Genomic DNA, 57,671 nt, shown 5'->3' on the forward strand with positions numbered 1-57,671 from the left:
GACTTACATCTTCCTCTAACGGAATATCCTGCATCTGTAATGGCAATAATGCAGGTGCAGTCCCTCGATATTGACTTTCGATGGCCACTAAAATTCCATCGAAAAACCCTAATACCTGCGTTGAGAATATGACCAGAATAACAATAGCAAAATTCTTTGCCAGTTCACCAGGACTCAATCCCCAAGTGTACCCGTCTTTGTCCGCAATACCTTCATTGTACTTTTTAAGGATGTTGACCAGAAAGAACAGGACAGCAAGCGTTTTCATTCCGGCAATAGTATATTGCGAGAAGCTACTGTTCTGAATGGTCTGAAATACCGTATCGATATATTCCAATCCAATTCCTAAAAGTATGGTTGCGGTCATTTTTAATATCCTGTTTCGCGGTTATTTACTTTATCCTGCATTTTTCTGAATGAAATGATATCACGATAGCGTTTCGTTTTTGTAGTGATGGTAGAAACCATTTGCTTTGATTCCAGTTCTTTTTCTTTCAAAATTGCGGCACGCTCTGCATCGCTCATTTTTAGATAGTCGCTTGATAGAACTTCATCAATAAAATCTACCGTGTCCAATGAATTTTGAACTATAGCATCAAACGATTCCATAACCCTGCTTACTTCATCTGGCTTTATATAAGGCGAGTTTAAAATGTCCTGTAAATCATTTTGCATTACCTGAATAAGGCGTTGATTGTTGTCTGCAATTTCTTGAACTGCTCTAAGTTGCTGAACCACATTTGAAACCTTTTCGATGGCCTCTTTTGCATCTTTTAAGAATTTTACAGACTTAATCATTTGAGCAGTCTGTTTACCCGATTCAATCAGTTGTTTTACCAAGCTGATAAAATTGGTATTGTCATAAGTGGGCATTCCTTGGGCAGTAGCGTTGCCCGACATAAATAAGGTCAATGCTACTGTCATTACTAAAATTTTGAATTTTGTCTTCATAATGTTATGTTTTAGATGTGAATTGAATTATTGCTTTTTCCATATCGTGATGCTCGTTGTAGAGCTTTATTATTTCTTCGTTTTCCTGTCCGTCGGTTAAGTAAGCCGCATAGACTTCCTTCGGAACTTCAAGACGGAAGATGTTACTTTCCCTACCGATTTTAATGAACATTTCGGTGTACTTCCGTGGCCCGGAAAGGTTGTTTTTGATGGACTTTAATTGGTTTAAATCGTGGCTTGAAAGATTAAGGCGTTTGACCAATTCGGCATAGCCTTTTTCGTTGTTAAGGCTGTAAATGACCTGTGTATTTTCAAGGATGCTTGCAGATGTTGAATTGTTGGGAAGTTGATTGATGGATTGAAGAATGATACCAATAGCACCGTTCTGTTTACGGATGGCTTGATAATAGAATTCTACGCTTTCAAGAACGTTCTCGAACTTCAGTTGCTTGGCAAACTCGTCAAATAGGATGATACCTTTTTCAGCCCTATTTTTCCAAATGGTTCTTTGGATGGCTGACTTAATCAGCTTCAACATTACGGACAGGATTTCCTTATTGTCTTTGACTTCATCGAGTTCAAAAACAATCAAACGTTTGTCCTCTATTTTATAGGTTTGGTCTTCACTCACTTCAAACAGAAAACTATATAGACCATCGCCGACATATTCGGACATTACGTGCAAAAAGCTGGTAACGTTGAAGTAGTCGGGATGGATTTTTAGGGTGTCAAGAAGATCCTCTTGATTCCTTTCTATAAAATTGTAAAATCCTTCGAGCGAATGATTTTCTGAAATGCTATTGTAATAATGACGCAATATTTTTTTGACTGAAACCGACTGTGCTTTAGTAACCTTTAAATCTGAAGCGAACAGCTCAAAAAGGAAAACAGACAAATCTTCCAATCGTTCAGGTGTCAGATCATTTGTATCACTTATATAAAAAGGATTGATGCCAAGATTTTTTCCACTTTCGTACCGAAGTACCGTATATTTTTCAGGATATAGTTTGGCAAATTTAGTGTACGAGCCACCCAAGTCGATAATGACCAGACGAACACCACTTTCAAAGTATTGGCGTAAAATATTATTGGCTAAAAAGGATTTACCCTCGCCCGTTGGTGCGAAAATGGCAAAATTCCGAGCCTTGATACGTTTTTTTCGCTCGTCCCAAACATCTTTTAGAACAGGAATATTATGCTCTCTATCATTGAAGATGATTCCGGTAGTATCAGATTTGTAATTGGTATTATTGATGAATAGGCATAATGCGTGTTTTAAATCGGTAACATATAAATCGTTGTTCGAGAAATTGGACGAAAAACAGCAGTAACTGTTTAATATATAATTCTTGCGCTCTTCGCCTCTCGGATAGTATGGAATAATATCCAGTTCCTTAAATTCAGTTTTAATTTTTGAAGTTATTTTGTCTAGGTCTTTGGCTTCTTTAGACCAATACACAATATTGAGATGACCACGAATAATCCGTGCATTGTCATCGGCATTGATTTGGTCAAGAATATGTTGGATTTTCCCCAAAACCACTTTGTTCTGTGAACCGAAATTGGAACTCTTGTTAAGTTCCTCGACTTTCTTGTCGAGCAGCTTGCGCCACTTTTGTTTGTCGTCGAGATATAAAATCTGATTGACAATGTGGTTTTCGTTAAGCGTAAGCCCTAAGCCATCAATAAACCCTTGATGAAACACAAAATCGTCAGATGTGAATTTCTCATTGGTTTTGCTACTCTGTACACTTTCGCCAAAGCACAGTTCGCTATTGATGGCAAGGGCATCAAAATGGTTTTCGCCAATATTGACGCTTTTCTTATCTAATAGAATGTCGGTATCGAAGCCTTCGTTGAAGCCATTGAAATAGCCATTTGTGAGTTTCTGAATCCCTTCCGCTTTAAGCGGAAGGAATGCCATCTTTCGGCTATTATTGATAAAGGAAACAGAATCGCTTACAGAGTTTACAAAACTCTTAATGTTATCGTCCAGTTCCTGTACAATTCCCTTTGAAATTTTTCTAAAGGGATTGACATATTTTGAATTGTTGAGCGCTTTGTTTTTGGTCAAGATGAAAAACAAATAGCACTTGTGCTCAATATGTCCACGACCTTTAAAATGCTCGTGCGTTGCTTTTTCTAAAAATGTTTTATTCGGAAGCTGTTCAGAAGAATAGGATTTCTTCAGGTATATATCCTGTTTATGAACCACAGTTCCCACAGGCAGCGATTTCAAAGCCTGAAACCAAGCACCGTGCATATCTTCAAAGTCCTTTTCGGAAAGCGAATAAATTTCAGGTAGATTCCCTGTATAGCACAAGACTACATTGCCATTATTGGCAAAGACGATATTGTCCTGAATATCTACGATGGGCTGATATGCCGAAAGGTTAATCTTATTCATAGTTAAAACCTGAATTTCTTTTGTTACTTATAATTTTTGGAAAAGCGTTGGCTGTTTGAAAAATCTGTGGGTTGTGGCTAATTCTTGTCAAAGCCACATAGAGCGCAGCGTTAAAAACGAGAATACCTATAATCATCACGAAGCTGAAAGAGAAAATTACTATGAGCAATGAGGCCAATATGGAAACTATCATTAAGGCAAACAGGGAAATGGGGAAGCCAAAAATGACTGCCCGTTTCCTAATGTTTTTATAGACCTCGAACCGCTTCATTATACAACGATTCCAATTAGGTAAGTGAAGATGCCGACTACTGCGCCAGCTATCAAAACAAATACAAGTACTCTGGTAATACCCTTTTTTAGGTCAGCATTTTCCCCAAAGAAATGCCCTGCATTAAACAGGAAACCGATGAGGAAAATGACCCCTAATATGATTGGAAAAATGGTTCGGATGGTGTTGGAAACATCATCGACCGAATCTTCGATTCCCCCAATTTGTGCAAAAAGTGATGTTGAGAGCAACGACAAAAAAGTTGCCAAATAGATTGATTTTTTCATAACGTAACAGTTTAAATTTTTGTGTTGTTTTCGTTATTGGAAATTTACATATATTTATTTACAAATACCTGATAATCAAATATTTGTGAACAAAATATTATTTGATTTTGTTTGAATTCCTTTGTTATTATTTGATATCAAATTCTATGACTTTTGGAAGTTGAATTGTTAATAACCCTAAAATTGAAAATGAAAAAAGTGCTCAAAAACGTCAGTTTTATGATTTTGCTCTTGAAAATGTGTATCATTTTTGGACAGGAAACAGCCATTCAAAAAAGAATACTAATTGACGTTGGACACGGTGGAAAAGATTCTGGTGCGATAGGTGTAAATGGCATCCTAGAAAAAGATGTTGTACTCAATATTGCAAGTGCGATTTTGAAGCTAAATAACAAGTTGGATAAGCCTTTGGATATTTATTTGACCAGGTACAGCGATACACTTATTTCACTATCAGATAGAACCAAACTTGCCAAAGCTCTAAAAGCTGATTTATTTTTGTCGTTGCATTGCAATCATTCGGATAATCCGAATGCTAGGGGTGTTGAAGTTTACGTGACAAATGCAGAATCCAAATATTCAGATGATTCTACTTGGTTTGCTTTTCAAGTGCAAGCCGCACTTAATAAAGAATTGGGATATGAAAGTAGAGGTGTCAAGTTTGCAAATTTTCAGGTACTTCGAGAAACGGTTGATGTTTGCACTTCTGTACTTATAGAATTAGGGTTTTTGAGTAATAAAGATGAAGGCAACTATATTTCAAATTCTAACAATATCCAATTGATTGCCACAGCCATTTTGTTATCTATACAAAACTAATACTATTATGAAAGACCTATTTTTAGAATTAACAAAGAGTTTAAAAGCGATTGTAATCCAATTTATTTCTGAAGTGATTTTCTTATATAAGTCTTTCAGAAATTAGATTATTTCCGCATAACACCCGCTATCTTATTTAAGACAACCAACTAAAAGTTAGAGCAGAATATAATTTAATATTTAAGTATTTGCTTAAATAAGTAATTACTTTTACCTTTGCTCGTCTAAAGCATTAATATGAAATTAGAAATATCCTGTACAAGAGCTGAGGCTGACCATAAGCAATTACTAAACTGTAGAACTACCATTGATGGTATGGCTAATGGTTTCGACAAAATATCGAAACTACTATCTATTTCAGGTAATGAAGTGCGCTTAAAAGTTCTATTTCTTTTAAATATGGAAAAAGAATTATGCCCTTGTGATTTAGCTGATATTTTAGGTATGAGTGTTCCTGCCGTTTCTCAGCATATACGAAAAATGAAAGATGCAGGTATTATAAGCTCAAGGAGAGAAGGGCAAACCTTATACTATTCATTGAATGAGGATGAGACGGATATTCTGAATAGTATATTTAAGTCAATCAAATTAGAAAGAAAAACAGCATAAATTTTTAATTATGAGTACAGAAAAAACATCAAAAAATGTAGCATATACAGGTTTGTTTGCTGCAATAGCAGCGTCATCTTGTTGCATACCACCAGTTATTGCATTAATTGCTGGAATTGGAGGGAGTGCATCCGCTTTATCTTGGATGGAACCTTTTAGACCCTATTTAATTGGTGTCGCTATCATAGCAATTGGTTATGCGTGGTATGATTATTTAAAACCTAAAAAAGCAGATGATTGCTGTGAAATAGATGCAAAGCCAAAGTGGTTTCAAACTAAAGGGTTTTTAATAGGAATTACATTATTTGCGGCTATCTCAATAAGCTTTCCATACTACTCTCATATTTTTTATCCAGTTAATAAAAAAGAAGTGGTTATAGTGAATCAATCCAATATTCAAACGGTAAATTTTGATGTAAAAGGGATGACTTGTGCTTCTTGCGAACAACACATTACGCACGCTGTTAATGAATTAGAGGGTATTGTAAATGTAAATGCTTCCTATGAAAAAGCTAACGCAAAAGTAGAATTCGATAATTCGAAAACTACTAAAGAGGATATAGAAAAAGCAATTAATTCTACAGGCTATAAAGTAACCTACAAAGAAGAAAACTAATGGAAGTCCAATTAAAATCAGAAATTACCTGCCCAAACTGCGGACATAAAAAAGTAGAGGATATGCCAACAAAAGCTTGTCAGTTTTTCTACGAATGTGAGAATTGTAAAACGGTTCTAAAACCAAATGAAGGGGATTGCTGTGTTTATTGCAGTTATGGGACAGTTTCTTGTCCACCAATTCAAGAAAACAACAGTTGTTGTTAAGTAAATAGGTTTTAAATGACCATCCATTAAACAAGCGCCAATTTGAAAAATAGTATTCTAAAATTTACTTCCGCTTATCCCCAGCTTTTGTATCAAAAGCAATCAAATTAAACAGTTCGCGCATTCTACTACGAACACGGTTTCCATACCGTTCTTCCAGTTCTTCAGCATTTAGGTTTGTAGTAGCGTGGGTTTTGACTTTGTGTTTGGTCTCAAGGTAAAGTTCGTATCGGGAAAGTAATACTTCGCCCATCACATTCAAATCTTTACCATAGAATCGTCCTGCAGGTTCAATGCCTAAATCATCAAAGCAGTAGAATTTGGTGCTGCCATAATCCTCAATGGTTTTAAAGCCTAGATGGTTAAAGCTAAAAGCAACATTCCTGCACGGAATCATTTCATAAGGTCGTTGCATTGGCACGATATATCGCAATAGTTTCATCAAAGTGGTCTTTCCACATCCCACAGGCCCGGATAGAAGAATACCCTTGTTAGTGTCGATATCATCTTTCAGGCAATTTTCTTTGTCCTTGATGAAATAGTGACATAGTTTGCGGATGATAACCGTGTCCTCATCATAGATTCTAAATTGTTTGCCAAAGAGCAACTTTCCCTTTGCATCCAAATAAATCAGGATTTTATCAAAATCGTATAACACGCTTTTACCATCAAACTTTCCAAGCGAATATTCCACGCCACCTTCGGTAATTTTAGAGGGGTTGTCCATAATCTTTGTTTTTAGTGGTACGCAAGTTGTCCTTAATATGGGACGGTTGCTTTGTGTTTGGTTTGTTTTCCTCATTGAATAATTCAGTTCTGTCCATCCAGTTTTTAGCCAAAGCTTGCCAATCTCGTATCGGTTTTCCGTCGCTTGTTTTCCAATCGTTCGATTCGTAGTGGTCGAAGAATTTTTTTCCTTCATCAGCATCAAAACCTTTTTCTTCAAAAAAAATAAAAACGGCCTGCCTGCCCTTTGGTTGTTTTATATTGTTTACTTGTTTGGTATTGTTTATAGTAGATACCAATGCTTGTCCACTCACGGGACGGTGCGAGTCCATTACTTGTCCATTTGTGGTATGGTGTTGGTACACTACTGGTTCATTTCTGGGATGGTAGTGTCCCGCAAGTTGTTCTAATATGGGACTGTACCGTCCCACATCAGGCTCATCACTTGTCCCAATTATGGCCATCTTGATTTTACTGCCTTTGTAAGGATTGTTGGAAGGGAAGTATGATAGATAATTCCAAGAGTCCAAATCCGTAACGCATCTGTGATAGGTTGATTTAGAACCAATTTTGGCAGCCCTCATTAAATCTCTGCGGTTCACATAAAATTCGTCCGCAAATCGGCTACTATTCCATTCTTGAAATAATGCCATATACAGGGTTATGTGCGTGGGATTGAGGCGGTCATCAAAATAGAACGTTGAAAAAGCCGCATTGAGTAGCTTTATATAGTTCATCGCTTAAGAATTTATGCTGTGTTGAACGCGGTTGGCGTTCATCACATTTTGGATTTCCTCTGCATCATAGTAAATGATTCCGCCAACTTTTGTGTAGGGCAACGTACCATTGATACGCAGATTTTGAAGTGTTCCTGGACTTACTTGTAGTAAATCCATAACCTCGGAAGATTTAAGATATTTCTTCAGTTTTCCAGTAGCTTGCTTGGAAAGAAGGTTTTTGATGTCATCGAGCAATTCCATTTTGAATTCCCGAAGGTCGTCTGTAGTAATTATTGATGTCGGCATAATAGAACGGTTTTAATAGTAAGAGACTATCGCATCGCTGTCAAGTAATTTGATAGCCTCTGACCTGATTTGACTTTCGTTCTACAAAATTGAGATAGTTTGATGGATTTTATTCACAAGATGCGGCTACTTGGGTATTTTTTCTCTCTCATTTTCAATGTAATACAATAGAGGGTTTTGGTACTTTCCCAAAAAATACCACATCTAAAAACCACCAAAAAAAATGATTTTTCCCTCAAAACGAGAAACACCCAAGTTGAAGCATCTTGGGTGTTTTATTTTATGTTATCAGTATCATCCATCCTTTTGGTCAACTGCTTTTTCAGTATATCCAAAAATTTGGTTCTACCATTTTTACGCATTCGTATTTCCAGAAAAGCTCTGTAATAATCGCCCAAGTCCACTTTAAACGTTTTTTCAACAAAATAGGCAATATCTTTAATGTCAACAGTACCATTATTTATGACATCTGTGCTGTGCAAAGCGTATATCAGTTCAATTAAATATATTTTGTGGGCTGTCCAGGTAATTTTGGTTTTACTTTGTAACAATCTTAAACTTGCATAATTTCCATTATTTTCCAATTTATCAATTTCCCGTTTTAAGTGTACAATCAAAAGGTCGTAGGCTAAAATTGTGGCTACGGTACTATCGTGGCTTGTTGCAAATTGTTCATCTACAAAAAAGTGAAATGAATCCGGGAATAACCGAATATCTGCCTTGCCTCTCAAAAAATATTGTTCATCAAATACAGTTGCTTCCCTACGGTAATAATGGTAAAAATCGAGATTGTCGTTAAAATAAGTTTGAAGTTTTTCAATATAATTGTTCAAATATTTTACTTGAGATTTATTACTTCCCCTCGGTCTTTTACCTTCAATATTAAATAGTTTTACATAATAGATGAGTTTGCTATAAATTTTCGGTTTAGTACATTTAAAGAAATGTATTTCCTCTGATTTGGTTTTAAATTCATAGTCAACTATGATACTTCTAACTTTATTAAGGGTTTGCTTTGCAAGTTTAATCCCTTTTTCAGCTCTCACTAAAATATCTTCTTCTTCTATTTCAAGAACATTTAATTCAGAGTCTAATTTTTTTAATATGTCGTCGTAATTTGTTGTCATTTATTTTCGGTATCATTATTACCGTTTCATATTTTGCAAAAACGTTGCATTCAAAATTATAAGTAACGTTAAATTGGGAAAGTTAAAACCAGTCAATTTATCCTTCACAACTCTTGCATATTTTATAGCTATGCTAAATATTTTCTTTAATTTTTATTAATCACTTAAACAGATATAAAATACTTTAGGAACTGCAAGAACAGTACAAAGCAGATTAACAGGATAACAACGATTAGAATACCAATCCAAATTATTTTATCTTTTTTGGTAATGCTATTTTTTACAGCTGGTACTTTATTGTTTTTTTTATTTCGTCTATCTCGTCTATTTTCTAACATAGAATATCATTTTTGCTATGAACCAACCAACCAATCACTTCAACTTTATTTGCTGTAATCCCACAAACCACTTGGAACATTATATTCTCGTAGTTAATCAATGCTTATGAATATTCCCTTTTAGCACAAAATAGTATAATAGGAATGCGGTTATTACCACAAAGATTATTGCAAGAATCCCATTGAACTTATCTTTTTTTGTGATTTTGTTATTCGATGATTTATTAACTTTCTTATTTCTTTTATTTTTCTGTTCTTGATACATCGCTTTTGATTATTACCATTTCATCTTCTGCAATCTTACAGCGTTTAAAATAGCCAACAAAGCCACTCCCACATCCGCAAATACAGCTTCCCACATTGTCGCCAGACCGCCTGCTCCCAAAACAAGAACCACAGCTTTTACTCCAAAAGCAAGCGCAATATTTTGATATACAATACGTCTGGTTGAACGACCTATTTTAATAGCTTTTGCAATTTTGCTCGGTTGGTCTGTTTGGATAATGACATCTGCGGTCTCAATGGCGACATCGCTACCTAAACCACCCATTGCAATACCTACATCACTTACTGCCAAAACTGGCGCATCGTTTATGCCATCGCCAATGAACGCAACTTTGTTATCGTTTTCGGACATTAGTTTTTCGACTTCCTTCAATTTATCTTCTGGAAGCAAACCGCCTTTTGCCCAATCTACACCCATTTCTTTGGCAACTTGTTGCGTAATTGAATCCTTATCGCCCGAAAGCATTATGATTTTTGAAATACCAGATTCCCGAATTTGTTTAATGGCATCGTGTGCATCATCCTTTAACTCGTCTGCAATGATTACATAGCCTGCAAATTTGCTTTCAATGGAAACCATCACAATGGATTCTACAATGTTGTCGGTTTCAGATGGAACTTCGATATTATTTGAAATCATCAATGGTTTATTCCCAACTAAAACAGTTTTGCCATTGACCATTCCCTTTAATCCTTTTCCTGCGACTTCGGTTACTTCTGTTGCCTGAAAATCTTCGCCATCGGCTTTATATTCCATAATTGCCTTGGCAATGGGATGAGTGGATTGTTCTTCCATCGCCATTAGGTATTTCATCATTTCGGCTTCGCTCAATGACCCATTGTTTACAACGACATTTTTGATTTTAAAAACCCCTTTGGTCACGGTTCCGGTTTTGTCCATTACAACCGTAGTTACCTTTGTCATTTCGTCCAAAAAGGAAGCTCCCTTAAAGAGAATTCCATTTTTTGAAGCTGCTCCCAATCCACCGAAATAACCCAACGGAATAGAGATAACCAATGCACAAGGACAGGAAATAACCAAGAAAATCAAGGCTCTATACAACCAATCGCTAAAGACATAATCGTCCACAAAAAAGTAGGGTATAAACGTCAATCCAATCGCAAGAAAGACAACGATTGGTGTATAGATTCTTGCGAACTTTCTAATGAACAATTCGGTTTTTGATTTCCGTGCGGTGGCGTTTTGCACCATATCAAGAATTCTTGCAATGGAACTATCCTTAAATTCTTTGGTCGTTTCAATTTCAATAACGCCATCCAGATTGATGCTTCCTGCAAATACTTTTTCTCCTTTTGCAATGGTGTCAGGTTTGCTTTCGCCCGTTAATGCTGCGGTATTGAACGAGCCTTTTTCGGACAATAAAATACCATCCAAAGGGATTTTTTCGCCCACACGGACTTGCACTTTTTCGCCAATAGCAACGGTTTCGGGATTTACAGAAACATAATTGTTGTTCCTATAGACCAAGGCTTCATTAGGTCTTACATCCAGTAATGCCTTGATGCTTCTCTTGGCTCTTTTAACGGCGGCACTTTGGAACAATTCGCCTACAGCATAAAACAACATTACTGCCACACCTTCGGGATATTCGCCAATGGCGAATGCACCTATGGTTGCGATGGACATCAATAAAAACTCGGTAAAAAAATCGCCATTTTTGATGCTTTTCCAACCTTCCTTTATTACAGGAAAACCTACTGGAAGGTATGCGACTGCATACCAGACGATACGTATCCAGCCCGAAAAATAGGGGAAGGTTTCAAAATAATCAAACGCAATGCCCGCAATGAGCATTACAAAGCTGAAAATTGCTGGTACATAAATTTTAAATTTCCCTATACTTTCCGGACTGCTATGGTTGTGGCCATCATTGCGCTTGTGATTATCGGATGAAGTTTTATTTAAATCTCTTAAATTCAGTTTCTTTTTTTTCATTTATATCAATTATAATTTTATTTAAATTCACAGTCATTCCAATCTCAACACCAATTGGGCAAACTGCACCTCTATGGTATCATCGATACCCTCTATTAAGGAATCCAAACCAGTATTTGAAACCAATAATTGTCCGGTTGCACTTATCAGGCAGGACATACTTACTCCTTGTTCTATATGGGTAATGGTTGCTTTAAATTGTGATTTAAAGGATTTCCCTTGATAAGTAACATCTATCAGCCAATTAAAGTTGATAGGGTCGTGCCGTTTTGATAAAAAATCTTGTGATGGAATTGTGCCAGTAAACCGCAGTATTAAAGGGTTTTCCCGCTGTTGTAAAATGGTATTGATTTTAGGACTATCTGTTGATAAAGTCTTAAGGTCGAGTACACCGTTAACCACTTTGGAATCATAATCAAGATATAAGGCCAATTTATGGCTTTCTGCCTTGACGGCTTTATCATCAACCAAAGTCATCATCATAATATGACCTTCTTCAGTTGTATAAATTTTTTGGGCGTTTACTTTATAATAACTAACCAACAAGATTATTAAAATACAATGTTTAACATTCATAATATCCATCTTTAATTTTATAACAAAAAAAAAGCAGCTTCTACTTTTGCTTTTAATGCTATTAATCATTTTGCTTTAAGAAGCATCATAAAAGCTGCCTGCTATTAATTAAGTTATCACTTAATTTATTTTAAATAAAAAATTTCACTCTTTCACATAACCAGTTACCGCTACTTATTATCTATATCCTTTTCTCTGTTACCGAAATAATACATCAGCGCAACACTGGCACCTAATAGTCCAAACAGAATGTTCTCAAAAATTTGATTCCCATTGATATTCAAAATTTCAATGAAATTATTTATTAAATATTGCCACCAATTGATTTCGTAATTCTGGCTGCTAAACGTGAAAATTGTTATCCCCAAAGGTTGAAGGATAAAAACACCTATGGCAAACCCAATTAGTATGGTAATAAAAATATTCTTTTTATTCATCGTCTGTCTTTTATGGAAGTAAGCTTACTGGCTCTCAATCCAATTTTTGGCATCTTCCTTTTGGTCTATATTGAAATACTTAATTTCGGCGTTCGTAAAAGGCTTCATAAATTGGGTTATCCAATTCTGCCATTTTTTATCTCCAACCATAGCAATCTTTTCATAGTCCGTGGCGTGGGCTGTGTCCATTTTCAGGTCTTCCCATAAACCAGGTAAATCCCAACCTGTAAAGTTTTCCATCTCAAAATACCAACGGACTTTCATTCCCTTGTCCAGTATGGCGTGGATAAGTGGGTGGATTTTTTCTATATCTTCTTTTCTCAATTTGCCCGAAGCTTTTGTTGCAACAATATTTTTTTCTTTTAATTCGATTATCTGTAACATTTTATATAGTTTTTAATTAATAATTATCCTTCTAAATCGTAAAACCATTCTTCCGCCCTTATGATGCCTTCTGATAAAGCTTCTTTTGCTGAAATATCTTTTTTTTCAATTAGTTCTTTTGCTATGGACAGGGCTTTTTCTCGTACAATAGGATTTAAGGTATCTAGGTCAGTTTTAAAATCTTCAAACATCCAGTCCATAGCTTCATTTTAATGGTTAAAAAGTTCCTTTTCTTTTTCAGGGTCTATTTCATCTTTTGACTTTTTGTCCAAAAAATAATCAAGCACAATACCCACGATAACAGCACCTACGAACGCTGAATAAACCTGCCAATTAAATTGGATTATCAATGATAGACTTATAAGTATCGCCAAAATGGGTAAAATCGGCACTCGTCATATAGCCAAAGGAACTTTAAATGGTCGTTCTTGCTCTGGTGCTTTAAACCGAAGCACGATAAGTGCGACATTTACGGCAACAAAAACAAGTAAAGCGCCTAAAGAAGACATACCTGCTACAATCTTAATATCGCCCAACAATAAAAATCCCGCAACTGCTGCCATAACTACAATAGTAGTAACCCACGGTACTTTCTGTGCATTGGTTTTGGTCATAAACTTTGGAAGTTCTCCCACACTGGCCATTCCAAAAAGCAACCTACTTATGGATATGATACCACTAAAAGCAGCATTAGCCGTAGCAAAAAGTGCAGCGATAGCCAATACCACAGGCAACCAATTGTTGAGATTGGAAGATGCAAGAGAAAGTGGCGAATCCACGTTTGCCAAAGCGGAAGGGTCTGCAATATTCAAAACCGTAAAAGCAATAAATAAATAAATTATTGTAGTTATTACCATAGTCATTAAAAATGCACGGGGAATTGTTTTCCCTGGGTTCTTAACTTCCGAACCCAAAGCTGCCATATGTTCAAAACCAGTATAGATAAAGAACAGTGTAGCTGTGGCCGCCAAAGTTCCAGAAATCGATTCAACTTTAAAAAATTCTGCTTTGGGTGGACCAGTTTCCAAAAGTCCAAATACTATCAATAATAACAATCCCAAAAGTTGAATGCTGACCATAATAATATTTGCTGTCGACGATTTTGTGATGCCTGTAATACTAATTAATGACAACACCAATAAAATGCCATAACTTATTAGAAGAGAGGGCATATTAAAAAACGTATTGAAATACCCCGAAAAGGCAAGTAACACGGCTGCAATGGTGGCCGAACTATGAAACGCAATCGTCCAACCCGTGAGAAAAGACGGAATATCAATTTTTGGAAATGCCTTGCGTACAAAAATAAATTCCGCACCAGCATTGGGATAGGTAGAGGACAACTCTGCATAGGACATTGCAGAGACACTAGCCGCAATTGCTGCAAAAATAAAACTCAACCAAAGGTCTGTGTCCGCTTGTCCAGCAGCTGCACCAATCACGGTATAGATTCCTGCACCCACAATCGTGCCAACGCCATAAAAGGTAAGTCGAAGCGTACTCAAAGATTTTTTTAGTTCTGCCATATTTTTTAGTTAAAGAGGGTGGAAGAAACCTGAACTGGACCATTGGGCGCAAGGGTTCAAGGTTCAAGTACTCCCACCTGTTATTTTTTCCTGCATTTTTCACATATTCCTTTCAAAACCAAGTTCACATCGTTCACTTCATAATCGTGTGGCAAGCTTTCTTCCGATATCTTATTCGGTAAACAGATTGTTTTCCTACAATCGGTACAATGAAAGTGCATATGTAAATCTGTACCGTATTTACCTTTGGCGTTTTCATCAGAAATCGCATATTTTGCCACTCCGACCCCATCATTAATCTGATGAATCAGCCCTTTATCCTCGAAAATCTTGAGGTTTCGATAAAAGGTCGTTCTGTTTGCTGTTTTATTGGTTTCGCTCTTTTGAACAAAGGCCTTTTTCAAATCGGAAAAGGACACGGCACTTTGTTTCCTTTTTAGGAACTTGTATATCTTCGACCTCATTTTAGTAGGTCGAATCCCTTTAGCCAATAATGTTTTTTCCGTCTTTGTCATTTAATATTCTTTCAAAAAACCAGGTTCTTCTATGTCCCAATTTTTCTAATCTTTTTTATAAGCCAAAAGGCGCAGCGCATTGGCCACGACTACCAAGGTAGACCCCTCGTGAAATGCCACGGCTATTCCTATGTTTGCCCAGCTCAAAATGGTGGCTGGTATCAGAAGTGCCACAACCCCAAGGCTTACCCAAAGGTTCTGCTTGATTATGGCCTTTGCTTTCCTACTTAAGCCAATGGCAAAGGGCAGGGTTTCCAATTTATCGGCCATTAGGGCAACATCCGCGGTTTCTAAAGCCACATCACTGCCCGCTGCACCCATTGCAATACCTACGGTACTGTTTGCCATCGCAGGCGCATCGTTTACACCATCTCCCACCATTGCCACCTTGGATTCCTTTTCCTTTAATTCTTTTATGGCATCCACTTTTTCCTCCGGCAACAGGCTTCCCCAAGCATCGGTCAATCCAATTTCTTTAGCAACGGCGTCGGCAACCTTTTGATTATCCCCGGTTAGCATTATCATCCGCTTGATACCGATTTCCTTTAATTTTTTCAGTGTTTCCTTGGCCGCTTCCCGTGGGGTGTCCATCAGGGCGATGATACCGATATATTCTTTGTTCCTTCTTATAAGCATCGTCGTGTTTCCGTCGCTTTCAAGTTCTTTTACTTTATTCGATATTTCTTCGGATGGTTTTGCTTCATCGAGGTCTTCGTACAAGTCAAGGTTTCCAATATAGATTTTATCCTTGCCCAAGGACGCTTTGATACCTTTTCCGAGAACCGCTTCTAAATCTGACGCATCGTTAATATCAGTACCTTTCAGACGCTCTTTCCCATCCCTTACGACAGCTTTGGCCAAAGGGTGGTCGCTCAAATTTTCAACAGCAACAGCTATCTTTAACAGTTCATTTTCTTCAATATCCCCTAATGGTACTACATCGGTAAGTTTGGGCTTGCCTTCTGTAAGCGTGCCCGTTTTATCAAAAGCCAAAGCCGTAATGACCCCCAAATCCTCAAGCGGTCGCCCACCTTTGATAAGTACCCCGCCACGAGCCGCTCTTGCAACCCCGCTTAATACAGCACTTGGTGTTGAAATGGCCAGTGCACAGGGGCTGGCGGCTACCAATACCGCCATTGCACGGTAAAAACTTGCACTAAACGGTTCATCAATGACCAGAAAGGCAAAGAGCAGGATACCCACCAGTATCAGTACGGATGGTACAAAGTATTTTTCAAACTTATCGGTCAACAGTTGGGTAGGGGACTTCTGGGTCTGCGCCTCGTTAACCAGTTTGACCAGTCGGGATAGTGTAGAGTCTTTGGCTTCCTTGATTACCTTTATTTCCAGCGTGTTATTACCGTTGATAGTTCCAGCGAATACCCGATTTTCGTCCTTGATATCATCGTCTGCCGAATAGTCCCTGCTCGTATCTTCCACGGGAATTTTGTCCACGGGTACACTTTCCCCAGTAATAGGTGCCTGGTTGACGCTGCTTTTTCCATTGACCACGACGCCATCTGCGGATATTTTACTATTGGGCTTGACCACAATGATATCGCCTATACTTAATTTTTCAATCCCGACTTCTTCTGTCTTGCCATCTTTTTTCAGCAATGCCGTTTTTGGTGCTAAATCTGCCAGTGCCGCAATGGACTTTCGGGCCTTTTCCATTGCATAATGTTCAAGGGCGTGCCCCAAACTAAACAGGAACAGCAACAAGGCACCTTCTGCCCATTCGCCCAGAGCTGCGGCACCGATGGCGGCAACCAACATCAAGAAGTCGATTTCAAAGCCGCCCTTGGCTACGGTCTGTATAGCCTCTTTCGCCGTAAAGTACCCTCCAAAAAAGTAAGCACCGACGTATAAAGATAAGCTAACCCAATCCGGTATTGATTCTACGTAGGAAAGGCCAAAACCAATACCCAGAAGCGTACCGCAAATGATGGCAAAAATAAGTTCGGTATTCTTGCCAAAAATACCACCGTGGGCGTGTGCCTCACTTTCACCCTCCTTGTGGTTGTGTTCTTCGCCGTCTTTATGAACGTGGTCTTCGCTCTCGCCAACGTGTTGATTTTCCTCCTTGTCTTGAGTATCTTCAGATTTTTCTTCACCGTTGGAAACTTCCATTTTTTGTAAATACGTTTCTGTATCAACGGAAGGTTCAATAATGGTAAGCCCTTGTTTTTCTATTTTCTTTTTAATAGCCCCAAATCCTGTAATGCCTTTATCAAATTCCACACGTACCATTCCAGAAGCGGATGCGGAAACTTCGAGAACTCCATCGACCTCCTTGACTGCTTTCTCGATGGTTCGGGCGTGACGGGTGTGGCGTATCCCTTCCACGGCTATTAGCCTATGCCCAAATTTATCCGTGATTTGGGCTCCCGTGGTTTCTGCCAAGGACTTTACTCTATCAAGGGAAATGACATCAGGGTCATAATGGAAACAGAGTTGCGGTATACCGTCCGGTTTTTCATCGGATATGTGTACACTGTCAATGCCTTCACGTCCACTTAATTTGTCGATGATCCTGTTGATGCAGGCATCTTTTTCGTCCGGTACCTGTGGAAGGATTACGGGAATTTTCATTTTTAGTTTTTTCATTTTATAAAATTTTAAAGTTGACCCTTTACAGTATATAATATTCGCTCGCTTTTTCTTTGATCGGAATATCCTCATCCCCTATCATTTGTTTAAGATTTATTTCAATAGTTGTAGCCAAATCGGTTACAGGGGTGTCCATAGGTCGATTTTCAAAAGGGTCCTGCATCAAAATGGATGTTTTTTCAATGGCAACGAAAATAATCGGTATTCCAATAGTTAGACTTATTTCCACCGCCAGGTATTGGTCTGACAGACCAAATGGTAACATTGTGGCAAATACATAAATGATTAAATGGATTAATAAACTATGTGCTTTGGGGAAGACCGTGTTTTTTATACGTTCGCACTTGCCCATAGAATCACATAATCTGGCTATGGTACTGTCTATTTGTACCTGCTGAAAATCATTGACCATACCGTTTTCTTTTGCTTTTAGCAAAGTTTCAGAATGTTCTGACAATAAAGTATTTGGAATATTAAAAGACTCCAACTTATAAGATTTTTGGTATTCCTTAACTTTGGGGGAAAAGGGTAGTTTTCTCAATGATTCACCCAATGCATAGCACCAGATTATTTGACGGTTGGTCATTTCATTGACCAAAATATCGTACTGCCCGTTGCTCCTTTTGAAAAATGAAACACATTGTCTGACCAGTGTTCGGGAATCATTCACAATTGCGCCCCATATAATACGGGCTTCCCACCAGCGCTCATAAGCTTGATTGGTTCGAAAACCCAAAAGCAAAGCTACCGCAGTGCCAAAAACAGCAGTAACACCAATTGGAATAGAGATTTTTGACAAAAAACCATATTGGTCCAAAATACCCACAGCTACAGCATATGATGCAATGAATACAATATCAAACTTTATGGTTTTAATGAAATTGACAATGGATATTCTTTTATTTAAGAGCATATTGAGAAATTATAATTGTTATTAGTGGTGGTGTTCAAATTTTTTCCCAATTTTTTGAATAATGGGATAGATAAAGATTGCTATGGCCGAAAGGAAAATTATCCCAGAATACAAGGCATAAATTCCAGAAAACAATTTGCCAGCATCGGTTTGTGCTTCATCTAAGGGACCCATTCCTGTAAGAATCATTGAAGCGTTTAAAAAGCTATCAATCCAACTTAATTTCAAAAAATAATAATACCCAAGCATCCCGATTCCCAAAGAAACAGTTATAATTAAAATCATAATAATGGCACCGTTGAATATTTTGTGGTACAATCTGTCATTCATTAATTTCATATGGTTCGGTTATTTACATTTTGTATTCCAATTATGTCATAAACTTTCTTGCTATAAATCTTTAACCTAAAGCTATATATGAAATATTGGTAAAAGTTAGAGTTCTTTTTTATAAGGTTTTTAACTATACTTCAGTGCCACATTTAGAACAAAATTTTGCATCCATAGGTATTGGTTCTTCACAACTTTTGCATTTTACTTTACCTAAAGGCTCGCCACAATGTTGACAAAAAGAAGCATTTTCAGGATTGTTTTTGCCGCATTTTATACATCTCACAACAACTTTGGGTTCATCAAATCTTGGGTCATTATTTTTACGTTGATGCTTGTTGGAATGATGACCATAACTTCCTCTTAATAAATGTTTTAAAAATCCCATATTGTTTAATTTAAGTGTGTTTCCATGTAATCCAATGCTTCGGGCATATCCAACTCCCGGGTACCGTTCCCGGTTCTGATAAAGAAATGAGAACGGTCGCCCAGGTTCAAATACACTGGTTTTTGCGATTTGTAGACCCTTACATAACAGATATCCTTTTCTTCAAATTGGTAAAAGGTCACCTTTGCCAAAGGGCAAAAATGCGTGCCTAAATTGACAGACACCAACTGCATTATATACTGTTCAAATCCGTCCTTGCCCGGTTTCTTTAAAGTACCGTAATCTTGTTCGAGCCCCAGGATACGGCCTTCATCGTCAACTCCTATAATCAAATGGCCGCCTTCGGTATTCATAAATCCTGCAATGGTCTTTGCCACTACCATTTCCAAGGCTTTGTTTACCTTACCTTGTCGAAGGTCCCACCGCAAGGTGCTTTTGAATTCTACCTCGTGGTTTTCACCTTTGTCCAATAATTCCCTTATCAAGGTTATTCCGACTTTCTCCCTATTTAGTTGAAATATTGTTTTTCTTGTATAGAACATCAGGGCGAGACTGCTTCCCATAATACCAAACAGGATATTTTTTAGGATTTGGTCCACATCTCCAAATCCAAGAGCTTGCCCAACTGCATTTTTGAACAAATACCACCAATTGCCCGTATCACCGCTCTGGTCATACTGGAATAGGGAAATGCCCAATGGCTGTATAATGATTATGCCCACCGCAAACCCTAAAACAATAGCAATAAGAAGTCCTTGCCTGTTCAGCCCTCCTCTTTTTTGATTATGTATGCCATTAGCAAGTTTCATTGCAGTTTATTTTTTCTTGTTTTCCCGTAACAGTTTCTTTCGCTGTTCAAACTCTTCCTTGCTTATTTCGCCCCGTGCAAAACGTTCCCTCAGGATTTCCATCGCACTATCCTTTTTCCGTTTCTGTCCCGGGGTGGGGTAAGGAATTAGGAATATCCAAAAGATGAGGATTATCCAAAGTCCCCACCATATCCAGTGCATTCCTCCAAAATACCAATCGTCCATCATAGTGTTTCTGTTTTTAAATCAATAGTATATCCATTTTTTATGTTATTCTATTTCTATCCATTCTTTGGCCAATTCTTTTTCTTCGGTCTTATAAAATTTTATATGAGCTTCTGAAAAAGGAAGCAATACCTCGGTAAATTGTTCTTGCCATTTAACGCTACCCACCAAAGCAACACGCTTTAAATGCTTTTCATTCGGAAGGTTTAATTCAATTCCCTTCCAATATGCCTCTGCTGTCCAGCCTTCAAAATTTTCCATCTCGATGTACCAATACACTTGTGGATGGGCAGTTATATGTTCTGTTAAGACTGGTATCAAGTTTTCATAATCCTTGGCATCCAGCTTATTCTCTGCTACCATATATACAGTAGCCTCTTTTTTATAGATTGTTATCATTGCTCATTATTTATAAATGATAATTGAATTTAAAAACCAAACGTTTAAACCAAATTGCCACTGCATTTTTCGCAGATACCCTTTACCACCAAGTTGATATCCTCGGTAATATAACCATCAGGTAAGTTGATGTGAGGGATTTTATGTTCTGTTAAACAGACCGTCTCATTACAATTGTTGCAATGAAAGTGCAAATGAAGGTCGTTGCCGACCTCGCATTCACAATTTTCTTCGCAAAGGGCGTATTTTATAACCCCTGTCCCATCCTCGATTTGATGCACAATCCCTTTTTCTTCAAACGCTTTCATAGTCCTAAATAGGGTACTTCTTTCACTGACCTTAAAATCTTTTTCCAAGTCGCCAAGGCTGATGGCCACATTCAACTCTGCCAACCGCTTATAGGTCATAAGGCGCATAGCCGTAGGTCGTATCCCTTTGTTTTCCAGAAGTTGAACTATTTTTTCCATTTGTACTGAAGTGTTTTATAGGTCGTACCGTTTTAAGGAATCCCCAGTTTTAATCTGAAAGGCATCTTCAATATTTGCTATATAGATAATGCCGTCTCCAGGTTCTTCCGTTTTGCCATTTTTTAAAATTATTTCAATGGCAGCTTGGGCTTCCTCATTTTGACAGACCAATTCCAGCTTAACCACAGGACTATCGGTAATACGAAAATCCAACGAAGGTCTTGCACCTTTTGCCTTGAATGCGCCAGTACCTACTGCTTGTGAAAGGGTCATACTTTCAAATCCATTATCTGATAGTGCTTCAATGACTCTTTGGATTCGGTTCGGTTTTACAAATGCTTTTATTTCTTTCATCTTAAAAATATTTTTATGTTTTAATCGATTTTGAACCGAGCTTGTTTTCTAATTTTTAACTAACTAATTAAGACGATAAACAAACTCGGAATCAAAATCTTTGATTGTTATTGAATTAATGTCCGTGTTCCAGTTCGCCTTTAACCATTTCCGAAGACAGGTTATACGCTCCGTTTATGACAACTTTGGCGTCCTTTGAAACTTCGGCAGGCAGGTTGACTTCAACAAAGCCTAAATCAGTAATACCAACCGTTACGGGTATCATTTTAAATTTCATTTTGTTCGCTTCCATTTCTTCATCTTCATCCAAAATAAAAATAAAGGATTGCTCGCCTTCTTTTATAATGGCAGCTTCCGGTACGGCGAAACCCTTTTTTTCGCCCTGCACTATTCGTCCTTGTACGTACATACCCGGCAATAGGTTTTTATCCTTGTTTTCAATGTCTGCCAGAACTTCCAAAGCTTTTGGGTCGGTGTTGAAGGTTTTGCCCACAGACCGAACGGTTGCTTTAAGCAGTTCATCTGGACGAGAAGCTGTTGAAAAATATATCTGTTGCCCTTTCTTGATTTGCTTTATGTCTTTTTCATATACTTTGAAGTTGACATAGATTTTTGAGTTGTCGCTTATCGAGAACATTTTGGATTGTTGTGCCACGTAATCGCCAAGGCTAATCATTACTTCATCCACATACCCACTAATAGGCGAGGTAATGGGAACAGCGGAATATATTTGGCCTTCCGCCACTTTGTCCGGGTTAATGCCCAACAGTCTCAACTGGGACCGCAAACCATTGACGCTGGATGTTGTGGAACGAAATTTTGACTGCGCCATCTGAAATTCCTTGCCAGAAGAAACACCTTTATCATAAAGGGTCTGCTTACGTTCAAAATCCTGTTTCAAAAAGACCAGTTCGTCATTTTTTTCCTGATAATCTTGTTGCATTGCAATGATATCTGGGTGTTCTATATATGCCAACACCTGACCTTTCTTTACGTTATCTCCAGGGATTACTTTTATGGAACTCACATTTCCACCAACAAAAGGACTTATGTTCGCCTTGTCCTGTGGGAAAAGTTCCAGCGTTCCTGTTACTTTAATGTTGTTCCCTAAATTGCGTTTCGCCAAAGGTTTCATTTCCAAACCTATGGTTTCGGCCTGTTGCTTTGTGAGTTCGACAACGCCTTCTTCCTCGCTGTGACCACCTTCTTCCTCTTCTCCTTCAACGTGGCCTTCTTCGCCGTGTGCATCTTCTCCAACTTCATTGGTTTTTGATACGCCTTCAGCTTCGTTATGCCCAAGTTCAGATTTTTGGGCATCGTTACAGCTCATAAACATAAGTGTAAATAATACGGTACTTACTAATAGTATATTTTTCATTTCTCTTTTTTTAAGGTTATAAATTGCCCAATTGATATTGTAGCTCAATAGCTTGTTGGTTATACTGATTTATAAATTGTAAATGACTCTGCTTTATACGAATGGCACTGTTCAGGATCGTGATATAATTCACATAATCAATTTCACCTTCCTTAGAAGCCAGTTCTGCCGTAGTAATTTGTTCCTCGGCCAAAAGCAATGCACCTTCCTGATAATAGTTAAGTGTTTTTTGGGTCTTTTCCAATGATTTTAATAGTTGGGAAACCCTACTTTCGGTCATTGCTTTTTGTTCGAGATATTGGTTCTCGGCAACCATAGCATCTGCCTTGGCAGCCTTTACCCTTGATTTCTGTGGAAAGAACCAAAGCGGTATGCTAATACCGGCCTGATATGCGCTAAAGCCAGACACATCATTGTACTTCAATTTATCATAGCTTATGCTGAATTTTGGTAGGAACTCGGATTTTTCAACACCTATATTCGCTTTGCTTACTTCGGCATTTTGCATAGCATATTGAAGCAAAGGATTATTGGCTGCGGAAGCCGAATCCAAATTGGCCAAAAAATCCATTGGTTCATAGGTCAAATTCACAGTTTCAATTTCTTGGTCAATGCCCAAATACTGCTTCAATGCTCTTTTTGCAATTTCAATATCATCATAGGCTTGTTGCCTTAATACTTGAATCTGCTGATATTCGGAAGAAGCCGCAATAAACTCCAGCTTGCCTGTTTCCCCTGTGTCATAGCGTAATTCGGCAGCCGTCCTAAAGTTGGCATAAACACTGTCCAACTGTTCCGCAAAACGCAATTGTGCCTTGTTATAATTGATAAGGTCATACGCCTGCATCACATTACGAATCAATTGCTGCTCATTGACAGCATAGAATTTTTCGCCCAATTTAACCCGTTCTTTGTAGAACTTGTTTTTTGAAAAACCCGAAAGCAAATCAATATTGCCCTGTTGTACACCATACGTACTCAATATTCCTTGTTGCACCCCTTGGTCTTCTCTACCGGTATATAAAGAGGTGCTTCCTAAATCAAAACTTGTTCCTTTCATAGCCTTTTCCCGTTCAATAAAAGCTTGGCTCTCTTTAAGGGATGGATAATTTTCCTTGGCCATAGATATGGCTTCTTCCAAGGTAAGGGTTTGAGCCAACTGGTTGTCCTGTGCATTTGCTGCATTTGGGGTTAAAAAACCTCCCAAACTCAATAATATAATAATAACCGTTGCGCCTTTCTTAATGTAACTTGCGTCACCATCATTATCCTTCTTTTCTTTTCGTGATTCCAGCCAATAATAAAGAATAGGAATAACCACCAAGGTCAGAAACGTTGCCGTAAGCATTCCTCCAATGACTACTGTCGCCAAAGGCCGCTGTACTTCTGCACCACCAGAGGTAGAAATCGCCATTGGGATAAAGCCCATAATTGTTGTAATAGCTGTTAATAAAATGGGACGTAAGCGTTCGTGCGTTGCTTCGTATATTCGTTTTTTTAAGTCTGTCATTCCACTATCTTTTAATTCATTGAATTTGTTTATGAGTATGAGTCCGTTTAATACGGCAACTCCGAAGAGCACGATAAACCCGACTCCGGCAGAAATACTGAAAGGCATTCCACGAATCAACAAAACGAAAACACCACCAATGGTCGCCAAAGGCACTGCCATATAGATCATCAAGGCTTGCGTAACTGAATTTAAAGCAAAGTAAAGCAGAACAAATATTGTTAATAGAACGATTGGAACTACAATCATCAATCGGTCTGAAGCACGTTGAAGGTTTTCGAAAGAACCTCCGTAGGTTACAAAATAACCTGGTGGCAGTTTCACGTCCGTTTCCAATTTTTGTTGAATTTCCTCGACCATCGATTTTACATCGCGCCCACGAACATTGACCCCTACCGAAATACGACGAGAGGTATTGTCCCTTGAAATCTGCATTGGCCCGGGCTTATAGCTGATATCTGCAACCTCCTTTAAAGGTACTTGTGCACCGTTTGGCAGGTCTATGAAAAGGTTTTTTAAGCTATTGATGTCTTGTCTATATTCCTCTGCCAAACGAATGACCACATCAAACCTTTTTTCGCCTTCAAAAATTACACCTGCTTCTTCTCCAGAAAATGAAGCACTTACATAATCATTCAGTTTATCAATGGTTACACCGTATTGTGCCATTTTAGCGCGGTTATATACCACCGTCATTTGTGGTAAACCGCTTGTAGCTTCCACATTGAGGTCAGCCGCTCCAGGAACAGTTCTGATGACTGCTGCGATTTCCTGTACTTTGTCGGCTAACACACCCAAATCTTCTCCGTACAGTTTGATTGCCACGTCCTCACGAACACCGGTAAGCAATTCATTAAAACGAAGTTCCACGGGTTGTGTAAATACGAAATTTACGCCGGGAACGACTGATATTTTTTCTTGTATTTTTTCTATGAGTTCTTCTTTACTCTCTGCAGAAGTCCATTTACTCTTATCTTTTTCAAGAATAATATAACTATCGGCAATATCCATAGGCATTGGGTCTGTTGGTATTTCAGCCACACCAATTCTTGAAACTACTGTTTTTACTTCCGGAAACTCATTGATTAACTTCTGAAGTTTCTCTGAAGCCTCAATAGATTCTGTAAGACTGCTCCCCGGTTTTATCAATGCTTGAAATGCAATATCGCCTTCATCAAATTTAGGGACAAATTCTGCTCCCATATTGCTGAAAATAAATCCTGAAATCAAAAGCAAGGAAACCGCGCCTATAACCACACCTGCCCGAAAGCGAAGTGCAAAATTTAATATAGGCAGATAGATACGATTCAGAACATCCATAATTTTATCACTGAACCTATCAATCTTGTTTTCAAACTTGGCGAACCAACTATTTTGATTTTTAGCAGGTTTTAAAAATAATGATGACATCATTGGCACGTAGGTAAGACAAAGGATAATCGCTCCTAAAACGGCAAAACCAAATGTAAATGCCATTGGCCGGAACATTTTCCCTTCCACACCGGTCAAAAAAAGAATCGGTGTAAAAACTATAAGAACAATTAGTTGACCGAAGAAGGCAGAATTCATCATTTTACTTGAAGAATCATAGGCGATTTCATCCATTTCAGCTTGGTTGATGGCGGTTGTGGATTTTTTCATCCGTTGATGAATGTGGAAAACCGCTCCTTCCACGATAATCACCGCTCCATCTACAATAATTCCAAAATCGATCGCACCCAAGGACATTAAATTTGCCCAAATGCCAAATTGTTTCATCAAAATAAATGCAAATAATAGACATAAAGGGATTATCGAAGCTGCTATCAAGCCACCACGGAAGCTTCCCAAAAGTAAGACCAAAACAAATATGACGATTAGGGCTCCTTCTATTAGATTGTTTTTAACGGTACTTGTGGTTGCCTCAATAAGTTCACTTCGGCTTAAAAAAGCATCAATATAAACACCTTCCGGCAGGGATTTTTGAATTTCTACAATACGCTTTTCCACATTTTCAATCACGTCGCCTGGGCTTTCGCCTTTCAGCATTAAAATTTGTCCACCAACAGTTTCGTGTCCATCTTGGGTAAACGCACCATAACGCACTTGATTACCATAGCCTACTTTTTCGGCGACATCCCGTATTAAAACAGGGCTTCCTTTTTGTGTGGTTACAACTGTATTTTTCAAATCCTCGATACTTCGTGCCAATCCTTCGCCACGGATAAAATTGGCTTGGTGGTTTTTTTCAATGTAAGCACCACCAGTATTGGCATTGTTGACTTTCAAGGCTTCAAAGACCTGATTCATTGTAATTCCGAAACTTTTCAGCTTATTAGGATTTATGGCAACTTCATACTGCTTTACGTAACCACCAAATGCATTTACCTCGACCACTCCGGGGACTAATGCCATTTGACGTTTTACAATCCAATCTTGGATGGTACGAAGCTCCATTGCGTCATATTTGTCTTCATAGCCTTCTTTTACTTTTAAGGTATATTGAAAAATTTCGCCCAGACCTGTTGTTATGGGTGCCATAAAAGGTGTGCCGAAACCTTCAGGGATTTCTCCAGCAACTTCGGTCAATTTTTCCTGTACCAATTGCCTTGGCAGATAGGTTCCAGCCTCATCCTTAAAGACAATGGTAACCACGGACAGCCCAAAACGGGACACCGAACGCAGTTCGATAACGTCTGGCAGATTGGCCATTGCCAATTCTACCGGATAGGTAACAAATTGCTCAATATCTTCAGTACCTAAATTTGGGGCAACTGTAATAACCTGTACTTGGTTGTTGGTAATATCGGGTACAGAACCCAGATTTATAGTGGCCATAGACCAAATGCCCGTACCTACAAGTGCCACTATAAAGAGCCCAATAATAAACTTGTTATTAATGGAAAATGAAATGATTTTGTTAATCATAGAAAATGTATTAATTCAGTTTAAAACTTACGATGCGAATAGGTGCAACGTATTTATATAGCAATGCCTGTCTTGAGAAGCATCACGTTAGGATATATCTATCCTTAAAAAAAACTGAATTATACTTTAGGGGGTTGGAAAAGCGATTCCAAATATCTGGAAGTGAAGTTTACTTTATGTAAGTTAAACTGTTTTTTCTCTTCAAACTTTAGTCGATTGGTTAAAGCCGAATTGTTGTTCGCATTAATTAATACTAAAGGATGACAACATTGATTATGGGAATGAAATGGTGTATTCTCCTTAACTGGGTTATTATGATGCCCTTCATTTTTTGCATCATTGTCAATGTAATCTTCAACTACATATTCAAGGAAAGAGTCGCCATAAACTTTATGGTCTTGATAATGGGTAATAATACTTGAAATTTCTTTAATTGGCCCACAAAAGTCCATATCTATGCTAATCCCTTGAAAAAAGAATAGAAGCGACATTGATATGGAAAAGAATATTTTCATAAATTTTTACAAATATACAAATTAATCGATGCACAGGTTGTGCAAAGATTAATCAGCAGTATGAAATCAGAAATTAATCACACTATTTAATGTATCATCTGCCTCTTTGTGGATGAAGTTTGTTTGATAGCGTATGGTTGTTGTGAAAGAAAAATGTCAATATAATTTTTACAGCATTTGAATAGGAATTTGTAATAGGCTCTTTAACACCGCAATGAAATATTACAGAATTGGATGTGTGAAATAGGTTTTCAAATAACATTCTTGGGTAATCGTCATTGTCCATAAGCCAATTCACGGTCTCATCTTCACTCTCAAAAGTTCGTGTTACACTATCATCTGGCTCAAGATTATTTACGAAGAAGGAAACTGTAGATTTACCATAGATACGTTGTTTATCTGAAAACACGTATTGCGTAACCTCATAAATTAAAATGGCAATACTTGACTTGTAAATTCTTTGAATATTTCGCTCGCTAATGCCTTATCAAATGCCTTGGCTGTTACTAAATCGCCAAGTTTCGATTTTAATAATTGACCAAATGACTTTTTGCTCAAATGCGGAATGTCATCGCGAAGCTCATCGAACTCGTCGAAAATAATTTGCTGTCCAAAACCTAAACCTTCAATTTTCGAGAGAACCTGTTTTATAAGTTCTTTCAGTTCCTCATCGGAATTACTAATTTTGGAATAGTCCGTTGTCTGGGCTTTTCTTGATTGCTCAATGGCATATTTACCTTCCAATTTCAGTTTGGCATTTACATTCCTGCCATTCATACATTCAATAAATCCTCGGTTTTCAAGCATTCTTCCATAGTCCCAATCTTCGCCACGACCGTTTAATTTAATTCCATTGCCTTCAAGAATCCAGTTAATAGAATGGTATTTACCATCTTTATAAAGGTCATATAGTTTTGAAAGTATTAGTTCGAGTATGCCTTCGGTGTCAAGATTTTGACGTTCATTCAAATCAATTTCATCTGGCCTTACAATTGCATCTGAAATGAATAACATTTTCAAGTAGTAGTCAAGCCCGTTGATTTCATCTTTTAGGGCTTGAATTTCATTTTTAATTTTTTGGTCAGTCCCTAATTTAAAGCCAGTATTATATCCTCTTTGAGCTTTAAACTCATTTGCAAAATTTCTGTTTTCTGGTTCAAAAGATGCTCGAACATAGCTAACAACAGTATTTTCCCAAGATTGTTTTTCTTCCTTAAAATTATTAAATTCATCTTCTGTTTTTGAAGACCTATATTTATCGACAATTGCATTTCCAGTAGATACAAACCCATCGATTTCTTCTTTAAAATCTTCCCATTTTACCTTTATAATCATACACACTATTTTAGTCTGTAAAGGTAGTGGAATGAAAATGCAAACTGTTAAAATCTCAATTGAAGATTTCAACAGTTAGTAAATGCTTATAAAATTTCATCAACCAATTTTTGATTTGAGAAGCGCCATATCATCACTCACTTTCCTCTCAACGACCCTTGCATAGATTTGTGTTGTGGATAGTTTGGTATGCCCTAATAATTTAGATACTGTCTCTATTGGAACACCATTGCTTAAAGTTACTGTGGTAGCAAAAGTATGGCGCGCCATATGAAAAGTCAGGTTTTTTTTGATACCACATAGGTCAGCGATTTCCTTTAAATAACTGTTCAATTTCTGATTAGATAACTTGGGCAAAAGATTGGATGTGTCATTGGTTCTATAATGGTCTTTGTATTTATCTATTAAGATTGCAGCTTTGGGTAATAGTGGAATTTTGAATGGTGCACCTGTTTTTACTCTTTCGGCCATTATCCAAGGACTACCATCTATACCCATTACAATATTATCTTCATTTAATTGTACAATGTCAACATAAGAAATACCGGTGTAACAACTAAAAACAAATAAATCTTTCACAACCATAAGACGCTCTATGGAAGAAGACAAATCTTCAATACTTAATAATTCAAAATCTGTAAGGAAACCACGTTCTTTCTTTTCAATTTTCATTTTAAAATTGACAAACGGGTCTCTTTCAATCCATTTCATCCGATAGGCAAGAGTAACCATTCTGCGTAAACGCTTAATATGCTTCATTGCGGTATTATTGCCAATTTTAGATTGTCCGCTTTTAGGTACATACGACCGAAGAAAATCTTCAAAGCCCACGATAAAACCATATTCAAGATTGAAAAGTGGGATGTCTGTCAGTTTGTATTCCTTTAGAATATATTCCATCATATAACGTTGACTGGTCTTATATTGACCCATCGTATTCCTATGCAACTTATGTTGCATCTTTTCATTGTAGTAATCAACAAGGTTTTGAAAGGAAAAACGTGTTTTATCTTCGCCTAAAAATTTGGCTTTGACCATTTGGGAAGTGAAAGGCACTTCATCCCTCTTGAAATCTTCGTAAATCCTATATACTTTTGATTGTACTTCGTTCAAGTAAAGATTGAGAATACGGGAATCCTTATCGGTCCCACTTGCTCTTTGTAGTTTTTCATCCCAAGTAGAAATATTGATTTTCTTCTTGAGACTAATGTTGACACGTTTACCGTTTAAGGTAACCCGAATGTAGATATTTGCTTTGTTGTTTACAGCACGTTTTCCGTACACCCAAAACAATATTGAAAATGTTGATGAAGTTCGCATAATTGTCGTCTTTAATGATTAAACATTTAGTGAGACGAAAGTCAAATCAACTATACTAACACCAGTAAGTTACGTCAATCTGTCAACATAATCGCAGATAAAAAAATATGTTGACGATTTGTGACCTTTTAGATGCAAATGATATGAAATTATATGATTGCCCTAAAAACATAAAACCTTGCAAATCATAAGATTTACAAGGTTTTGAGGAAATTTGATTTCCCATTTAGCGGTCTGGACGGGACTCGAACCCGCGACCCCCTGCGTGACAGGCAGGTATTCTAACCAACTGAACTACCAGACCGTGGCGTTTAGCGAGTGCAAATATACACCGCATTTTCAATTGCACAAACATTTTTCTTTATTTTTTTTAATACTAGAGAAACTTATTTCTTTCTACTAGAAAAGTATTGAGCACTGTAGAGAAATCTTGGCGAATATCTACGTCTATATATTTGATCTTATACTGGGCGCATTTCATTTTTATTTCATTTAAATATGCTGTAACACGTTCATTATAAGCTTCCTTAATATTTTCTGCATATAAGTCTAAATGCTCTCCAGTTTCTACGTCGACAAATCTTTTGGGTGTATTTTCAAAATTGAAGAATAATTCTCGCTCTTTATCAATCGGGTGAAAAAGTACGACATCATGCTTATTATATTTTAAATGACGTAGTGCTTCAAACAATTCCGAATCATTTTTTTCGGTCTGAAACATATCCGTGAACAAAAAAATTAGACTTCTGCGCTTAATATTTTCTGCAATCTGATGTAAATAGGTGTATGTTTTTGTCTCCTTTGGTGGATTTTTCGCCATACTCACAGCACTTAATTGTGCCAAAAGCATTTGAAAATGACGTTCGCTTCCCTTTTCCGGGGCATAATAACTATAAGAATCGGAGTAGATGCTTAGTCCTACCGCATCACGTTGTCTTTTTAGTACGTTCATCAACGCTGCTATACTCAAGACGCTAAAACCAATCTTATTTAAGGAATCAATACTTAAATTGTCTACTTCTGGATAATACATAGAAGCCGAATTATCCAAAATCATATGGCACCTTAAATTGGTCTCTTCTTCATATCTCTTGGTATAGAGTTTATCTGTTTTTGCAAATAATTTCCAGTCGATGTGTTTGGTGCTTTCACCATTGTTATAGATTTTATGTTCTGCAAATTCCGCAGAAAATCCATGAAAGGGACTTCGGTGAATTCCGCTGATAAAACCTTCTACTACTTGATTGGCAAGAAGCTCAAGATTGGAAAATAAAGACGATTTGCTTAACTCTGATTGTAGATTCACATTACTAAAGATAGTGAAGACAGCTGAACTATATAAATGGAAAGAATTAAAATTGCCATAAATAACAAGAGCCGGCAATTGCCGACTCTATGAACTTATTTTATTATAACGTATATCAGTTTTTACAAAGCTGCATCAATAGCGTCTGTATAAACTTTTTTAGGTGATACACCTACTTGTCTACTTACTATTTCACCGTCTTTAAAAACTAAAACTGTCGGTATATTACGTACACCATACTTAGCGGCAAATTCTTGATTTGCATCTACATCGACCTTACCAACAACAGCTTTGCCGTCATATTCAGTACTAACTTCGTCTATGATAGGACCTACCATACGACAAGGACCGCACCATGCTGCCCAAAAATCTACTACTACAGGTTTATCGCTTTTTAAAACTACCTCGTCAAAAGTAGCATCTGTTATTTCTAATGCCATTTTATTTACTTTTATTGATTATGCAAATTTAGTCAATTATTCTTCTGTTTCCTTACGTGCCCACAATTCGTTTTGCCTATACGGGTATCAAGCTAATTTATCAATTTTTAGGGCTATTTTCTTACATAGTACTGCTAAATAAAAGTTATAATCTACAGTACATATGAATGTTAACACCTGTTTATTGGCTTTTTAAAGTACGTATATATACGTTAATTGAGCTTAAAATGAACGTCTTGTTGTTCTAAAAGTTGTAATAACTCACTAGAAATGTGCACTTTTTGTCGTCTACTATTTAAGTTCACCTTTATTTTTTCTTGCATTTCGTAGACCACGAAATTAATGGCATGTTCTCCTTTATGGTTTTCAAAGGTATCTTTTAATGTTTTGACCTTTTCTTCTTTTAGTTCGGCAATATTGAGTTTGATGGTCAATTTTCTAGCGTATGTTTCCATAACTTCTTGCAGTAGCATAAAACTGTTGAATTGCATTCTGGGATCGCCTTTTTTGCCTGTTTCCTTATTGGTCCACCCATCTCTAACAAATAGTTTTACGTACGCGAATGAATTTATCATTAAGAAATGCCTGAACTTTAGGTATTCTTCACCGAAAATTCTAAACTCAAAGGAGTCGGTATAATCTTCCATGGTAAACGCTGCCCAGCCTTTTCCGTTTTTGGAGACCCTGTGTTGTACATCGGTAATTACTCCGGCAAATGTAAGTTCTCTGTTTACATAACTAGGCAAATCATTAACGCAGCCAATATTTGCATTGCAGAAGGCTTTTATTTCTGTTTTAAAGTCGTCCAACGGGTGACCTGATATATAAATACCCACCACTTCTTTTTCTCTACGTAATTTTTCCATGGTGCCCCATTCTTCGCATGGTGGCACAACGGGTTCTGGTATTTGTACTTCACTGGCATCACCAAAGAGGCTTACTTGCGAAGAGTTTTCGTTTTCCTGGTATTTGGCGCCGTACTTAATTACTTTTTCCAAAAAGGTAATCCCATCTCCTTCATCATGAAAATATTGCGCCCTATGTGTAGTGCCAAAGGAATCGAAGCCACCGGCAACTGCCAAGTTTTCAAACGCTTTTTTATTTGCTGCACGTAAATCGATTCGTTTAGCAAAATCGAATACCGATTTGTAGGGTCCAACATCTTTTCTGTTCTCTACAATGGTTTCAACCGCACCGCGACCGACACCTTTTACGGCACCCATACCAAAACGCACGGCACCGGCATCGTTAACGGCAAACTTGTAGAAAGATTCATTAACGTCCGGCCCAAGTACATCTAATCCCATACGCTTACATTCTTCCATGAAGAAGGTAACCTGCTTAATATCGTTCATATTATTACTTAATACCGCCGCCATATATTCGGCTGGGTAGTGGGCTTTGCAATAGGCAGTTTGGTAGGCGATCCAAGCATAGCAAGTGGAGTGAGATTTGTTAAATGCGTAAGCTGCGAATGCTTCCCAATCCTTCCAAATTTTCTCCAATTTATCAACGGCATGTCCTTTTGCAGAAGCTTGATCAATGAACTTTGGCTTCATTTTGTCAAGTACGTGCTTCTGCTTTTTACCCATTGCCTTACGTAAGACATCGGCTTCACCTTTGGTAAAGTCCGCCAACTTTTGCGAAAGGAGCATCACCTGCTCTTGGTATACCGTAATACCGTAGGTTTCCGCTAAATATTCTTCACAGGCATCCAAATCATACACAATTTCTTCGGTACCATGTTTACGGGCAATAAAACTTGGTATGTATTCCATCGGGCCTGGTCGGTATAAGGCGTTCATGGCGATAAGATCCGCAAAAACGGTAGGCTTTAACGAGCGCATGTGTTTTTGCATTCCAGGAGATTCATATTGGAACACCCCAATAGTTTCCCCTCTTTGGAAAAGCTCGTATGTTTTTTCATCATCTAGCGGAAAATTCTCTGGGTCTAACTCAACTCCGTGTTTTGCTTTTACGATTTTTACGGTGTCCTTAATTAAGGTCAGTGTTTTCAATCCCAAGAAATCCATCTTCAGCAGTCCGGCATCTTCCACTACGGAGTTGTCAAACTGGGTACAGTACATGTCGGAATCCTTGGCAAGTGCCACGGGTACGAACTTGGTAATGTCATCTGGGGTAATGATCACCCCACAGGCATGAATACCGGTATTTCGAACAGAACCTTCTAAAACGTAAGCTTGGTTAAGGGTTTCGGACTCTAAACCGTCGCCTTCGGATATATTTAGAAGCTCATTAATTTTCTCTAGCTCTTCACTGTTGAATTTACTTCTAAGTACTTTTTCATCGACCCCGATAATCTTTTTTAGCTTAGACATGTTCGGAATCAACTTCGCCATACGATCGGAGTCCTGCAAAGGCAAGTCTAAAGCACGAGCTGTATCTCTAATGGCAGATTTTGCTGCCATGGTACCATAAGTGATGATTTGCGCCACTTGGTTAGAACCGTATTTGTCGATTACATAGTCCATAACGCGACCACGCCCTTCATCATCAAAATCAATATCGATATCGGGCATACTTACACGATCCGGATTTAGGAAACGCTCAAAAAGTAGGTCGTACTGAATAGGGTCCAAATTGGTAATCCATAAACAATAGGCAACCGCAGACCCTGCAGCAGATCCACGACCGGGACCTACCGAAACATCCATATCTCGAGCAGCCCTAATAAAATCTTCAACAATCAAGAAATAACCAGGGTATCCGGTCTTTTCAATTACCTTGAGCTCAAAGTCTAATCGTTCATCAATTTCCGGAGTGATCTCCCCATATCTCTTTTTGGCACCTTCGTAGGTAATGTGGCGTAGAAACTTGTTCTCACCGCGTTTACCACCGTCTAATTTATCTTCTTCAAATTGAAATTCTTCGGGAATATCGAAGGCGGGCAACAGTACATCACGTGCCAAGGTAAAGGTCTCGACCTTATCAATAACTTCCTGAATATTGATGATAGCTTCCGGAATATCCTTAAAGAGCTCTTTCATCTCATCGGATGACTTAAAGTAGTATTCTTGGTTAGGCAAACCATAGCGATAACCGCGTCCGCGACCAATAGGGGTTGACTGCTTTTCACCGTCTTTTACGCATAAAAGAATATCATGTGCATGAGCATTTTCTTTCTCTACATAGTAGGTATTGTTGGTGGCTACTAGCTTTACATTGTGCTTTTTTGCAAACTGAATTAAAACTTGATTTACACGGTCTTCATCTTCTTGACCGTGACGCATGATCTCTATATACAGGTCATCGCCAAAGGTTTCTTTCCACCAAATAAGGGCTTCTTCAGCTTGGTTTTCACCAACGTTCAATACTTTACTGGGTACTTCACCGTATAAGTTACCGGTAAGCACCATAACATCTTCTTTGTACTGCTCTATGATTTTTTTATCGATACGAGGTACATAGTATTTACCGTCAACAAAGGCAATGGAAGACATCTTTGCCAAGTTTAAATACCCTTTTTTACTCTTGGCAAGCATCACTATTTGGTACCCATTGTCTTTCTGTGATTTATTGGTGTGGTCTTCACAGACTTGGAACTCGCAACCGATTATAGGGGTTATTTCCTGCTCTGGTTCCGGCAACTCATTCAAAGGTTCTTGTCCTTCTTCCAATGTGCCGTTTTGGGTAGCTTCGTAGCGCTTTTGGTTGGCTTCGTTTCTTGATGCCACTCCTTTATTATGGTTCAGTACGCCGTTCACGAAGTGAAAAGCCCCCATCATGTTGGCATGATCTGTCATGGCTACGGCGGGCATCTTTGCTTTTGCGGCGGCAGCGACCAAATCGGGTACACTAATGGTGGACTGAAGAATTGAAAATTGTGTGTGGTTGTGTAAATGTGCAAAACTTGCGTTTTCTAAGGTCGCAAGGTTTTCCTGTATTTCCTCTTGTGAAACTCCGCCTGTATCTTTTTCCCAAAGTGCATCGGATATTTTTTTCGATGCTTTTTTTAGGTTGATGTGTTTAAGGCCGATGAGTTGAATCTCCTGCGGATTCGCTTCGGAGAAATTCTTGAAATAATCTGGCTGTACATCTAATTGTTCAGCGGTATACTGATGTTTTCTGATCAGCTCTAAAAAACAACGCGTAGTGGCCTCAACATCGGCAGTGGCATTATGTGCTTCCCCAAAAGGTTCACCGAATAAAAATTGGTGCAGTTCGGTCAACGTTGGCAACTTGAACTTACCGCCACGGCCACCGGGAATTTGACACAACTGTGCCGTATGCTCGGTACAGGTGTCCAATACGGGCAATTCTTGTAACGGATTCTCCACGCCCAAACGGTGAAATTCCGCACCCATAATATTCACGTCAAAACCAACATTCTGCCCAACAATGAATTTTGTTTTGGACATGGCGATGTTGAACTTCTCCAGTACCTCGGAAAGGGAAACGCCTTGTTGCTCGGCTAGCTCGGTAGAAATACCGTGAATTTGCTCAGCATCATAAGGTATGTTGAATCCGTCAGGTCGTACCAAATAATCTTGATGCTCAATGCAATTACCCATTTCATCATGCAACTGCCATGCTATCTGTATACAGCGGGGCCAGTTGTCGGTATCGGTAATGGGGGCATTCCAGTTTTTTGGAAGACCGGTAGTTTCGGTATCAAAAATAAGGTACATATAGAATGTTCTGAGTGTTCAACACGGTCAGTTGAGTGACCTAAAAAGTGCCTATAAAATTACGAAAAAGGAGGTGTTGGTGAAAACGGAGTTACCAAGAGTTATTAACGAGGGTTTATGAGGACAATTTTATTCCGATCATCTGCCATCTTAAAATGCTGATAATGTGAGGTTTTTACTTGAAAAATGATTTCTGAAATTATGATTTTTAAGAAGCTGTATACGTTGTTAAAATATTTTTAAGGATAGTGACTTAAATAACTATGCTTAGTTGTTGCCAATTCGGTAATTTGAATTATATTTGCACCCGCTTTCAGATCAGCTTTGCTTGTTGAAGGCGAACGAGTTAAAAAACTAGAATTAATAATCAAGGGTCGGGCACCCTACAAATTAATGTGATATGCCAGTAAAAATTAGATTACAAAGACACGGTAAAAAAGGAAAACCATTCTATTGGGTTGTAGCAGCAGATGTTAGAGCTAAAAGAGATGGTAAATTCTTAGAGAAATTAGGTATCTACAATCCTAATACAAACCCTGCAACTATTGAACTTGATGTTGATAGCTCTGTAAAGTGGTTGCAAAACGGTGCACAACCAACTGATACTGCTAAAGCTATTCTTTCTTATAGAGGTGTTCTTTTAAAGCATCACTTATTAGGTGGTGTTCGTAAAGGAGCATTAACTGAAGAGCAAGCTGAAGAAAAATTCAATGCTTGGGTTGCTGAAAAAGAAGCTGCAATTGCCGATAAAGTTGGTGGATTGGATAAAGCTAAAGCTGAAGCTAGAGCTGCTGCATTGAAAGCGGAGAAAGAAGTAAACGATAAGCGTGCTGCTGAAGCTGCCGCTGCTGCTTTACCAGAAACTCCAGAAGGTGAAAGTGCAGAGGAAGAAGTAGAAGCTGTTGAAGCTGCTGGTGAGCCAGAACAAGCTACTGAAGCTCCTGCAGAAGACGATAAAGCATAAATTATTAGAAACGATGCGCAAGGAAGATTGTTTCTACCTAGGTAATATCGTTTCAAAATATAGTTTCAAAGGTGAGGTACTGGTTAAACTAGATACCGATGATCCCGAGATATACGAAAACATGGAATCAGTATTCGTTTCTTTAGGAAACAATCTGGTTCCATTTTTTATTAAAAGATGCCGACTTCATAAATCTAACCTTCTTCGTATAGATTTTGAAGAGGTAAAATCAGAGTCTGATGCAGACCGCATTATGAAATCTGGTCTCTATCTACCCCTTACCATGTTACCTAAACTTACCGGTAACAAATTTTATTACCATGAAATCATCGGTTTCACGATGATCGATGCTGTTCACGGAGATATTGGAATCATACAAAGTGTCAATGATACCACGGCACAAGCTTTGTTCGAAGTGGAGAAAGATGATAGGCAACTGCTTATTCCAATTAACGATGATATCATTACTAAAGTAGACCGAGAGAACAAGTGTATTCATGTAAATACCCCAGAGGGTCTTGTTGATTTGTACCTGTCTTAAAATCAGTGCCTAATTATCATTGCGTTTCTTTTAAGTTTTGTTGTTAGACATTGTGATACTGATAATATTCAGTTTTCTTTTTAAGAATTCTATTATTATTTAGCTTCTTAGCTTTGTTATTGGTCGAATTTTAACTGTTATTAAATTGTAAAGTTTGTAAGTTCATTGCAGTTATCAAAAACCTCCACCAATGACAATGAATTTAATGAACCAATTGTTCAAAGTTGTTTCCGTCGTTTTTGCATGCTGTTTAATATTCAGTTGTGCATCGGAAACAGAAAAGACAATTGCCTTAGCAGATGGAGCTAGTTTAAATAGTGTTCCAGAAAAAATCGATTTTACTTTTCATGTTAAGCCAATTCTTTCTGATCGTTGCTTTATATGCCACGGTCCTGATAAAAATGCCGTAGAAGGTAATCTTTCCCTACACTCGGCAGAAGAAGCTTATAAAGCATTAGGCGAGTTAAAAGACCATGCTGCCATTGTACCCGGCGATGCTTCGAAAAGTAGTTTGGTAGAGCGTATTAATAGTAATGATGCAAACTTAATAATGCCGCCACCGGAATCTAACCTTGTTTTAGAAGATTTTGAAAAAGAAATTTTAGAAAAATGGATAGAGCAGGGGGCAGAGTATAAAACGCATTGGGCATTTATACCGCCAACACCACAAGAAGTTCCTGAAAATAATGATGAGCAAGCTTGGGGAAACAATGAAATTGATGCCTTTGTCTTAAATAAGATGAAAGAAAAAGGTATGAGTCCCAGTGATAGGGCCAGTAGTGAAAAATTATTGCGCAGAATTACATTTGATTTAACCGGTTTGCCGCCTACGTTGGAGCAATTGCAAAAGTTCGCTGCCGATCCTTCTGAAGAAATGTATGAGGAAGTCATAGATTCTCTGTTGCTTTCTATTGATTATGCTGAAAATATGGCTGCCGAATGGATGGATATAGCCCGTTATGCCGATACCCACGGATATCAAGATGATTTTGAGCGTACCATGTGGCCTTGGCGAGATTGGGTAATTCACGCGTTTAAGGAGAATATGCCCTATGATCAGTTCGTAACATATCAATTGGCAGGCGATTTAATGCCAAATGCTAACCTTGAACAAATATTAGCTACCGGTTTTAACAGGAATCATAAGATAACTGCCGAAGGCGGGGTGATTCCTGAAGAATACCGGGTTGAATATGTTGAAGATAGAAATACCACGTTAGGTACCGCATTTTTAGGTCTTACCCTAGAATGTGCACGCTGTCATGATCATAAATATGATCCTATAAGTCAAAAAGAGCATTTTCAGTTTTATAGTTTCTTTAATAATATTCCTGAAAAAGGTCTGTTGGCAAATGCAGCGGAATTGCCTGAACCATATATAAAAGTGACTCCAAAAGAGGTTGATGATATCCTCGGATTTATCAATCTTGAAAAAAGTGAGATGAAAGAAGTACCGGTAATGGTCATGAAAGAAATGGATAAACCTCGTAATACCTATATTTTAGAAAGGGGTATTTATGATCAATATGGCGAAGAGGTATATCCTGATACTCCTGAATCCATTTTACCCTTCAATGATTATCCGAAGAATAGATTAGGCTTGGCAAAATGGTTGTTTGAAGATGAACACCCATTAACGGCTAGAGTTGCGGTCAATAGATTGTGGCAACGTATGTTCGGTAGTGCTATTGTGGCTTCTTCGTTCGATTTTGGTAACCAAGGTTCTTTACCTACGCATCCGGAATTGTTAGATTATTTAGCCATTAAATATAAAAATGAAGGTTGGGATACCAGAAAAATGTTGAAGTACATTGCCATGTCAGAAGCATACCGCCAAGACACCAAGGCACCTCCGGAGAAACTAGAACAAGATCCAGAGAATAAATATTTAGCAAGAGCTTCTCGTTTACGATTATCATCTGAAGCTATTCGCGATCAAGCATTGGCATTTAGCGGATTGTTGAATAGAGAAGTTGGCGGACCCAGTGTAAAACCTTATCAGCCCGAAGGAATTTGGGAAGAAACTACAGGTGGCGGCGGCGGTAGTACCGCATCATATACATTAAGCGAAGGTGATGATGTGTATAGAAAAAGTATCTATACTTTTTGGAAACGCACCGTGCCACCACCAAGTATGATGACTTTTGATAGTAGCTCTAGAGATTACTGTTCGGTTAAAAGACAAGAAACGAATACTCCGTTACAAGCTTTAGTCTTGTTGAACGATCCACAAATAGTGGAAGCTGCAAGAGTAGCTGCCGTTGGTGAAATGGAAGCGCACCCAAATGCAGAAAATGAGCAGATCAAAACATTGTTTTACAAAGCTACTTCGCGCTTACCAAATGAAACTGAAGTACAATCTTTAACCGATTACTATAGTGAAATGCTGGCAAAGGTAGAGAGCGGTGAAATTTCTACAATTGAGTATTTAAGCATAGGTAGAAGTGAAGTACCTGCTGATTTGAACAAGGATAAATTGGTGGCTATGACACTCACGGCACACACCATATTGAATTTAGACGAAACCATAAATAGAGGCTGATTATGAGCGAAAAGAAAATAGTTGAGGAACGGTCACTGATATTGAATAGACGCTCTTTTTTAGGAAAAGCGGCTATGGGAGTTGGCGGAATTGGTTTGGCTTCTTTATTAGGTACCAACTTGTTTAGAAAAGGCGAAAATGGATTGTATACGGCAGATAGTGGTCCGGCAGGAGTAAAGGGAGTATTGGATTCCCTGCATCATCCTTCAAAAATAAAAAGAGTAATTTATTTGTTTCAAAGTGGAGGTCCATCGCAATTGGAGCTATTTGATTATAAACCCCTTTTAAATAAACGTAGAGGTGAAGATTTACCAGAATCTATAAGAAACGGGCAACGACTAACGGGTATGACTTCTGGTCAAGATAGATTTCCATTAGTAGGCTCGAATTTCGGATTTCAACAATATGGTAAAAATGGTACGCATATCAGTGACTTATTGCCGTATACAGCCAAAATTGTAGATGATATCTGTATCGTAAAATCAATGTATACAGAGGCGATTAACCATGACCCTGCGGTTACGTTCTTTCAAACTGGTTCACAGCAACCAGGTAGACCAAGTATTGGTTCGTGGTTGAGTTATGGTTTGGGTAGCGAGAATGAAAACTTGCCCGCTTTTACGGTGCTTCTTTCAAGAGGTTCTGGTAGACCTAACGGACAGCCGTTGTACACACGTCTTTGGGGTAACGGATTTTTACATTCCCTACACCAAGGGGTGCAGTTTAGAGCGGCAAAAGACCCTGTGTTATACTTGAACGATCCAAAAGGAACTACCGCAGATGTAAAACGATCAATGTTGGATAAGTTGGCGGAATTGAATGATCAACACTATCAAGAATCTAACGACCCTGAAATTCAAAGTAGAATTGCGCAGTATGAAATGGCATATAGAATGCAAACTTCTGTGCCGGATGTAATGGATACCGAAGGGGAGCCCGATTATATTTATAAAATGTACGGGTCTGATGCTAAAATACCGGGTACGTTCGCTGCGAACTGCCTTTTGGCAAGACGTTTGGCGGAGAAAGATGTTCGCTTTATTCAATTGTACCACATGGGGTGGGATCAGCACGATAACCTTCCGGGAGCTATAGAAAAGCAAGCAAAAGATGTAGATCAGGCTTCAGCTGCCCTAGTGTCCGATTTAAAGCAACGAGGACTTTTAGAAGATACCTTGGTGGTATGGGGAGGAGAATTTGGTAGAACCAATTATTCGCAAGGTTTGCTTACCGATACCAATTACGGTAGAGATCACCACCCAAGGTGTTTTACCATGTGGATGGCAGGTGGTGGAATTAAACCTGGTATTGTGTACGGTGAAACCGATGATTTTGGATATAACATAACCAAGAACCCTGTTCATGTACATGATTTTCAAGCTACTATGTTGCATCAATTGGGAATTGACCACGAGAAATTCACCTATAAATATCAAGGTAGACGATTTAGATTAACCGATGTAGAGGGTCATGTAGTCAAAGATATTTTATCATAATGCAAAGAAGAACATTCATTATAAATACAGCCACTGCATCTGCAGGAATACTAACGTGCTCTTCTGTTGGCGCAAATATATTGGAATATAAAGATGCCATTATTGGTCACGGTAGTCATCAATATAAGATTGATTTGAATTGGGGTGCCTTAAATCCTAATTACTACCCGGTGAACGATTGCCATGAGATGGTGCAAGATTCTAAAGGCAGAATTTTGTTGCTTACAAATCACACCAAAAATAACATCATTGTTTATGACCGTTCGGGGAATTTGTTGGAAGCTTGGGGAACGGATTACCCCGGTGCACACGGACTCACTTTGAACGTGGAAAATGGGGAGGATTATTTATATATCGCCGATAATAATCGGCATGAGGTGATCAAAACTACCATTGATGGTAAAGTGGTACAGGTATTTTCATATCCCAAGGAATCTGGAAAATATATTGGTAAAGAACAATATATACCTACTGAAACCACAATCGCGGAGAATGGAGATGTCTATATTGCCGATGGGTACGGGGAGCAATACATAATGCGTTATAATGCCAAAGGTAAATTGTTACAGACTTTTGGTGGTAGAGGAGATGAAGATCATCTGTTTAATAATGCACACGGCATTTGCATTGATACCCGCGGAGGTAAATTACCTGAGCTTTTAATTACCGCCAGGCAGCAAAATAAGCTAAAGCGGTTTACTATGGACGGTGAATTTATTGCAAGTATAGATTTGCCCGGAGCATATATTTGTAGACCCGTAATTAAAGGCGAGAACGTTTATTTGGCAACCATTTGGTCTGGAGACGGATCAGATGGTACAGGATTCATTTCTATTTTGGATAAAAATAACAAACTGATTTCCGCACCAGGCGGATGTACTCCGGTATATGGAGAAAACGGCTTGGAACCCATGTATCAATCCATCAAAATATTTACCCATCCGCATGATGTTTGTGTAGACGATGATGATAATTTGTATGTTGCTCAATGGAATTCAGGGAAAACATATCCTATAAAACTTAATAGAATATGATCAAGCGTACTTTTTATTCCATATTCGCAATGCTCATGTTGTGCCAAGCATGTATTTCTCAAAATACAGAATTCGCATCTACTGAGATGTTTAAATTATCCGATCCTCGAATTCAAGTTTCATCTATTTTTTTTGATTCGTACACCACCCTGAATTTTGGTTTGGATATGCCTAATGCGACAATAAAATATACCTTAGATGGTAGTGCGGTAATTCTGAATTCACAGGTGTTTACCAAACCATTGAAAATTACCGAGAGTGCTATTGTAAAGGCAAAAATGTTTCATCCGGATTATAAAGAAAGCGATGAAGTACAGCTCGAAGTGGTGAAAATTTCAAGAAATAGTGCTATTAAACAGATAGAGATTACTCCTGCTCCCAGTGAAAAATATTCAGGAATGGGATCTGCGGGAATAATGGATTTAAAGAAAGGCAGTGTTCAATTTGGAGGTGATAAACAATGGTTGGGGTATCAAACGGAAAAAATATCCGCATCCCTTCTGCTTAAAAAAAATAGTACCGTTCATAAAATTGTGGTGAGTGCGTTAACCAATCAATCCAATTGGATATTTGCACCAGGTAAGGTCGAGGTTTTTCATGGGGACTCTTTAATTGGGGAAATGACATATCCTAAGAGTAAAAAAGAAACATTGAACAAGGCAACATTTTTAAACGTACCGGTTAAAAAAGGGATTTACGATACCTTAAAAGTAGTAATTTATCCGCTTGAAGAAATACCGGAATGGCACCAAGGCAAAGGAACCACTCCTTGGGTTTTTATTGATGAAATAATTATACAATAGCATGATACAATTAGGAATACAGATAGGACACCTACACCCGCTTTTTGTTCACCTGCCCATAGGTATCATCATGCTTGCCTTTATTTTAGAGGTATATGGCAGGTTAAAATCAAAAGACGCTTTTAACGAAGTTGTAGAATTTACGTTGTTGGTAGCTGGTGTAACGGCTTTGTTGTCATTGGGTACTGGTTGGTTGCTAGGTGAAGAAAGTGGCTATGATGAAGATTCGCTCTTTCTACATAGATGGATGGCGGTTGCGTTTACCGTTACCACGGTACTGTTATACTTGGTGAAACGAAGCAAAATAGAATGGGTGAGCAAAACCTATATTCCAATGTTTTTATTGGTATTGGCTCTGATTAGTCTTACAGGGCACTTTGGTGGTAATATGACGCATGGCGAAGATTACCTTTTCATGGAAGAAAAAGAAGAACTTGTCATTACGAACATACAAGAAGCCCAGGTATATGCGCAAGTAATTCAGCCCATATTGGATGACAAGTGTGTAAGTTGCCATAATGCCAATAAGGCTAAAGGCGGACTGTTAATGAGTACACCAAATGAGATTCTAAAAGGTGGTGATTCGGGTAGTTTATTCGATACAATTTCCGGTCAAGAACAAGCCTTGTTTTTAGAAAGAATACACCTGCCCTTAGATAATGATGATCATATGCCGCCAAAAGGAAAGGTACAGCTTTCAGATAATGAAAAGGCATTACTTGAATGGTGGATGGCGAATAAGAATTGCTTTGAATGTAAGGTAAACGAGTTGCCAAAAGAAGGTAAAATGGCGACTATTTTGACTTCTTTGGAACAAGATACTTCTGCAATCGCACTTTTGACAAAAGACGCTGTTGAGGTGCCAAAAGAATGGTTGCAAAATGTTAAGGCTGCAGGTATATCTGTGCAAACGTTATCTAGTACAAACCACCTTTTAACGGTGAACATGGCAAGTATGAATGCTGTGACCGAGGAAACTTTGGAGATGTTGGAAGATTATGCTCCTAATGTTATTGAGATGGATTTAGGATTTAGCAATTTTAATAATGATTTGATGGCAGAATTGAAACCGTTTAAAAATCTGCTAAAACTAAAATTGCAGCATACCCAAGTTACCGATGATATTGGTAAGTACCTTGGTGATTTTGAGCTTTTGGAATCTTTGAATTTATATGGTAGTTCGGTGACGGATAAATTGATAGATGAATTGAAGGAAAATAAAAGACTCCGCAATATTTATCTGTGGAAAACTGAAGTTACCGAGGATGGATTGGCACAATTACAACAAGATTTGCCTAGCGTGACCATTCAGCGAATTGGTGCAGATGTTTTTAAAGCGACCGTTTTAGACCCGCCAACGATTATTAGTGATCGTAGTTTTTTTAGTGAGAGTTTAAAAATAGCCATAGAAAGTCTATTTGAGGGAACGGAAATTTATTACACACTTGATGGCTCGGAACCTACGGAATCTTCTTTAAAATATGAAGGCGAGATTACGCTTGAGACCACAGCAAATGTAAAAGCAATAGCGACTAAAAAGGAGTGGGAGCCTAGTCATATTACCGAGCGTACATTTATCAAAAATAATATCGCATACGCAAATGTAGATTTATTATCAGTTCCTAATGAAAAATACAAGGGTCAAGAAGGTAAAACATTGATGGATCAAAAACGGGGTTCCGTTAATTTTGTTGATGGCAATTGGTTGGGTTTTGAAGGCAAACACTTAAATGCCGTTGTTGAATTAGAGAAAAAACAATCTATTTCTAAAGTTTCTATCGGTGCTTTGTCTGCACCTGCAAGTTGGATATTTTATCCCACATCTTTTGTAGTTTCCGTTTCTAACGATGGTGCTAATTATAAGGAGGTGGGTAGAAAAGATATGGGTAATGAAGAACCAAATGCTGAGGTAAAACTTACTTTTTTCGATTTGGATATAGCGCCTACCGATGCAAAATATGTGAAGCTATCCATTAAGAGTCCGTTGAAAAATCCTGATTGGCATACCGATCCAGGTGGTAAAAGCTGGATTTTTATTGATGAGGTGGTGCTGAATTAAGTTATTGGCTGGCATTGAAATAGATCATTAAATATCTGTAAACGTTTGTTATGAGTTTAAAATCATGTTACATTCTATTCTTGGTTACCGTAATCTCTCAGCATATATCTGGTCAGAAAATAAAGCCTGCTGAAAAGAACAGGCCCAATGTTATTTTGATTTTTACTGATGACCAGGGTTATAATGATGTGGGCGTTTTTGGTGCAGATGATATTGATACTCCCAACTTAGATCAAATGGCTGCAGACGGAGCCAAACTCACCCACTTTTATGCTGCCCAAGCGGTGTGTTCCGCTTCTAGGGCGGGAATTTTAACCGGTGTTTATCCAAACAGAATCGGTATTCATAATGCCTTTATGCCCAACAGTAAAGTAGGTCTGCATCCAGATGAGACTACACTAGCAGAACTTTTAAAGGAAGAAGGATATGCTACCGCTATTTTTGGGAAGTGGCACCTGGGCGATGCAGAACAATTTATGCCGAACAACCAAGGTTTTGATGAATATTATGGAATTCCATATTCTAACGATATGTGGCCATTACATCCACAGCAAGGACCTATTTTTGATTTTGGTCCGTTGCCTTTATATGAAAATCAAAAAGTGATCGACACGCTTACCGATCAAACGAATTTAACCACGGAGATTACCGAGCGTAGTGTCGATTTCATTAACCGCAATAAAGAGAATCCGTTCTTTTTGTATGTTCCGCATCCGCAACCCCATGTACCCTTATTCGTTTCTGATAAGTTTAAAGGAAAATCCAATAGAGGCAAGTATGGTGATGTTATTATGGAACTCGATTGGTCTGTTGGGGAAATTATTAAAGCAGTAGAAAGGAATGGTTTAACAGAGAAAACCATTGTTATTTTTACTTCTGATAACGGACCATGGTTGGCATACGGAAATCATTCTGGTAGTGCCTTACCTTTTAGAGAGGGTAAAGGAACCGGATGGGAAGGTGGACAAAGAGAACCTTTCATCATTAAATATCCGAAAGAAATTAAAGCAGGGTCAACTATCGAAGCCCCTGTTATGGCCATTGATATTTTACCATCAATTGCTGAGGTAACGAATGCTCACTTACCAGAAAAAGAGATAGACGGTAAAAGTGCATGGTCGCTATTTACAGGTAAGACCAATGAGAGTCCGCATGAGGCATATTTCTTTTACTACCGAGTAAATGAACTTTTCGGTGTTCGGTACGGCAAATGGAAATTATATTTTCCACATCGGTATAGAACAATGAACGGTCAGAAGCCTGGCAAGGATGGTTTTCCCGGAAATTACAAAATGATCGATCTTAAGCAGATTGAACTTTACAATTTGGAAATCGATGAAAGCGAGACAATAAATGTAGCATCAGCTTACCCAAAAGTGGTAAAGACCATTCAGAAGTTGGCGGATGATATGCGTGAAAAATTAGGCGACTCACTGCTAGATATGGAGGGTAACGAAACAAGGTCTCCAGGGCGTATTGACTAATTAGTTTTTCAGTAGTTTAAAAAATTGCAATTCATCATTATTGTTTCCTACAAGAAAGTAGTTGTTTTGACCGTTGTTTATGGCTACCAGTTTTTTTGCATCACCATCAGCAAAAAATCCTGTTTCCGACCCTCTCTTAGCGGTAAATGCTCCTTTACCATTACCTAAAAGTAAAATTCCTGTTCCGGCATCGTTTCTTGGAGTTTCTATTTCTGAAACGTATAAATTACCTACTGCAAGAACATCTAGCCACCCATCGCCATTAAAATCGCTTACATGCATATCATTTATGTTAGAAAGTTGTGCCAGATTAGGTAGGTTGCTAATTGTAAATTGCCCGTTCCCCAAATTTTCTATATAGACTGAAGCAAATGTATCTGCACTGTAGTGTAGCGAGTTTTTTAATTTTTCTTCACCGTATACATCTTTCAGTTCCATAGAAGCAAAGGCGTCATATTTTACTATCTTTTTCTTTAAAGCAGGAATTTGTTCTGAAGAACACGAAAAACCTCTTAAAGGATAATGTTTTTCTTTATTGTAATACCCTAGAACGATGTCTGCGTTACCGTTGGAATCAAAATCATTGTAGTAAACATCAAAAGGCTTGTCTGGACTGGTTTTGTATTTATAGTTTAAACCAAGGTTGCCGGCTATATAGTCCAGATCACCATCATTATCAAAATCACCTTGTTCTATACTGAACCACCAACCGTAACTTGATTTAAAATCTTCGGTATTGATTTTTGATAGGTTCCCATGGTTATTTTCAAAAATGGTAATAGGCATCCATTCTCCAACAACTATGAGATCTAAGTCATTGTCTTGGTCGTAATCGGTCCAAATACCGTCGGTTACCATACCGATATTTAATAACTCTGGCGATAGGGTTTCTGTTTTGTTTACAAGCTGTCCGTTGTCATTCACCAATAACATGCTAGAAGTTGGATTTGGATATTGATGTGGCGTATGTCTGCCACCTACAAATAGATCTATGTCGCCATCTCCATCATAATCCGCTAATTTTACTACTGACCCACTAATTCTGTTCGCATTCAGAATAGCTCCTTTATTAAATGTGTCGTTACCTTGGTTCAAGTAAACTCTATCGGTGTAATGAAAATCATTTTTTGGGTATTCGTTTCCACCACTAACAACATAAAGATCTTTTAATCCGTCATTGTTGATGTCAACAAAAAGAGCATCTACATCTTCGTAACCTGCTTCTTTTTGCCAAAATGTAGTCTGACTCTCTTTAAAACTTCCATTTTTCTGTTGAACAAACAGGATAGGAGCTTGGTTTGCGGCACCGCCAATATAGAAATCGTCCAAACCGTCATTATTGATATCTCCAGCAGTCAGCGCAGGTCCGAATTGTGAGAGTTTATGGGGTAGTAATATCTGTTTTTCAAAATCGTTAAAAGTGTTCTCTTGATGCTTGAATTTTGCATTTTGAGTTGCAGTGACATCGGCAAACAGATATTGATTAGGTTTTTCTGTTCTACCTTTATTTTCATCAAATTCGTTTGATGTAATCTCTAACAACTGATTAGTTTCTATATTTTTTTTAATGGTGGTATTTCCATTAGGCCATAACACAATAAGGCTATCAATTTTTTTATGGCTGTTCAGTCCAAAATGTAGGGTTGATTCACTGGTAGAGTATATGCCTCTTACATTGGTACTTTCTATGGTTTGTACCTCTTTTGAGGTGTATAGATTAACCCTGGTGCCAAAAGTTGGTCTATTGTTTTGATCAATAAGTTTAATTCTCAGGAAATTTCCATTTTCTAAGCTTTCTGAATTATTTCTGTAAATAAAAGCTTCGTTATTGATGTTGTTCACTACTAGATCTAGATCGCCATCATTGTCCAAATCGGCATAAGCAGACCCATTTGAGAACGACTCTTCATCTAGTCCCCAATCATTAGATCTGTTCTTAAATTCCAGATCTCCTAAGTTTTGATAGGCATAGTTTTTTAAAGGTTGTGATGGTACCATACCGACGGCTTTTTCAAGGTCTACAATATCCCAAATACTTTTGATATTCTGTGCCCTTGGATTTTTTTGTAGCCATTGAGCCCTGGTAGTATTGATATAGTTGGCAACATTTTTGTCCGCATCGGTATTTCTAATATCCCTTAACAGTCCGTTGGTAACATAAGTATCTTTTAACCCGTCATTATCAAAATCGGCGATGAGGTTAGACCAGCTCCAATCTGTTGCCGCCATACCGGTGAACTGAGCTATGTTGCTAAAGGTTTCATTACCATTGTTAAGCTGTAGGGTATTGTACATGTATTGGTAGCCTCCACCATCTTCTACAACTTTCCAAAAAGAATCAATGTTCATACCGCTCATGTTTGATTTTAGCCTGAAGTTGTCTTCCGAAACCATGTCCAACACAAAAACATCTAAGTTTTGATCATTATTAATATCGGCAACATCTACACCCATGCTGTAGTACGAAGTTTGTTTTAGAGCACTTTTTTCGATGCTTGAAAACGTACCGTCTTGATTGTTGAGGAATAAAAAATCTGGAGCGTAAAAATCATTGGCGACATAGAGGTCTGGCCATCCGTCGTTATTAATGTCACTTGCCGATACTGCATTTGGAAAACCCGTACGGTCTATACCTGCAGCTTTAGATACATCTTCAAAGGTATTGCCATTATTCTTGTAAAGCTTTAGTGCATATTGGGGTACAAGAAGATTGTCTGCATTGTGGTATTGAGAAAGGCTACCCGGATTTGGTGGTTGGGTCAATAGGAAAAGATCTAATAGACCGTCTTTGTCAAAATCTAAAAAAGTAGCATGTCTTGTTCTTTCGGTATTCGCAATCAATAATTCTTCAGCCTTTTCTTCAAAAGTTCCATTGCCTTTATTTAAGTACAATAGGTTTCTTCGCCATTCGGGGTTTTCATCATACAGTTCTCTGCTTACGTAAATATCTTGGTGTCCGTCATTATTGATATCGGCTATGGTTACGCCGGTTGACCATCCTTCAAAATTTTTAATACCTGCTTTTTCGGTAACATCCTCAAAAACTAAATTCCCCTTGTTTAGGTATAATTTATCTGGTACCATATTGCCAGCAAAGAAAATATCTTGTAGCCCATCATTATTAAAATCACCAATACCCACACCTGCGCCACCATAAAAGTTTGCATAGGCAAATATGTTTTTGTCCTTATCATCTTTAATGATGTTATTGAAATCGACACCCGTTTCATTTGAAGGGAGAAGTGTAAATAATTTTGGTGTTGCCTTAGTCTCTTCCGGAGCATTTTCACAACATAAAATTAACAAGGAACAGAAGTAAAATAAATGCCTGATTTTCATGATTACAAGATACTATTTTATACAAAAAAAGGAGAGTTTCCCCTCCTTTTCAAACTCAATAAAAAATTAACTCAAAACTATTATGAGAGGTTTCACTCAAAAACCTAACGTAATTGTTATTATTCGACATCCCACCAAACTCTAGTGGTAAGAACATCTGGTCCTTGAGCGGCTATTGCAGCGGCATAGTTATCAGGATTATTACTTTGTTCGCTTTCAGAATATGTAAGTCTTCTTGGTATCGTACCGTTGGTTACGTTACCAGGGTAGTTTACCGGTGTAAGTGTAGGGAAACCTGTTCTTCTCCAGTTAGAGAAAGATTCATATTCATTTAAGAAAGTTGCTGCCCAATATTGGGTGTTGATCTGCTCTAGTGCATTACCTGCATCATATGGGTTGGCAGCAAGATAATCTGCAATGGCAGCATCGGCAATAATACCACCTTCACCATATAATGATAATTGTTTCATCGCCGCGGTTACTCCGTTGTTGTAATGTGTTTCTGCATCACCTGCAAGACCCCATCTTACGTTTGCTTCGGCAAGCATAAATTCTACCTCTGCGTACGTTTGAAAAATCATAGGTGCGGTTTCAGAAGTTATTAAAAGGCGATTAGGCTCAGAGTAGTCGTTTAAATTGCTGAAAAGATTATCAAGATCGACATCTTGCTCTTGTAGCATAGGAAGATCCTGACCATTGGACAGACCTCTTTGTGCGTCTGGATCTAGTCTTTCCTCCACCGTTCTATCTTCTCTATAATCCTCTATGAATAGACCAGGGTTCTCGGGATCTTCTTTAAAAATAATTTTCTGTGCCGGTAACGAAGCCAATACCGTTAACCTTGGGTCGTTTGCATCTTTTAATAAATTAATGAACGTATCGCTCATTCTTGGATTTCCATCAGCCGTAAACACTTCGCCAATTCCATTTTTGTTATCCGCATCGTGTTGCAGATAAAAGATATCTTCATTAGATGTCATTACACCTCCGTCAATAGCTTTTGTAACCCATGCTTGTGAAGCTGTAGGGTCTACTTTAATTAGCCTAAGACCTAAACGTAACATTAAGGAATTAGCTAACTTTTTCCATTTCGCTTGATCACCATTATAGATAACATCTGCAGAACCAAATTCAGATACTCCAGTACCTAATGCAGCAGAAGCTTCTTCCAGTTCGTTCAATAAATCTGGGTAGATTTCGCTTTGCGCATCATATTTAGGAAGAAAAATACCTTCTATAACTGCTTTACCTGCCTCACTATATGGTACATCGCCATATAGATCGGTAAGCCTTGAGTAAGCAAAGACACGTAATATTTTTACGATAGCCTTCATTTCTTCTGGAGCTTCTTCCTCTTCTAATTGAAAGGTCAAATCTTCAATCGATTTAATGGCATTCTCATAATAGCGATCCAATAAAGATGAAGCATAACCTTTGTTCCATGTATATTTATCACCACTCCAGTAACCAGCAGTTGTAGCCACATGTTGCATCATGGTAGATTGATAGATCATGGCCGCTCTCCAGTTGTCATATCTTTCACTAGAAATAAATTTCATCACCGCAGTTAGCTTATTACTGGCATCTACCTGGGTTGGCTTTGTTGGATTCACATTCAAATCTTCAAAACCATCATCACATGCACCTACAGAAAGTAGTGCAAACATTAGTATATATATTGATTTTTTCATAGTTCTCTTTTAAAACTTTACATTGATAGTTAGACCGTAACTTCTAGAAGAAGGAACTCCAAAATATTCCAGACCTTGAGAGTTTCCAACAGTGTAAGCACTTTCTGGGTCAATATTATCTACACTTCTTTTTATGTAGAATAAGTTAGAAGCGATAAGCGATACATTAACATTGGTTAAAAATACATTGTCTAGGGCTTTCTTTGGTACGGAGTAACCCAAGCTTAATTGTCTGAATTTAATATAATCAGAGTCTTCAACGAATTCTTCTGCGATATCTGCAATTTCACCATAATAGTCAGCTAAATTTTCTGGTGCAACTGTCGTTGTAAATGCAGCTCCAGATTGGTCAACACCAGATACGGTCAACCCATTTTCTCTGCCTTCTAATGTGTTTTTATGTAGACCATTACCATATAGGATCGTGTTGGTGCCAGAAAATATCTGTCCGCCAAACTTTCCGTCGATCAAAAAGTTCAGATTGAAGTTCTTGTAAGTAAATGAATTTGAAAAACCTAATGTCAATGGTGGTACACCTTCACCTAAAATCTTACGCTCTCCTTCAACAGCTCTTGGTACACCATCATCACCTACTTCATAAACTATAGTACCGTTATCATCACGCTCGTAAGAAACACCAACTATAGAACCATAGGTTTCACCAACAATATGGGTAATTCTTACGTTCTGTGTTCTTGGTTCATCAAGGTTAATATCAGAGTCAACATCGTCAGTAGCAACTACCAGGCCTTCATTATAAGCACCATTTACGGTCATATTCCAAGAGAAGTCATCTGTTCTAATGGGCGAACCACTAATTAAGAATTCAACACCCTCATTGGTTACCTTACCTAAATTTGCGCTAGCACCGTTATAACCAGAATACGTAGATGTTGATACATTTACAATATCATTTGTTGTTTCATTGCTATAGTAAGCAACATCAAAAGATAGGCGGTTGTTAAAGAACCTCATATCTAAACCAACTTCCGTTTCGCTTTTACTAAAAGCAACTAAATTGGCATTTGGAACTGTACTACCGGAAACTCTACCTAATGGCTGACCGTCAATTGGGATTCCGAAAATTTCATAGTTCAAAGCCAAAGAGTAAGGATCTTGAGCACCACCTGCAACTTCAGAATAACCACCTCTTAATTTTAAGAAGCTAACGAAAGAAGGCATGTTAAAAGCATCCGATAATATCAAACTACCATTAACTGAAGGGTAGAAATCATCATTAGGAGTAGTTTTACCCGGGAAGGATAATGTAGAGAACCAGTCATTTCTACCTGTAAAGGTAACATATGCCCAACGGTCATAAGATAGTTCTAATGAACCATATACAGAACCAATTTTTCTTTCTGAATATTCTCTGCTACGAGATTGGCTAACTGTATTACCTATGTCTTCTAAACCTGGAACAATAAAGTCATTACCGCCTAAATATAGATTTTCAGATTTAACGTGGTTGTTGTTAGCACCTACTAATGCAGATATGGCAAACTTATCTGTAATATCTTTTTCTGCAGCTAATATTAAATCGGCATCAACTTGATTGTATCTTCTTTCTTCTTCTGTTATACCACCTAATGGCTTGTAAGCTGTTCCGTAAGGTTCAACAGAAGTTCTTCTAATAATATCATTATCTATACCAATTCTACCGGTTAACGATAACCAGTCTAAAATATCATAACGGAGAGATGTAGAAGCAATTATTCTGTTTCTAACATCTTCATTGTTGAAGTTATAGGCTGCAAAATATGGGTTTGTGGAAAATGTGTTATTAGAGAATTGTCTCTCAGTACCATCAGGATTTGTAGATGGCTGTAACGTAGTTACATCGATGTTACCTGGCAGCAAAGCCACTGAAAAGTTAGCATTACCAGGAGAATCTGAAAGTCTTGGTCTGTTTTTAACCTTTTCTATAATGTACTTGGCATTTACGCTGCTCGTTATCTTTTCTCCTAATATTGCACTAGAATTGAAAGAAAAAGACTTTCTGTTTAAGCCGGCATTTGGTAGTACATCTGAATTATCTAGATTTGATGCAGAAAGTCTATAGGTCAAATCTTCTTTGGCACTGGTTATGGCAACCGTATTAATAAAAGTAGATCCCGTTCTATAGAATTTGTCAACGTTATTACCTACATAAGAGTAAGGTCTTGAAACACCATCGAACTGAGTTGAATTTACACCATCATAAGCTTCTCCCCAAGAAGAACTACCTGCCTCTAATGCGGCACTTTGTGAAGATGGTCTTACACCTCTAACACCTTGTCCATATTCAGTTTGAAAATCTTGTAATGAAGTGTCTACTTTGTCAAAAGTTACAGAGCTACCCACTTCGATGCCAAAACCTTCTTGTCCTTTACCAGATTTTGTGGTTACGATAATAACACCACCTGCAGCACGAGAACCGTACAGTGCAGATGCCGCACCACCTTTAAGTACGGAAATGGATTCAATATCATCTGGATTTAAACTTGAGATACCATCACCACCATCTGAACCACCCCATAAACTGGCTGAACCATTATTGCCGTTACCGATCGGAATACCATCCACTACATAAAGTGGTTGGTTGTTACCAGATAATGAACTTGCACCTCTAATAACTACTCTACTGGAACCAGCTGCACCGGTAGCATTTTGAGAGATGTTTACACCGGCAATTTTACCTTGTAAGGAGTTAATGGCATTTGGTGTCTTGATAGTAGAAATTTCTTCAGCATCAACTTCCGTTAAGGAGTATCCTAATGCTTTGGTTTCTTTACGAATACCTAATGCGGTAACTACTACTTCGTCTAATTCACTGGCATCTTCTGCAATTGAGGTATTGACGGTAGATCTACCGTTAACACCAACTTCTTTGGTCTTATACCCTAAAGAGGAGAAAACCAAAGTTGCATTTGCATCAACGTTGATTGTGTAATTACCGTCGAAATCAGTAGAAGTTCCGTTTGTTGTGCCTTTTTCAACAACGTTTACACCTGGCAAAGGTATACCGGTATCGTCTGTGACAACACCAGAAACGCTTTTACTTTGACCTATTACCGCCTGAAAAAAAAGCAGTAATGCAACGGTCAAAAAACTTGAGAATTTTTTGTACATAAATAAGTGAGTTAAGTTAGTTTGTATAAAATACTGTCATAAGTTGAACCATTCCCCACTCAATCATTAAAAATTTCGACAAATAACTGTTGTGAAAAGCTTAACAACGTGTTAACAAAAAGAAAATTTTTACTAATGAAACAATTCTTAAGGGTTTTGTAATGCCCTAATAACCTGCCATTGTTCATCTGTAATTGCTGGTCCGTCAAAAAAAGAGACACCATTTGCACCATTGCTTTTTGCTTGATGAATAGCTTCGTTAAGTTGATTAACAGTCATTTCTGGAACATAAATACCCGTGTGTAATTCTGTGTCTCTACCTTCTAAATCTGCTACGCCTTGTTTTGTGGCATAACCGATCCAATCTATTTCTTCGTTATAGAATTTATTATAGATCATAGGTAAAACGGCATCTACTTTCCATTTGTCCCAACGTTGGCGTACCATATGGTCTGCCATTTCTGGATAGGGGAATACAGCGGCCGTTAGTATTTTGCCGTTTTCATGGGTGATTTTATATGCCTCATCTACAATCGATTTTATTTTATTTAGGCGGAAATTTTTCCATTCCATATCTATTGCAGGATTTGTAAAGTCCTTTGGGTTTTTATGGTGTATTTTTTCAAATTCCGCTGTACAAACATCACAGTAACAGAAATCATATCTTGGCAATTCTGTCTCCTGTTTTAAATCATATTTTGGTAGCAGTCCAATAGGAAGAAAAATATCTGAATATCGTATATAATCTAAATGATAGCTAGCTACGCCTTCTACTTTAGATAAACCTTCTATTAAACCAAGAATATGCTCTCTAGATTCTTTTCGGGTCGGGCAAAGCCATTTGTAATAACCCACATAAGGTGGTTCGTCATAGCAAGATTTTCCATCCCTACTTACGGCATACCACTCTGGGTGCTGCTCTGCAACCTTATCACCTGGGCGGTTCATGGTAAACATCCATGCATGTACTTCAAGATCATGCTTTTTGGCTATAGGTACTAAACGGGCTAGTAATTCTGGATCACCATAGGTGTTGATTAAAATGGCGTCCAAACCATTTTCTCCATATTTTTTAAACTCTTCATCAAATGATTCGTCTGTTCTAGATTTGTCAGCTGTGGTCCATGTCCAAAGTTTAAAATTTGATTCTTTAGTTGTGGTTGTACTATTTGTAATAGTTTCTGCCACTTCTTTTTGTGGTTTGTTTTCACAGGAAACAATAAGTAATGGAATAAAAAGTGTTAGAAAGTGAAAGAATTTAGTTGGTTTGTTCATGGTAGGTTTCAAATTTTCCGTCGGTATGTATAACTAGTTGATTATTTGTGAAAGGACTTTTCACCCAAATGTCGAAGCCAAAATTATTCTTTTCTAAAACCGCAATGACTGGTTTTCCCTTTATTATTTTAGCTTCTCTTTGAAGTTTTCCGTTTTTAAGGTTCCAGCCTTGTTCATTTTTGTTCTTGACGTTTCTGTACAATTGGTACATATACCATTTTATATGTTCGTCTTCGGGAATAGTAAATGTTTTAGAATCATCTTTACTAAAGTATACATAGCCCCAATGTTCTGGCTCGTGCATATTTATTACCCCTTGTGGAGACCAGACCCAATTATATTCGGGTAAAAATTTCCCATTTGAATCTTTCTTTCTGTAATACTTGCCGTTGTTTAAATCAAAGTCCCAGTTAAC

Annotated in this window: 49 protein-coding genes, 1 tRNA gene and 1 pseudogene (1 of these 51 running past the window's edge); 12 read left to right on the plus strand and 39 right to left on the minus strand. The window is 37.9% G+C overall.

Translation table 11 applies throughout. The features are described from left to right. The 4 genes and pseudogenes from DCS95_RS07310 to DCS95_RS07335 all read right to left on the minus strand — a co-directional run. Positions 1-367: pseudogene (locus tag DCS95_RS07310) on the minus strand (hypothetical protein); the annotation flags it as partial. A gap of 2 nt (positions 368-369) precedes the next feature. After that, a complete protein-coding gene (locus DCS95_RS07315; RefSeq protein WP_076547091.1) occupies positions 370-951 on the minus strand; it encodes a conjugal transfer protein in 582 nt (193 codons plus the stop codon). Positions 952-955: 4 nt separating this feature from the next. Further along, positions 956-3,358 (minus strand): TraG family conjugative transposon ATPase, encoded by a 2,403-nt coding sequence (locus DCS95_RS07325; RefSeq protein WP_076547092.1) that lies wholly within the window; start codon positions 3,356-3,358, stop codon positions 956-958. Positions 3,359-3,628: 270 nt separating this feature from the next. After that, the gene (locus tag DCS95_RS07335) at positions 3,629-3,916 is read right to left on the minus strand and encodes a hypothetical protein (protein WP_031428457.1); all 288 of its coding nucleotides are present in this window, start codon (positions 3,914-3,916) and stop codon (positions 3,629-3,631) included. 189 nt (positions 3,917-4,105) lie between these two features. Here DCS95_RS07335 and DCS95_RS07340 point away from each other — a divergent pair, with 189 nt between their 5' ends. The 4 genes from DCS95_RS07340 to DCS95_RS20500 all read left to right on the plus strand — a co-directional run bounded on the left by DCS95_RS07340 (position 4,106) and on the right by DCS95_RS20500 (position 6,166). Next, positions 4,106-4,735: an N-acetylmuramoyl-L-alanine amidase family protein gene (locus DCS95_RS07340; protein WP_076547094.1), complete on the plus strand. Its 630-nt coding sequence runs from the start codon at positions 4,106-4,108 to the stop codon at positions 4,733-4,735. Positions 4,736-4,972: 237 nt separating this feature from the next. After that, a complete protein-coding gene (locus tag DCS95_RS07345; protein ID WP_076547095.1) occupies positions 4,973-5,344 on the plus strand; it encodes an ArsR/SmtB family transcription factor in 372 nt (123 codons plus the stop codon). A 10-nt stretch (positions 5,345-5,354) separates the two neighbouring features. Continuing rightward, positions 5,355-5,960, plus strand: a complete 606-nt coding sequence (merTP, locus tag DCS95_RS07350) for a mercuric transport protein MerTP (protein WP_076547096.1) — start codon at positions 5,355-5,357, stop codon at positions 5,958-5,960. Beyond that, positions 5,960-6,166: a GDCCVxC domain-containing (seleno)protein gene (locus DCS95_RS20500; RefSeq protein WP_076547097.1), complete on the plus strand. Its 207-nt coding sequence runs from the start codon at positions 5,960-5,962 to the stop codon at positions 6,164-6,166. Before merTP ends, DCS95_RS20500 begins: the two co-directional genes overlap by 1 nt. A gap of 64 nt (positions 6,167-6,230) precedes the next feature. On the opposite strand, the gene DCS95_RS07360 is transcribed toward DCS95_RS20500, so the two are convergent. The 30 genes from DCS95_RS07360 to dnaE all read right to left on the minus strand — a co-directional run bounded on the left by DCS95_RS07360 (position 6,231) and on the right by dnaE (position 36,917). Continuing rightward, positions 6,231-6,893 carry a DEAD/DEAH box helicase family protein gene (locus DCS95_RS07360; RefSeq protein WP_076547098.1) on the minus strand — a complete coding sequence of 221 codons (663 nt, stop codon included), beginning with the start codon at positions 6,891-6,893 and terminating at the stop codon, positions 6,231-6,233. Beyond that, a complete protein-coding gene (locus DCS95_RS07365) occupies positions 6,877-7,629 on the minus strand; it encodes a hypothetical protein (RefSeq protein WP_076547099.1) in 753 nt (250 codons plus the stop codon). The genes DCS95_RS07360 and DCS95_RS07365 overlap by 17 nt, the downstream gene beginning before the upstream one ends. A gap of 3 nt (positions 7,630-7,632) precedes the next feature. Next, a complete protein-coding gene (locus DCS95_RS07370; protein ID WP_076547100.1) occupies positions 7,633-7,917 on the minus strand; it encodes a helix-turn-helix domain-containing protein in 285 nt (94 codons plus the stop codon). 275 nt (positions 7,918-8,192) lie between these two features. Beyond that, positions 8,193-9,044, minus strand: a complete 852-nt coding sequence (locus DCS95_RS07375) for an RteC domain-containing protein (protein WP_116770197.1) — start codon at positions 9,042-9,044, stop codon at positions 8,193-8,195. A 615-nt stretch (positions 9,045-9,659) separates the two neighbouring features. Then, on the minus strand, positions 9,660-11,624 hold the full coding sequence (locus DCS95_RS07380; RefSeq protein WP_116770198.1) for a heavy metal translocating P-type ATPase: 1,965 nt from the start codon (positions 11,622-11,624) through the stop codon (positions 9,660-9,662). A 33-nt stretch (positions 11,625-11,657) separates the two neighbouring features. Then, positions 11,658-12,200: a hypothetical protein gene (locus DCS95_RS07385; protein ID WP_116770905.1), complete on the minus strand. Its 543-nt coding sequence runs from the start codon at positions 12,198-12,200 to the stop codon at positions 11,658-11,660. 170 nt (positions 12,201-12,370) lie between these two features. After that, positions 12,371-12,637 carry a hypothetical protein gene (locus DCS95_RS07390; RefSeq protein ID WP_116770199.1) on the minus strand — a complete coding sequence of 89 codons (267 nt, stop codon included), beginning with the start codon at positions 12,635-12,637 and terminating at the stop codon, positions 12,371-12,373. A 24-nt stretch (positions 12,638-12,661) separates the two neighbouring features. Next, complete coding sequence (locus tag DCS95_RS07395) at positions 12,662-13,021, minus strand: SpoIIAA family protein (RefSeq protein WP_026775382.1); 360 nt, start codon at positions 13,019-13,021, stop codon at positions 12,662-12,664. 23 nt (positions 13,022-13,044) lie between these two features. Next, complete coding sequence (locus DCS95_RS20230) at positions 13,045-13,221, minus strand: hypothetical protein (RefSeq protein ID WP_164674149.1); 177 nt, start codon at positions 13,219-13,221, stop codon at positions 13,045-13,047. A gap of 195 nt (positions 13,222-13,416) precedes the next feature. Beyond that, on the minus strand, positions 13,417-14,547 hold the full coding sequence (locus DCS95_RS07400; RefSeq protein ID WP_244178413.1) for an APC family permease: 1,131 nt from the start codon (positions 14,545-14,547) through the stop codon (positions 13,417-13,419). Between the two features lie 80 nt (positions 14,548-14,627). Beyond that, positions 14,628-15,062: a Fur family transcriptional regulator gene (locus tag DCS95_RS07405; protein WP_026775384.1), complete on the minus strand. Its 435-nt coding sequence runs from the start codon at positions 15,060-15,062 to the stop codon at positions 14,628-14,630. 45 nt (positions 15,063-15,107) lie between these two features. Then, positions 15,108-17,669, minus strand: a complete 2,562-nt coding sequence (locus tag DCS95_RS07410; protein WP_026775385.1) for a heavy metal translocating P-type ATPase — start codon at positions 17,667-17,669, stop codon at positions 15,108-15,110. Between the two features lie 25 nt (positions 17,670-17,694). Further along, entirely contained in the window at positions 17,695-18,585 is an 891-nt protein-coding gene (locus DCS95_RS07415) for a bestrophin family protein (protein ID WP_116770200.1), read from the minus strand. Between the two features lie 21 nt (positions 18,586-18,606). Next, positions 18,607-18,924: a hypothetical protein gene (locus DCS95_RS07420; RefSeq protein ID WP_036841153.1), complete on the minus strand. Its 318-nt coding sequence runs from the start codon at positions 18,922-18,924 to the stop codon at positions 18,607-18,609. Positions 18,925-19,048: 124 nt separating this feature from the next. Continuing rightward, positions 19,049-19,303, minus strand: a complete 255-nt coding sequence (locus DCS95_RS07425; protein ID WP_026775387.1) for a zinc ribbon domain-containing protein — start codon at positions 19,301-19,303, stop codon at positions 19,049-19,051. A gap of 5 nt (positions 19,304-19,308) precedes the next feature. Then, complete coding sequence (locus DCS95_RS07430) at positions 19,309-20,112, minus strand: AlbA family DNA-binding domain-containing protein (RefSeq protein ID WP_244178414.1); 804 nt, start codon at positions 20,110-20,112, stop codon at positions 19,309-19,311. 6 nt (positions 20,113-20,118) lie between these two features. Beyond that, complete coding sequence (locus tag DCS95_RS07435; protein ID WP_026775389.1) at positions 20,119-20,340, minus strand: SHOCT domain-containing protein; 222 nt, start codon at positions 20,338-20,340, stop codon at positions 20,119-20,121. 42 nt (positions 20,341-20,382) lie between these two features. Continuing rightward, a complete protein-coding gene (locus DCS95_RS07440) occupies positions 20,383-20,736 on the minus strand; it encodes a SpoIIAA family protein (protein WP_099647762.1) in 354 nt (117 codons plus the stop codon). A gap of 44 nt (positions 20,737-20,780) precedes the next feature. Next, positions 20,781-21,203, minus strand: coding sequence for a Fur family transcriptional regulator (locus DCS95_RS07445; protein WP_047418563.1), 423 nt, complete (start codon positions 21,201-21,203; stop codon positions 20,781-20,783). Positions 21,204-21,218: 15 nt separating this feature from the next. Then, positions 21,219-21,557 carry a P-II family nitrogen regulator gene (locus DCS95_RS07450; protein WP_116770201.1) on the minus strand — a complete coding sequence of 113 codons (339 nt, stop codon included), beginning with the start codon at positions 21,555-21,557 and terminating at the stop codon, positions 21,219-21,221. 115 nt (positions 21,558-21,672) lie between these two features. Continuing rightward, positions 21,673-22,935, minus strand: a complete 1,263-nt coding sequence (locus tag DCS95_RS07455; RefSeq protein ID WP_116770907.1) for an efflux RND transporter periplasmic adaptor subunit — start codon at positions 22,933-22,935, stop codon at positions 21,673-21,675. Positions 22,936-22,951: 16 nt separating this feature from the next. Continuing rightward, positions 22,952-27,352: a CusA/CzcA family heavy metal efflux RND transporter gene (locus DCS95_RS07460; RefSeq protein WP_116770202.1), complete on the minus strand. Its 4,401-nt coding sequence runs from the start codon at positions 27,350-27,352 to the stop codon at positions 22,952-22,954. 119 nt (positions 27,353-27,471) lie between these two features. Continuing rightward, positions 27,472-27,867: a hypothetical protein gene (locus DCS95_RS07465; RefSeq protein ID WP_244178415.1), complete on the minus strand. Its 396-nt coding sequence runs from the start codon at positions 27,865-27,867 to the stop codon at positions 27,472-27,474. 94 nt (positions 27,868-27,961) lie between these two features. After that, positions 27,962-28,276, minus strand: a complete 315-nt coding sequence (locus DCS95_RS07475) for a hypothetical protein (RefSeq protein ID WP_179004449.1) — start codon at positions 28,274-28,276, stop codon at positions 27,962-27,964. A 20-nt stretch (positions 28,277-28,296) separates the two neighbouring features. Continuing rightward, positions 28,297-29,202: a hypothetical protein gene (locus DCS95_RS07480; protein ID WP_076547110.1), complete on the minus strand. Its 906-nt coding sequence runs from the start codon at positions 29,200-29,202 to the stop codon at positions 28,297-28,299. Between the two features lie 99 nt (positions 29,203-29,301). Next, complete coding sequence (locus DCS95_RS07485; RefSeq protein ID WP_076547111.1) at positions 29,302-30,522, minus strand: site-specific integrase; 1,221 nt, start codon at positions 30,520-30,522, stop codon at positions 29,302-29,304. A 230-nt stretch (positions 30,523-30,752) separates the two neighbouring features. Further along, positions 30,753-30,826: transfer RNA gene (locus DCS95_RS07490), tRNA-Asp, on the minus strand. A 72-nt stretch (positions 30,827-30,898) separates the two neighbouring features. Further along, the gene (locus tag DCS95_RS07495) at positions 30,899-31,828 is read right to left on the minus strand and encodes a DUF58 domain-containing protein (RefSeq protein WP_116770203.1); all 930 of its coding nucleotides are present in this window, start codon (positions 31,826-31,828) and stop codon (positions 30,899-30,901) included. A 122-nt stretch (positions 31,829-31,950) separates the two neighbouring features. Continuing rightward, a complete protein-coding gene (gene trxA / locus DCS95_RS07500) occupies positions 31,951-32,268 on the minus strand; it encodes a thioredoxin (RefSeq protein ID WP_027065108.1) in 318 nt (105 codons plus the stop codon). Positions 32,269-32,480: 212 nt separating this feature from the next. Then, entirely contained in the window at positions 32,481-36,917 is a 4,437-nt protein-coding gene (gene dnaE / locus DCS95_RS07505) for a DNA polymerase III subunit alpha (protein ID WP_116770204.1), read from the minus strand. 400 nt (positions 36,918-37,317) lie between these two features. Here dnaE and DCS95_RS07510 point away from each other — a divergent pair, with 400 nt between their 5' ends. The 8 genes from DCS95_RS07510 (at position 37,318) to DCS95_RS07545 (ending at position 47,840) form a co-directional block, all read left to right on the plus strand. Continuing rightward, positions 37,318-37,881 (plus strand): 30S ribosomal protein S16, encoded by a 564-nt coding sequence (locus DCS95_RS07510; RefSeq protein WP_116770205.1) that lies wholly within the window; start codon positions 37,318-37,320, stop codon positions 37,879-37,881. Positions 37,882-37,894: 13 nt separating this feature from the next. After that, positions 37,895-38,422: a ribosome maturation factor RimM gene (gene rimM, locus DCS95_RS07515; RefSeq protein WP_116770206.1), complete on the plus strand. Its 528-nt coding sequence runs from the start codon at positions 37,895-37,897 to the stop codon at positions 38,420-38,422. A gap of 190 nt (positions 38,423-38,612) precedes the next feature. After that, positions 38,613-40,964: a PSD1 and planctomycete cytochrome C domain-containing protein gene (locus tag DCS95_RS07520; protein ID WP_208630753.1), complete on the plus strand. Its 2,352-nt coding sequence runs from the start codon at positions 38,613-38,615 to the stop codon at positions 40,962-40,964. Positions 40,965-40,966: 2 nt separating this feature from the next. Then, a complete protein-coding gene (locus tag DCS95_RS07525; protein WP_116770207.1) occupies positions 40,967-42,460 on the plus strand; it encodes a DUF1501 domain-containing protein in 1,494 nt (497 codons plus the stop codon). Then, positions 42,460-43,494: an NHL repeat-containing protein gene (locus DCS95_RS07530; protein ID WP_116770208.1), complete on the plus strand. Its 1,035-nt coding sequence runs from the start codon at positions 42,460-42,462 to the stop codon at positions 43,492-43,494. Before DCS95_RS07525 ends, DCS95_RS07530 begins: the two co-directional genes overlap by 1 nt. Continuing rightward, entirely contained in the window at positions 43,491-44,297 is an 807-nt protein-coding gene (locus tag DCS95_RS07535) for a chitobiase/beta-hexosaminidase C-terminal domain-containing protein (RefSeq protein ID WP_116770209.1), read from the plus strand. Before DCS95_RS07530 ends, DCS95_RS07535 begins: the two co-directional genes overlap by 4 nt. 1 nt (position 44,298) lies before the next feature. Then, a complete protein-coding gene (locus DCS95_RS07540; RefSeq protein WP_116770210.1) occupies positions 44,299-46,356 on the plus strand; it encodes a chitobiase/beta-hexosaminidase C-terminal domain-containing protein in 2,058 nt (685 codons plus the stop codon). 50 nt (positions 46,357-46,406) lie between these two features. Continuing rightward, positions 46,407-47,840: a sulfatase family protein gene (locus tag DCS95_RS07545; protein ID WP_116770211.1), complete on the plus strand. Its 1,434-nt coding sequence runs from the start codon at positions 46,407-46,409 to the stop codon at positions 47,838-47,840. On the opposite strand, the gene DCS95_RS07550 is transcribed toward DCS95_RS07545, so the two are convergent. From DCS95_RS07550 to DCS95_RS07570, 5 genes are all read right to left on the minus strand, one after another. Continuing rightward, positions 47,841-51,179, minus strand: a complete 3,339-nt coding sequence (locus DCS95_RS07550; RefSeq protein WP_116770212.1) for a VCBS repeat-containing protein — start codon at positions 51,177-51,179, stop codon at positions 47,841-47,843. It abuts the gene before it with no gap. Between the two features lie 119 nt (positions 51,180-51,298). After that, entirely contained in the window at positions 51,299-52,870 is a 1,572-nt protein-coding gene (locus tag DCS95_RS07555; protein ID WP_116770213.1) for a SusD/RagB family nutrient-binding outer membrane lipoprotein, read from the minus strand. A 9-nt stretch (positions 52,871-52,879) separates the two neighbouring features. Beyond that, complete coding sequence (locus DCS95_RS07560) at positions 52,880-55,981, minus strand: SusC/RagA family TonB-linked outer membrane protein (protein WP_116770214.1); 3,102 nt, start codon at positions 55,979-55,981, stop codon at positions 52,880-52,882. Between the two features lie 147 nt (positions 55,982-56,128). Beyond that, positions 56,129-57,256 (minus strand): family 10 glycosylhydrolase, encoded by a 1,128-nt coding sequence (locus DCS95_RS07565; RefSeq protein WP_116770215.1) that lies wholly within the window; start codon positions 57,254-57,256, stop codon positions 56,129-56,131. Further along, positions 57,240-57,671, minus strand: partial view of a carbohydrate-binding family 9-like protein gene (locus DCS95_RS07570; RefSeq protein WP_116770216.1) — the 3' portion only. 657 nt of this gene lie beyond the right edge of the window; only the last 432 of its 1,089 coding nucleotides appear in the window; the start codon falls outside the window, past its right edge; the stop codon is at positions 57,240-57,242. Before DCS95_RS07570 ends, DCS95_RS07565 begins: the two co-directional genes overlap by 17 nt.

The organism is Maribacter litoralis (assembly GCF_003075045.1).
Lineage (GTDB): Bacteria > Bacteroidota > Bacteroidia > Flavobacteriales > Flavobacteriaceae > Maribacter > Maribacter litoralis.

Excerpts from the sequence above, each read along its gene's own strand:
- DCS95_RS07510 (WP_116770205.1), top strand. The coding sequence starts at position 37,318 with ATGCCAGTAAAAATTAGATTACAAAGACACGGTAAAAAAGGAAAACCA.
- DCS95_RS07525 (WP_116770207.1), top strand. The coding sequence starts at position 40,967 with ATGAGCGAAAAGAAAATAGTTGAGGAACGGTCACTGATATTGAATAGA.
- DCS95_RS07375 (WP_116770197.1), bottom strand. The coding sequence starts at position 9,044 with ATGACAACAAATTACGACGACATATTAAAAAAATTAGACTCTGAATTA.
- DCS95_RS07455 (WP_116770907.1), bottom strand. The coding sequence starts at position 22,935 with ATGAAAAATATACTATTAGTAAGTACCGTATTATTTACACTTATGTTT.
- DCS95_RS07365 (WP_076547099.1), bottom strand. The coding sequence starts at position 7,629 with ATGAACTATATAAAGCTACTCAATGCGGCTTTTTCAACGTTCTATTTT.
- DCS95_RS07335 (WP_031428457.1), bottom strand. The coding sequence starts at position 3,916 with ATGAAAAAATCAATCTATTTGGCAACTTTTTTGTCGTTGCTCTCAACA.
- rimM (WP_116770206.1), top strand. The coding sequence starts at position 37,895 with ATGCGCAAGGAAGATTGTTTCTACCTAGGTAATATCGTTTCAAAATAT.
- DCS95_RS07385 (WP_116770905.1), bottom strand. The coding sequence starts at position 12,200 with ATGAATGTTAAACATTGTATTTTAATAATCTTGTTGGTTAGTTATTAT.
- DCS95_RS07440 (WP_099647762.1), bottom strand. The coding sequence starts at position 20,736 with ATGATAACAATCTATAAAAAAGAGGCTACTGTATATATGGTAGCAGAG.
- DCS95_RS07425 (WP_026775387.1), bottom strand. The coding sequence starts at position 19,303 with ATGGGATTTTTAAAACATTTATTAAGAGGAAGTTATGGTCATCATTCC.
- DCS95_RS07325 (WP_076547092.1), bottom strand. The coding sequence starts at position 3,358 with ATGAATAAGATTAACCTTTCGGCATATCAGCCCATCGTAGATATTCAG.
- trxA (WP_027065108.1), bottom strand. The coding sequence starts at position 32,268 with ATGGCATTAGAAATAACAGATGCTACTTTTGACGAGGTAGTTTTAAAA.
- merTP (WP_076547096.1), top strand. The coding sequence starts at position 5,355 with ATGAGTACAGAAAAAACATCAAAAAATGTAGCATATACAGGTTTGTTT.
- DCS95_RS07520 (WP_208630753.1), top strand. The coding sequence starts at position 38,613 with ATGACAATGAATTTAATGAACCAATTGTTCAAAGTTGTTTCCGTCGTT.
- DCS95_RS20500 (WP_076547097.1), top strand. The coding sequence starts at position 5,960 with ATGGAAGTCCAATTAAAATCAGAAATTACCTGCCCAAACTGCGGACAT.
- DCS95_RS07390 (WP_116770199.1), bottom strand. The coding sequence starts at position 12,637 with ATGAATAAAAAGAATATTTTTATTACCATACTAATTGGGTTTGCCATA.
- DCS95_RS07565 (WP_116770215.1), bottom strand. The coding sequence starts at position 57,256 with ATGAACAAACCAACTAAATTCTTTCACTTTCTAACACTTTTTATTCCA.
- DCS95_RS07345 (WP_076547095.1), top strand. The coding sequence starts at position 4,973 with ATGAAATTAGAAATATCCTGTACAAGAGCTGAGGCTGACCATAAGCAA.
- DCS95_RS07445 (WP_047418563.1), bottom strand. The coding sequence starts at position 21,203 with ATGGAAAAAATAGTTCAACTTCTGGAAAACAAAGGGATACGACCTACG.
- DCS95_RS07535 (WP_116770209.1), top strand. The coding sequence starts at position 43,491 with ATGATCAAGCGTACTTTTTATTCCATATTCGCAATGCTCATGTTGTGC.
- DCS95_RS07395 (WP_026775382.1), bottom strand. The coding sequence starts at position 13,021 with ATGTTACAGATAATCGAATTAAAAGAAAAAAATATTGTTGCAACAAAA.
- DCS95_RS07485 (WP_076547111.1), bottom strand. The coding sequence starts at position 30,522 with ATGCGAACTTCATCAACATTTTCAATATTGTTTTGGGTGTACGGAAAA.
- DCS95_RS07460 (WP_116770202.1), bottom strand. The coding sequence starts at position 27,352 with ATGATTAACAAAATCATTTCATTTTCCATTAATAACAAGTTTATTATT.
- DCS95_RS07540 (WP_116770210.1), top strand. The coding sequence starts at position 44,299 with ATGATACAATTAGGAATACAGATAGGACACCTACACCCGCTTTTTGTT.
- DCS95_RS07550 (WP_116770212.1), bottom strand. The coding sequence starts at position 51,179 with ATGAAAATCAGGCATTTATTTTACTTCTGTTCCTTGTTAATTTTATGT.
- DCS95_RS07410 (WP_026775385.1), bottom strand. The coding sequence starts at position 17,669 with ATGAAAAAACTAAAAATGAAAATTCCCGTAATCCTTCCACAGGTACCG.
- DCS95_RS07480 (WP_076547110.1), bottom strand. The coding sequence starts at position 29,202 with ATGATTATAAAGGTAAAATGGGAAGATTTTAAAGAAGAAATCGATGGG.
- DCS95_RS07405 (WP_026775384.1), bottom strand. The coding sequence starts at position 15,062 with ATGACAAAGACGGAAAAAACATTATTGGCTAAAGGGATTCGACCTACT.
- DCS95_RS07400 (WP_244178413.1), bottom strand. The coding sequence starts at position 14,547 with ATGGCAGAACTAAAAAAATCTTTGAGTACGCTTCGACTTACCTTTTAT.
- DCS95_RS07370 (WP_076547100.1), bottom strand. The coding sequence starts at position 7,917 with ATGCCGACATCAATAATTACTACAGACGACCTTCGGGAATTCAAAATG.
- DCS95_RS07530 (WP_116770208.1), top strand. The coding sequence starts at position 42,460 with ATGCAAAGAAGAACATTCATTATAAATACAGCCACTGCATCTGCAGGA.
- DCS95_RS07315 (WP_076547091.1), bottom strand. The coding sequence starts at position 951 with ATGAAGACAAAATTCAAAATTTTAGTAATGACAGTAGCATTGACCTTA.
- DCS95_RS07340 (WP_076547094.1), top strand. The coding sequence starts at position 4,106 with ATGAAAAAAGTGCTCAAAAACGTCAGTTTTATGATTTTGCTCTTGAAA.
- DCS95_RS07555 (WP_116770213.1), bottom strand. The coding sequence starts at position 52,870 with ATGAAAAAATCAATATATATACTAATGTTTGCACTACTTTCTGTAGGT.
- DCS95_RS07435 (WP_026775389.1), bottom strand. The coding sequence starts at position 20,340 with ATGATGGACGATTGGTATTTTGGAGGAATGCACTGGATATGGTGGGGA.
- DCS95_RS20230 (WP_164674149.1), bottom strand. The coding sequence starts at position 13,221 with ATGGACTGGATGTTTGAAGATTTTAAAACTGACCTAGATACCTTAAAT.
- DCS95_RS07360 (WP_076547098.1), bottom strand. The coding sequence starts at position 6,893 with ATGGACAACCCCTCTAAAATTACCGAAGGTGGCGTGGAATATTCGCTT.
- DCS95_RS07560 (WP_116770214.1), bottom strand. The coding sequence starts at position 55,981 with ATGTACAAAAAATTCTCAAGTTTTTTGACCGTTGCATTACTGCTTTTT.
- DCS95_RS07545 (WP_116770211.1), top strand. The coding sequence starts at position 46,407 with ATGAGTTTAAAATCATGTTACATTCTATTCTTGGTTACCGTAATCTCT.
- dnaE (WP_116770204.1), bottom strand. The coding sequence starts at position 36,917 with ATGTACCTTATTTTTGATACCGAAACTACCGGTCTTCCAAAAAACTGG.
- DCS95_RS07450 (WP_116770201.1), bottom strand. The coding sequence starts at position 21,557 with ATGAAAGAAATAAAAGCATTTGTAAAACCGAACCGAATCCAAAGAGTC.
- DCS95_RS07465 (WP_244178415.1), bottom strand. The coding sequence starts at position 27,867 with ATGAAAATATTCTTTTCCATATCAATGTCGCTTCTATTCTTTTTTCAA.
- DCS95_RS07380 (WP_116770198.1), bottom strand. The coding sequence starts at position 11,624 with ATGAAAAAAAAGAAACTGAATTTAAGAGATTTAAATAAAACTTCATCC.
- DCS95_RS07430 (WP_244178414.1), bottom strand. The coding sequence starts at position 20,112 with ATGAAACTTGCTAATGGCATACATAATCAAAAAAGAGGAGGGCTGAAC.
- DCS95_RS07415 (WP_116770200.1), bottom strand. The coding sequence starts at position 18,585 with ATGCTCTTAAATAAAAGAATATCCATTGTCAATTTCATTAAAACCATA.
- DCS95_RS07420 (WP_036841153.1), bottom strand. The coding sequence starts at position 18,924 with ATGAAATTAATGAATGACAGATTGTACCACAAAATATTCAACGGTGCC.